Below are 57311 nucleotides of genomic sequence, written 5' to 3'. Positions count from 1 at the left end.
CGCTGCTGGCTGGCACCGCGGACAAACCGGTCGAACTGGTGATCGCACCGGGTGGCGGCGGCGCGCACCGGAGCGTGGTGGTCGTGCCGCTGCTGGACGACATGCCGCTGCGCTACCACGACTGGGTGGCGGGCAGGCGGGCGTACGTGCACGAGAAGAGCGGCGGCCGACTGGGTTACGTGCACGTGCCGGACATGGTCGCGAACGGCTGGGCCGAGCTGCACCGCGATCTGCGGCTGGAGGTGCGGCGGGAGGGCCTGATCGTCGACGTCCGTGAGAACCGCGGCGGGCACCTCTCCCAGCTGGTGGTGGAGAAACTCGGGCGGAAGATCATCGGCTGGCAGATCACCCGCGACGCCAACGCCGCCGAGAGCTATCCGCACGACGCGCCCCGCGGTCCGGTCGTCGCGGTCGCGAACGAGTTCTCGGGCTCCGACGGCGACATCGTCAACGCGGCGATCAAGGCACTGGGAATCGGGCCGGTGGTCGGGACCCGGACCTGGGGTGGGGTCATCGGGATCGACATGCGTTACCACCTGGTGGACGGCACGTTGGTGACCCAGCCTCGGTATGCCACCTGGCTGGAGGGGCCCGGGTGGGGGGTGGAGAACCACGGGGTCGATCCGGATGTCGAGGTGGTGATGGCTCCGCAGGACCACGCCGCCGGACGTGATCCGCAGCTGGACGCGGCTGTCGGGTTGGCGCTGGAGGCTTTGGAGGTGACGCCTGCGGCTGTTCGGCCCGAACTGCCACCGTTGGGCTGATGTGGCTCACGGGCACCGCCGAAAGGCGCTTTCGGGACGCTCGCTGCCCCGAAAGCGCCCTTCGAGGCAGCGGCGGATTGTTTCTGGCGGTGTTGCCACCTCTGGGTTGTTCTCGCATGATTCCTACTCGCGTCGGTGGACACGTTCCTACTGGTGTGGCTGTATGGGGCCGTGCGTGGGTTTGAGCGGCAGGTCGAGGAGATGATGTTGGCCAATCAGGCCAACTGGGATGAGCGGACCCCCATCCATCTCGCCAGTGCGTTCTACGGGGTGGACGGGTCCCGGGAACCGGACTCCTGGTTCGCCGACTACGAGTGGGGGGACCTCGGGGAGTTGCGCGGCACTGACGTGCTGCATCTCCAGTGCCACCTGGGAGTGGAGAGCATCGCGCTGGCCCGGCGTGGGGCCCGGGTCGTCGGGCTGGACATCTCCGGGGAGTCCGTTGTCCAGGCGCGTGCCGTGGCGCAGCGGCACGGCGTGGCCATCGAGTACGTCCAGGGCAACGTCTACGACGCTGCCGACGTGCTCGGCGGGCGGTCCTTCGATCTGATCTACACCGGGAAGGGGGCGCTTTGCTACCTTCCCGACCTGCCTGCCTGGGCCGACGTGCTCGCTCGGCTGTTGCGGCCGGGAGGTTCGTTCTACGTTGTCGAGTTCCACCCGCTCCTCTACTCGCTCGGGGTGGTGCCGCCGCCGGATGGCGGGCAGGAGTTGTCGTTGCGCAACGACTTCCTTTCCGGGCGGGGGGCCGAGAAGCGGGACGCCACCCACACCTACACCGACGGGCCGCCGCTCGCCGACGCGCGGGTCGCCTACGAGTGGCGGCACGAGATCGCGGAGGTCATCAACGCGCTCGTCGGGGCCGGGCTGGTCGTCGAGCGGCTTCGGGAGTCGGCCAAGCTGCCATGGCCCCGGTGGCCGGGGATGGTCCGGGACGAGGACGGGTGGTTCCGGTTGCCCGACGACGCGCCGAGGATTCCGCTGCTCTACGCCCTGTCGGCGCGCCGACCCGGCCCGGCGACCGGGTGAACGTGACGATGCGGTCAACGTTGCTCCGATTGCCGCGTTCATGCAGGTCAGGGTGCAGATGCTGGTGAGCTGGGTGGGGCGTGGACCGGGGTTTCTGGCCGGGGGCGTCACGTCCCGCCGTTTTGATACGTAGCCTTGGCCTGTGTCCAGTCCCGTCCCGACGATCGAGCGTCCCGCGCCTGACCCCCCACCCCGCCACCGGTTGGGCTGGGTGATCCTGTTGACGGCTGCCCTGGTGGCGGTCGTGACCATCGTCGTGATCGGCTACAACCGGTCCGCTCCGCTGACCACGCCCACGTCGCCGCCGCCCGGGTTCGAGGTGCCGGAGCTGAACGCGGCACCCGGTGCCACGGTGCCCACCGCGACCGCGGTCGCGCAGGAACGGACCAGCGTGCTGGCCTGGGCCGAGCGGCTGTCGGAGAAGACGCAGATCCCGGTGCGCAGTCTCGTGGCGTACGCGGAGGCCGAGATCGCGGTCCGGGTCAGCGACCCCGACTGCGGCATCAACTGGGCGACCCTGGCCGGTGTCGGCCGGGTCGAGTCGCACCACGGGCGGTACGGCGGCAGCGACATCGCCGACGACGGCAAGCTGGCGCCACCGATCATCGGCATTCCGCTCGACGGCTCGCCCGGTGTGCAGGCCATCCCCGACACCGACGGCGGCCGGCTCGACGGCGACACCAAGTGGGACCGCGCGGTCGGCCCCATGCAGTTCCTGCCGACCACGTGGGCGCGCTGGGGCGTGCGGTCGGGCCTCGACGGCGTCCCACCCGACCCGCAGGACATCGACGACGCCGCCCTGTCCGCGGCCAACTACCTGTGCGCGTCCGGCGGTGACCTGTCCAGCGCAGCGGGGTGGTGGCAGGCCGTCCTCACCTACAACAGGTCCGTCGACTACGGCCGGAACGTGTTCGACGGCGCCGACGCCTACGCGAAGGCGGCGGCGAGCCTGTAGTGCCCGCGCCGGACACTAGTGTCCACTAGCGGTCCCGCTCGACCGACAACCTGGCGCTGACCTCGCCCAACGCCTCCTGGTAGGCCGGGTCGGGATGCATGGCGACCGCGAGCCGCAGCTGGGTCTGCGCCTCGGTGAGCCTGCTCATCCGCTGCAGCGTCTTGCCGAGTGCGAACAGGGCGTAGTGGTCGGTGGGATCCAGCTCGATGACCCGGCGAAACGCCTGCTCGGCGCGGCGGAGCTGCGCCGAGATGAGGTACGCCCGGCCGGCGAGCAGGTGCACGGAGGACTTGTCCGGCTCGGCGTCGAGGACCGGCTCCAGTGCTGCGAGGGCATCCAGCGGCCGGCGTTGTGCCACCAGCGACTCGGCGCGGCGGAACGCCTCGAAGTTGCCCTGGGCGTCTCCGGTCATGGTGCGCACAACGCTACCCGCGACCGCCGTGTTCCTGAAGATCCACACGGGTGATCACGCTCCGTTCACCCCCGCGATGCGCGTGCCTCCAACGGGGGAAACCACGGGCTGGGTACTCTCGTGTCGAGTCATCCCTGAACCGGTTGAGGAGCATGCACGTGGCGGTAATCGAGCAGGTCGGCGCGCGGGAGATCCTGGACTCGCGTGGTAACCCGACCGTCGAGGTTGAGGTCGCACTCGACGACGGCACGCTGGCCCGCGCGGCGGTGCCGTCCGGCGCGTCCACTGGCGAGCACGAGGCCGTCGAGCTGCGCGACGGGGATGCCAAGCGCTACTCCGGCAAGGGCGTGGAGAAGGCCGTCGCTGCGGTGCTCGACGAGATCGGGCCCGAGCTGAACGGTGTCGACGCCGTCGACCAGCGGATCGTCGACCAGAAGCTGGTCGACCTGGACGGCACGCCGGACAAGTCGCGCCTCGGCGCGAACGCCATCCTCGGTGTCTCGCTCGCCGTCGCGAAGGCGGCGGCGGACTCCAGTGGCCTCGAGCTGTTCCGCTACATCGGCGGCCCGAACGCGCACGTGCTGCCGGTGCCGATGCTGAACATCCTCAACGGTGGCGCGCACGCCGACACCGACGTGGACGTCCAGGAGTTCATGATCGCGCCGATCGGCGCCGAGTCCTTCCGCGAGGCCCTTCGCTGGGGCGCGGAGGTGTACCACTCGCTGAAGTCGGTGCTCAAGAGCCGTGGCCTCGCCACCGGCCTCGGCGACGAGGGAGGGTTCGCGCCGTCGCTGTCGAACAACCGCGAGGCCCTCGACCTGATCGTGGCCGCCATCGAGAAGGCGGGCTACAAGGTGGGCTCGCAGGTCGCGCTGGCCCTGGACGTCGCGGCGACCGAGTTCTACTCCGACGGCGCCTACGTCTTCGAGGGCACCAAGCGCAGCGCCGAGCAGATGGCCGCCTACTACGGCGAGCTGCTCGACGCCTACCCGCTCGTGTCGATCGAGGACCCGCTGGCCGAGGACGACTGGGACGGCTGGGTGCGGCTGACCGACGAGGTCGGCGAGCGGGTGCAGATCCTCGGCGACGACCTGTTCGTCACCAACCCGGAGCGGCTCGAGGAGGGCATCGCCCGCCGGGCGGCCAACGCGCTGCTGGTGAAGGTCAACCAGATCGGCACGCTGTCCGAGACGCTGGACGCGGTCAACCTGGCCACCTCCTACGGCTACCGCAGCATGATGAGCCACCGGTCCGGCGAGACCGAGGACACCACCATCGCCGACCTCGCCGTCGCCACCGGTGTCGGGCAGATCAAGTCGGGTGCTCCCGCCCGGGGTGAGCGCACCGCCAAGTACAACCAGCTGCTGCGCATCGAGGAGATCCTCGGCGACGCGGCCCGCTACGCCGGTGACCTCGCCTTCCCCAGGTACAACCCGGAGAGCTGACCGAGCGGAGCTTGCGGAGGGAGCATCGCGATGGCCGACCGTGAGCCCGGAAGGGACACCGACCGGCGGCGCACCACCGGTGGCAGGCGCGCGAAGAGCGTGCGCAGGCCACGGGATGGCAGGCCCGCTCGTCCGGTGTCCCCCGGGCGCACGGCACGCAGCAGGACCGTGCGCGCCGCGGCCACGTTCGGCATCTCGACCACGCGGCGGGCCGCCGTCTTCGCGATCGTGTTCTGCGCGCTCGCGTTGTCGGTGGCGGTGCCGCTGCGCACCTACCTCGGGCAGCGCGACGACGTGGCCCGCCAGGAGCAGCTGCAGGCCGAGCTGCGGGCGGAGGTGGACGCGCTCGAGGCGCGCAAGGCCGAGCTGGACGATCCGGCGCAGGTCGAGGCGGAGGCGCGCGAGCGACTGCGGTACGTGATGCCGGGGGAGACGCCGTACATCGTGGAGCTGCCGGAGGGCAACACCGGCGGCGATGAGGAACCGGAGCGGGGCAAGGTGAAGGACGAGTCGTGGTACCAGCTGCTGTGGAACGCGGTGTCGGAGGAGTGACCATCAGCGAGGCCGATCGCGCAGCGGTCGCCGCACAGTTGGGCAGGGCGCCGCGCGCGATCAGGGAGGTGGCTCACCGCTGCCCGAGCGGGCACCCGGCGGTGATCAAGACTTCTCCCCGGCTCGACGACGGCACGCCGTTCCCCACGCTCTACTACCTGACCTGCCCCCGGCTGACGTCGCTGACCAGCACGCTCGAGGCGAGCGGGCTGATGAAGGAGATGACCGCACGGCTCGCCGAGGACGAGGACCTGGCCGCGGCCTACCTCGCCGCGCACCGGTCGTACCTGGCGGAGCGGGACGCGATCTCCTCGCTCGGCACGGACGTGAGCGCGGGTGGCATGCCGGGCCGGGTCAAGTGCCTGCACGTCCACGTCGCGCACGCGCTGGCGGTGGGGCCGGGGGTGAACCCCTTCGGCGACGAGACCGTCGCGCTGCTCGAGGCGGACTGGCCGGCAGGCGACTGCGCCTGACCCGGACTCCGGGTAACTGGTAAACGGCAAGTTTCTTTCGCAGGTCGACCGATGTACCCGAAAGGGCAACCAGGAGGCCCTATCTCTACGTCAGAGATGCGGAAGGTTACGACTTGACCGTCGATTGACCCCTTTCTTGTGATGATGGTTCGTGAGACGGTGGCAGGCGCAACACAGGCTGCGACGGACGGCGACCTGTCCGTGAGGCACAGCGAAGGGGTTCGGTACGTGAGTGCGCGGAACGGGAAAGCGGCCGAGCGCCAGTTGCGGAGACGCCGCAGAAAGCTTGCCGCCGCGACCAGCACGGTGCTGATGGTGGCCGCTGCGGTCGCGGGTGAACCGATCAGCCTGGCCAGCAATGTCACCCAGGTCGCGGGTGGCGTCGGCGACGGCCTGAACGGCATGACCGACCCCGGCTCGGTGAGCGCCTCGGGGCGGCTGGCCGAGGACGACCGAATCGGCGCCGACCTCCTCGACGGGGTCGACGACCTCGACAACCTCCTCGACCTCGGGCAGGACGTGCCGAGCGGCAAGCTCGGCATCAACGGCACGATGCTCGGGGCATACATGCAGGCGGCGCAGGCGCTCGCGTCGACCCAGCCGAACTGCAAGCTCCACTGGTCGCTGCTCGCGAGCATCGGCCGGATCGAGTCCAACCACGCGCGGGGCGGGCGCCTCGACGCGGAGGGCAACACCTCGCCGCAGATCCTCGGGCCGGTGCTGAACGGCGGTGGGTTCGCCGCGATCCGCGACACCGACGGCGGCAAGTGGGACGGCGACTCCCGCTGGGACCGCGCGGTGGGTGCGATGCAGTTCATCCCGTCGACGTGGGAGGGCTACGCGGCCGACGGCAACGCCGACGGGGTCCGCAGCCCTCACAACGTGTACGACGCGACGGTCGCGGCGGGCAAGTACCTGTGCTCCGGCGGCATGGACCTGTCGAACCCGCAGGACCGCGCGACGGCCGTGTTCCGCTACAACCACTCGAACAGCTACGTGGCGACGGTGCTGTCGTGGGCCGACGCCTACGCGCGCGGCGTGGACCCGATGCCGTCCGACCCGGTGCTCCCGGACACCGACGCGTTCGCGTCCGGGCCGCCGTCAATCGGCAACCAGGGGCCGAAGCCGACGCCGTCCACGAACCCGCCGAACCAGCCGCCCGCACCGAACCCGCCGCCGACCTCGTCGCAGACCAGGCCGCCGACCTCCACGACCACGACACCGCTGCCGCCGTGCGTCACCGCGTCGCCGACCTCCACGACCACGACACCGCCGACGTCCACGTCCACGTCCACCACGACCACGACGACGACGCCGTCGATCCCGGGGTGTGAGGTGACCCGGCCGTCGCAGCCGCCGTTGACGACGACGCAGCGGCCGACCTCGGGCACCTCCAGCAGCAGCGGCACCGCCAGCAGTGGCACCACCAGCAGTGGCACCTCACCCGACGGTGGCCCGTCGGAGAGCAGCATGAGCTCGTCGTCTGCGGGCAGCAGCTCGTCGTCGGCTGGCGGCTCGTCGTCGAGCACCACGGGTTCGGTCAGCTCGTCCAGCTCGGCCGAGCCGACCTGACCCTCCACACGGGCACGAGAACAGGGCCGGGCCCCCACGGGGTCCGGCCCTGTTCGTGTCTCACGCGGTCTTGTACATCCCGCCGTCGATGACGTAGTCGGCGCCGGTGATCCAGGCGGCGCGCTCGGACGCCAGGAACGCCACGAGGTCCGCGACCTCCCGCGGTTCGCCGACCCGGCCCGCCGTGATCGACATCGTCTCCGGCAGCACCCGGTCCATCACGTCCTGCGCGGTCGTGCCGAGCTGTGCGGCGAAGACGTGTGCGAACCCGCGCTCGCCGGTCCACAGCGGGGTGCGGACCGGGCCGGGGGACACCGTGTTCACGCGGATCGCGGGGGCCAGCTCCTCCGACAGCATCGTGCCGAGGTTGGTCAGCGCCGCCTTCGCCGCGCTGTACGGCGCGATCATGCCCGCGGGCACCCGGGCGTTGAGCGAGCTGATGTTCACGATCGAGCCGCCCTCGCGCAGGTGCGGGACCGCCGCGCGGACCACGCGCACCGCCGAGAAGAACGTGGCGTCGAAGATCCGCTGCCACGCGTCGTCGGTGAACGAGAGCACCGAGGTGCCCGGTTCGCTGACGCCGACGTTGTTCACGATCACGTCGAGGCCGCTGAACAACTCCACGGCCGCCGCGACCAGCGCGGCGGGTCCCTCCGCCGTGGACAGGTCCACCGGGACGACCGTCACCCCGTCCACCTCGGCCGCCGTGCGGGCGCCGGCGACCACCGACATCCCCTCCGCCGCAAGCGTTTGCGCGATGGCGAGGCCGATTCCCTTGGTACCGCCCGTGACCAGGGCGGTCCTGCCTTTCAGGTTGAGCTCCATGACCGAAAGGTTCGCCGAGTCGCGGCACGGAAGCTGGCGGGAAGGAGACCCGGCGTTCCCCCTAGGCTGGGCGGCATGGCACGTGTTGCGGCGATCGACTGCGGTACCAACTCCATCCGCCTGCTGGTCGCGGATCTGACCGAGCACGAGGACGGGACCGCCCACCTCCGCGACGTGCACAGGGAGATGCGGATCGTCCGGCTCGGCGAGGGGGTCGACGCGACGAAGCGGTTGTCCGACGTCGCGATCGAGCGGACAAGGGCCGCGCTCGCCGACTACACGGCGGTGTGCCGCCGCAAGGGCGCGGAGCGGGTGCGCATGGTCGCGACGTCCGCCACCCGCGACGCCACCAACCGCGCCGAGTTCTTCGCGATGACCGAGGAGCTGCTCGGGGTCGAGGCGGAGGTCATCTCCGGGGACGAGGAGGCGCGGCTGTCGTTCACCGGCGCCGTGGGCGACCTGGAGCCGGCGGACGGGCCGTTCGTGGTCACCGACCTCGGTGGCGGGTCCACCGAGGTGGTCGTCGGCACGTGGGACGGCAGGCGTGCCGAGATCACCGGTGCGCGCTCGGTCGACATCGGCTGCGTGCGGATCACCGAGCGGTGCCTGCACGGCGACCCGCCGACGGCCGCCGAGATCGCCGCCGCCCGTGAGTTCGCAGGTCAGGCGCTTGCGCCCGCGTTCGACTCGGTGCCGGTCGCGGACGCGCGGACCTGGATCGGGGTCGCGGGCACGGTCACGACGCTCTCGGCGGTCGCACAGGAGCTGCCGCAGTACGACTCCGAACGCACGCACCTGTCCCGCCTTTCGCGCGACGGGATCAGCCGAACAGCCCAACAGCTCCTGGGCGCCACCAGAGCGGAGCGGGCCGCGAACCCGGTGATGCATCCGGGCCGGGTCGACGTGATCGGTGGCGGCGCTCTGATCACCGAGGTCCTCGCGGAGCGGCTCGGACAGGCCGCGGGCATCGCTGAGCTGCTCGTTTCCGAGCACGACATCCTCGACGGGATCGCGCTTTCCCTGCGGTGAACGACCACCGGCGGGCACCTTCCCCGGATGGCGCAACGGGTGTGTCCTGACCGGATGGTCGATAGCTGCGCGTCACCGCGCCACTCCGCAGCGTCCATTTTGGTGCCTTTGCGAGGAGATTGTGATTTCTTTGTGACGCAGGTGCGGCTGGGCGCAGCAACTCCGGACCGTTAACGTCCTCTCACATTCCGGGAGGATGGCCAGGTTTTGGAGGAGGAACCCCCAATGCGTAGACCGCGCTGGTTGGCGGCTGGTGTGATGCCACTCGCCGTGGCACTCGTCATCACGGGTTGCAGCAGTGGTGACGAAGGTGGCGAAGAACCCGGCGCGGGCGGCGGTGATCCGGCCAAGAACGAGTCGGTCGAGATCACCGTCTTCGGCACCGAGCCGGAGCGGCCGCTTGTGCCGGGTGACACGAGCGAGACCGGTGGCGGCAAGGTCGTGGACGCGCTGTTCACCGGCCTGATGGACTACGACCCGGTCTCCGGGGAGCCGCGTGAGGCCAACGCCGAGTCGTTCGAGCTGACCGCGCCCGACGAGTACACGGTCAAGCTGAAGAAGGACTGGACCTTCCACGACGGCACGCCCGTCACGGCGGACAGCTACATCAACGCCTGGAACTACACCGCGTACGGCCCGAACGCGCAGCAGCACGCGAGCTTCTTCGCGCAGATCCAGGGCTTCGACGACGTCTTCACCCCGGACCCCGACGGGGTGGACGGGCCGCAGTTGCCCGCCAAGCCGAAGACGGACAAGCTCTCGGGTCTGACCAAGGTCAACGACCACGAGTTCAAGATCAAGTTCACGGAGCCGCACGCCGTCTTCAAGGTCAAGACCGGCTACGCGGCCTACATGCCGATGCCCGACTCGTTCTTCGCCGACCCCGAGGCGTGGAAGAAGAACCCGGTCGGCAACGGCTCGTTCAAGTACGTCGCCAGGGTGCCCGACCAGGAGCTCCAGATCGAGCGCTTCGAGGAGTACAAGGGCTCCGACAAGCCGAAGGTCAAGAAGGTGAAGTTCGTCTTCACCGACTCCGACGCCGCGTACGCCGACGTCAAGGGCAACCAGCTCGACTTCCTCGACACGGTGCCGCCGCAGGCCATCGCGGGCAACGTGTGGGAGAGCGACCTGCCGGGCCGCGCCAAGGCCTACCCGGTCATGGCGGTCCAGGCGATCTCGTTCCCGCTGTACGACCCGAAGTTCCAGAGCGTCGACTTCCGGCACGCGGTCTCGATGGCGATCGACCGTGAGCAGGTCACCAAGACGATCTACGAGGGCAACCGCGAGCCGCTGACCGGCTACGCGATGGACCTCGTGCCCGGCTACGAGCCAGGCGCGTGCGGCGAGTACTGCGAGTACAACCCGGAGGAGGCCAAGCGGCTGTTCGACAAGTCGGGCTACACCGGCCCGATCCAGATCACGAGCAACGCCGACGGTGGCCACAAGGAGTGGATCGAGGCGGTCTGCGGCCAGATCGAGAAGGCGCTCGAGACCGAGTGCACCTTCGAGCCGGTGCAGGCGTTCGGCCAGATCCGCGACGCGATCAACGCCCGCCAGATGACCCAGATCTACCGGTCGGGCTGGCTCGCGGACTACCCGCTGGTCGAGAACTTCCTGAACCCGATCTACCGCACCGGTGGCTCCTCGAACGACAACGACTACTCCAACCCGGAGGTCGACGCGAAGCTCGCCGCGGCGGACTCCGCGGAGACCGAGGAGGACGCGTTCCGCCTGTACCACGAGGCGGAGGAGCTGATCGCCAAGGACATGCCGGCGATCCCGCTGTGGAACACCCCGTCCATCAGCGCGTGGTCGGAGCGGCTGACCAACGTGCGGCTGACCCCGAAGCGTGAGCTCGACCTCTCGTACGTCGAGGTCAAGTAACCGCTGAGCGGCCGTGGGCCGGCTCCCCTGGACGGGGGCCGGCCCACTCGGGGGTCTAGGGAGAGAATGCAATGGGACGATACGTCCTTCGTCGGCTGCTGCAGCTGATCCCGGTGTTCATCGGGACCACGTTCCTCATCTTTTTCCTGGTGTGGGCGGTGCCGGGCGACCCGTTCGCCGGCATGTGCGGTGAGCGGCCGTGCCCGCCGCAGTTCGTCGCGGCGATGACCGACAAGTACAACCTCGACGACAACGTCGTCGTGCAGTACGTGAAGTACATGGGCGCGTTGCTCACCGGTGACTTCGGCCAGACCTACGCCGAGCAGTCGGTCGGTGAGCTGATCGCGCTCGCGGCGCCGGTTTCGCTGCGGCTCGCGGTGGTCGCGGTGGTCATCGAGGCCGTCATCGGCATCACCGCGGGCATCGTCACCGGGCTGCGCGGCCGCGGCTTCCTCGACAACCTGGTGCTGGTGTCGACGCTGTTCCTGATCGCGATCCCCACGTTCGTCACGGGTTTCGTGATCCAGATCGTGCTCGGTTTCCAGCTGGAGATCCTCAACCCGACCGTCTCGTCGGAGGCGACGTGGAGTGAGCTGATCATCCCCGGGTTCGTGCTCGGCAGCCTTTCGATGGCCTACGTGTCCCGGCTGACCCGGGCCTCGATCGCGGAGAACAGACGCGCCGACTACATGCGCACCGCGCTCGCGAAGGGACAGCCGAAGCGCCGGATCGTGGGAGTGCACCTGCTGCGCAACTCGGCGATCCCGCTGATCACGTTCCTCGGCACCGACATCGGCAACCTGATGGGCGGCGCGATCGTCACCGAGGGCATCTTCGGCATCCACGGCGTCGGCAGGCTCGTGTTCGACGGGATCCTCGACAAGCAGGGCGCGATCGTGACCGGTGTCGTCGTGCTGCTGGTGCTGATCTTCCTGCTGGTCAACCTGTTCATCGACATGATGTACGCCGTTCTCGACCCGAGGATCCGCTATGACTGACCCGACCACGGCGGCCGCCGGCACCGCCGCAGACAAGGGCGTGTCGACCTACGTGACCGAGCCGGAGCACCAGGAATCCGGTCCCGGCAAGCCACGCAGCCTGTGGTCGGACGCGTGGCGGGACCTGCGCCGCCGCCCGCTGTTCATCATCGCGAGCGTGGTGATCGCCCTGCTCGCCGTCATCGCGATCTTCCCGAGCTGGTTCACGTCCGCGGACCCCGGCTACCAGGACCTGGACTACTCGCGGCAGCCGCCGTCCGGTGACGCGTGGTTCGGCTACGACCTGCAGGGCCGCGACGTGTACGCCCGCGTGGTGTACGGCACGCGGTGGACGCTGCTCGTGGGGCTCGCCGCGAGCCTGCTGACCGTGCTGACCGGCAGTTTCTTCGGCATCATCGCGGGCTACTTCGGGCGGTGGGTCGACGGGTTGCTCTCCCGCTTCGGCGAGATCTTCTTCGGCCTGCCGTTCGTGCTCGGCGCGATCGTGATCCTGAACCTGGTGCGCAACGCGGAGATCCGGGGTGCGCTGCCGATCGTTGGCGCGGTGGTGGCGTCGATCGCGGTGCTGTCGTGGCCGGTCGCGATGCGGATCATGCGCTCGGCGGCCATCGCGGCGAAACAGCAGGACTACGTGAAGGCGGCGCGTGCGCTGGGTGCCAGTTCGACGCGGATCATCTTCAAGCACATGCTGCCGAACTGCCTCGCGCCCGTGCTCGTGTACGGCACGATCGCGCTCGGCGCGTTCATCGGCGCGGAGGCCACGCTGTCGTTCCTCGGCATCGGCCTGCGCGACCCCGCGGTGTCGTGGGGCGTGATGATCTCCGACGCGCGCAACTACGTGCGTGTCGCACCGCACATGCTGTTGTTCCCGGCGGGTTTCCTGACCGCGACCGTCCTGGCGTTCGTGATGCTGGGCGACGCGGTCCGCGAGGCCCTCGACCCGAAGCTGAGGTGACCCGTGTCGGATCAGTATGAGCCGGGCACGGCGCCGGACGTCCCGCTGCTCGAGGTCGAGGACCTGTTCGTCGAGTTCCGCACGCACGAGGGCGTCGCGAAGGTGCTCAACGGTGTCAGCTACCACGTCGACGCGGGCGAGACGCTCGCGGTGCTCGGCGAGTCGGGCTCCGGCAAGAGCGTGACGGCGCAGGCGATCATGGGCATCCTCGACACCCCGCCCGCGGTCGTCACCGGTGGCGAGGTCCGTTTCCACGGCGAGAACCTGCTCGCCGCGAGCGAGGAACGCCGCAACGAGGTCCGCGCCGAGGGCATCGCGATCATCTTCCAGGACGCGCTGTCCGCGCTGAACCCCGTGTACACCGTGGGTTTCCAGATCGAGGAGCAGTTGCGGGTCCGGCTCGGGATGTCCCGCAAGGACGCCCGCGCCCGCGCGATCGAGCTGCTCGACCTGGTGCGCATCCCCAACGCGGCGCGGCGGGTGCGGCAGTACCCGCACGAGTTCTCCGGCGGCATGCGGCAGCGCGCGATGATCGCGATGTCGCTGGCGCTGGACCCGGAGGTGCTGATCGCGGACGAGCCGACGACCGCGCTCGACGTCACCGTGCAGGCCCAGATCATGGACCTGCTGAAGGAGATCCAGGTCGAGCGGCGGATGGGGCTGATCCTCATCACGCACGACCTCGGGGTGGTGGCGGAGGTCGCGGACCGGATCGCGGTGATGTACGCGGGCCGGATCGTGGAGCACGCGGACGCGGTGTCGCTGTACCGCAACCCCGGGCATCCGTACACGGCCGCGCTCATGGACTCGCTGCCGAGGCTGGACCAGAAGGGCGCGGCGCTCAACACGATCAAGGGCCTGCCGCCGAGCCTGCTGAGCATCCCGCCCGGCTGCCCGTTCCACCCCCGGTGCCCGCGCGCGGAGAACAAGTGCGTGGTCGACGTGCCGCCGGACCACCGGCTCGGGCTCGGCCGCACGTCGAAGTGCCATTTCGCGGAGGAGTTGGTGACGCGTGTCTGAGCGGAGCTTGCGGAGCGAACCAACCGGCGAGCCGATCCTCGAGGTCCGTGATCTCGTCAAGCACTTCCCGGTGCGGGTCGGCGTGCTGTTCAAGCACACCGTCGGGCAGGTGCGTGCGGTCGACGGTGTCTCGTTCGACCTGAAGAAGGGCGAGACGCTGGGCGTGGTCGGCGAGTCCGGCTGCGGCAAGTCGACGCTCGCGCAGGTGCTGATGCGCCTCGAGCCGCCGACCAGCGGCTCGGCGAGGTTCGACGGCCGGGACATCTTCGCGATGCGCGGGGCCGAGTTGCGCAAACTGCGGCGCAGCATCCAGATCGTGCTGCAGGACCCGTACACGTCGCTGAACCCGCGCATGACCGTCGGCGACATCGTCGGTGAACCCTTCGAGATTCACCCCGAGGTGGCGCCGAAGGGTTCGCGGGCGGCGAAGGTGCGGGACCTGCTGGACGTGGTCGGGCTCAACCCGGAGCACATCAACCGGTACCCGCACCAGTTCTCCGGCGGGCAGCGGCAGCGCATCGGCATCGCCCGCGCGCTGGCCCTGCGGCCGGACGTGATCATCTGCGACGAGCCGGTGTCCGCTCTGGACGTGTCGATCCAGGCGCAGGTGATGAACCTGCTCGGCGACCTGCAGTCCGAGTTCGGACTGTCCTATATGTTCATCGCGCACGACCTGTCCGTGGTGCGGCACCTTTCCGACCGGGTCGCGGTGATGTACCTCGGCAAGATCGTGGAGATCGGCACCGAGGAGCAGATCTACTCCCACCCCATGCACCCGTACACGCAGGCGTTGCTGTCCGCGGTGCCGGTGGCCGACCCGACCGTGCGCGGGCAGCGGCAGGTCATCCGCCTCGAGGGGGATGTGCCGAGCCCGGTGGATCCGCCATCCGGGTGTCGTTTTCGCACGAGGTGTTGGAAAGCGCAGGACATCTGCGCGGAAGAGGTGCCCGACCTGGTGCCACGCGGCGGGGGGCATCCCAGCGCGTGCCACTTCGCTGAAGAAAGATCGGTCGTGCCCTGATGTTTGTGCAACGGCGAGGAGGAAGTGCGTGAAACGTAAGTGGGTGCTGGCTTTGCCAGTGGTGCTCGGCGCGGCGGTGGTCGCTGCGCCGACCGCGGCGGCGGCGCCGCAGCTGTCCGGCAAGAGTGTCGAGTACAGCGTGCTCGCGGCCGACGGGGTCGGCGTGCGCACGGTCGAGAAGGCCGTCGAGGCGGCGGGCGGCACGGTGACGCGCAGCAACGCGGCGGCCGGGCTGCTGACCGTGACCGCGCCGGAGAACGGTTTCACCAACCGGATGGCGTCGGTGCGCAGTGTGCTCCACACGAGCCGCACCGTCGCGATCGGACAGAGCCCGGACCGGCGCAAGGTTGCCGACCAGGACGCGGTCGAGAAGGAGAACCGCGGCCAGGGCCGTACCGGAAAGCGCAAGCCGGCGCCGGTCGGCATGGACCCGCTCGACGGGCAGTTGTGGGGCCTCACGTCGGTGCGGTCGGATCTCGCGCGCACCGAGCAGCCGGGTGACCGGCGGGTGAAGGTCGGCGTTCTGGACACCGGTGTCGACGGCTCGCACCCCGACATCGCGCCGAACTTCGACGCGAAGCTGTCCCGCAACTTCACGCACGACATCCCGGTCGACGAGAACGGCAACACCGTCGACGGCCCGTGCGAGTTCCGTGGCTGCGTCGACCCGGCGAACTGGGACGACGGCGGGCACGGCACCCACGTGGCGGGCACCATCGCCGCCGCTGCCAACGGTTTCGGGATCTCCGGTGTCGCGCCGGGAGTGTCCATCGTGAACATCCGCGGCGGGCAGGACTCCGGGTACTTCTTCCTGCAGCCGGTCGTCGACGCGCTCACCTACGCCGGTGACGCCGGACTCGACGTGGTGAACATGTCGTTCTACGTCGACCCGTGGCTGTACAACTGCCAGGCCAACCCGGCGGACACGCCGGAGCAGCAGGCGCAGCAGCGGACCGTCGTGACCGCCATGTCCCGCGCACTGAACTACGCGCACCGCAAGGGCGTCACCCAGGTGGTGTCGCTCGGCAACAACCACGAGGACAGCGGCGCTCCGCAGGACGACGACGGCAGCCCGAACTTCCCGGAGGGCAACGCGCACCCCCGCGACATCGACAACGAGTCGTGCCTGATCATGCCGATCGAGGGCCCGCACACGATCGGTGTCGGCGCGTACGGCCCGTCCGGTGCCAAGGCCGACTACTCCAGCTACGGCCTCGAGCAGATCTCGGTGTCCGCGCCGGGTGGCTACTTCCGTGACTACTACGGCGCTCCGCAGTTCCGCACGAACGAGAACATGATCCTCTCGACGTACCCGAAGAACGTCGGCATCGCGGAGGGCATGATCGACCCGGCGACGGGTGAGGTCACCCCGGACGGTGTCGAGTTCGGTGTGCAGCAGGCGTGCCGTGGCAGCGTGTGCGGCTACTACCAGTTCCTGCAGGGCACGTCGATGGCGTCCCCGCACGCTTCCGGTGTCGCCGCGCTGATCGTGTCGGAGTACGGCAAGTTCCGCGGCGGCAAGGCGAGCATGAACCCCGACGCCGTGCAGCGCGTGATCGAGCAGACCGCGTTCGCCCGCCCGTGCCCGACCCCGCGCACGGTCGACTACCTGGACGAGGGCCGCGACGCCTCGTACACGGCGACGTGTGCCGGTGGCACGGAGTTCAACGGCTTCTACGGCCACGGCAACGTGGACGCCTGGGCCGCGGTCACCATGGGCCGCAAGTACCTGCGCTAGTCACCGAACGGAGACGGGCCGCCGTGCACAGCGCACGGCGGCCCGTTTCGTGTGGACGGTCAGGTTGTCCTGCGCCTGCGGGTCACCAGCAGCGCGCCGAGGCCCGTCAACAACGCCAGCACACCGACGGCAGCGGGCGCCGCGATGCTCGCGCCGGTCGACGCGAGGCCGGGAGGTGCGCTGCCCTGGGGTGCGGGCGGTACCGACGTCGTCGTCGTGTCCTGGCCACCGCCGGGAGCGCAGTCGGCGGGCTGCTCCGGCAGCTCCGGCGTGGGTGTGTCTCCTGGCTCGGCCTGGATGTAGTGGTCGGCGGGTCCGGCGCCGACCAGCTGTGTGTGGCTCGGGTTGCTGTTCTTGATCCGCCAGCCCGCGGGCGGGTACAGGTACAGGTCGTAGAGGCCGACCGGCACCTGGTGCAACGCGAAGCGGCCGTCCTCACCGGTTGTCGCCTCCGCCACGATCGGGCAGTGGCCGTCGGACACGAGCACGACCCGTACGCCGGCGAGCCCGGTCTCGTCCCGCCCGACGAATCCGACGATGTCACCGCGCATGCCCGGCACCGCGGCACGGTCGTTGTCGTACGGGTTGCCCTCGTCGACACCCGAGTAGCCGAAGTCGCAGCCGACCACCACGTGGCCGTACAGGTACGCGTGCTCCGGCATGGGCTCGGTGACCGTGAGTTCGAGGGTCGAGTGTGGCGCGATGTCCACGCCGTCCTCGGCAAGCGCGCCCCAGCCAGGGCCCGCGCCCTGCATGCCCTGGCTGCCGCCGCCCCGGTTGCAGTACGCGAGGATCCCGGTCAGCGGCAGATCACCGTTGTTCGTGAGCGTCACGCGGACTGTCGGCGTGTCGTCCCTGCGGTAGGTGTCCTCGGTGAACTCGAGGTCCACGGCGAGGTCGGTGATCTGTCGCACGGCACGGAACAGCAGATCGTCCAAACCGGACTCGTCGACGGTGACGCTGCGGTAGCCGATGAGCAGCCCGTCCGGGGCGGTGCCGCTGACGAAGTAGGGGGCGGTGGGCAAGCGGGGCAAGGAGAACGTGCCGTCCGGCCCTGTGGTCACCGTGAACCTGCTCGCGTCGTACAGGCTGTTCTGCCAGGTGAGGGTGACACCGCCCAGTTCCTCGCCCGCGTCGAGGCGGTTGTCGCCGTCCCGGTCGTCGAACGCCGTGCCCGACGCGTGCGCGAACCGCGGCGTGACCGGGATGGTGAACTCGAAGAACTCCGTGGCGCCGGTCTCGTCCCAGACGGACAGTCGCAGGCGCCCCGTGGTGACGTCCGGGTTGCCGATGCCGCCGACGAACGCCATCGTGACGGTCGCGCCGGCTGCGATCGGCACGTCGCTGCGCAGGTCACCACTGTCCCGCACGCGGACGTGGTCCGGGGCCGGGCTCCAGCCGGCGTCGGCACTGACCGTGGTCGCGGTCGTGCCGTTGTTCTTGATGGAAACCGTGATCCGCATGTCCTCGCCGGTCGCGTAGGACGTTTTGTCGAAGGTCGCGGACACCGTGAAGTCGTCGATGGACGCCGGGGCGGCGTCTTCTCGCGGTGTCTCGCCCGGCGCTCCCGGCCCGGGGGCGGACGACTCGGCCGGGGTCTCCGTGGTCTTCGCGGTGGTCGTCTCGGTCGTCTCGGTCGTCGGCGGTGCCGAAGGAGACGTCGACTCGGTGGGATCGGCGACGGCCACGGGGCTCATCACCAGTACGGCCGCCGCGACGACCACACCCAACGTGGACACCTGTCTGGACAAAGTACGCAACGCAGAACCACCCCAGTGAGGTAAGGGCGGTCTGGTACCCGGGCCTGTCGACGGTCCCCGCGCCGCACGAAACGGAGCGGGGACCGCGACCGCCGTGTGTGACGAATTCGCGAAGTTTATCCCAGGAAGGTCAGCGGTTGGCGGCCGCCCGGATGAACGCGGCGATGTCGTTCGACTGCTTGAGCCGCGACGGTTCGTGGACGTACATCATGTGGCCCGCCTCGTAGTACGCCACCTCGATGTTCGACCGGAGGCCGGCGGGCAGTTGCAGGTGGGCGAGCACGTGTTCGGTCGCGAAGTACGGTGTGGCACCGTCGTGGTAGCCGGACGCGACGTGGACCTTCAGGTGCGGGTTGGCGCGCATCGCGGCGCCGAGCTTGTCGGTCACCGTGACATGGGAGTTCTCGAACTCCTTGTAGGACCAGCCTTCCGCGGCCGCCTCGCTCAGGGTCTCGTACGGGAGGTCGTTCGGGTACTCCAGTTCCGCGCGCACGTAGTGGTTCAGCGCGGCCGTGTACGCGCCCCTCAGCGCGGTGAACGACGGGTCGTCCTCCCAGTGCTCGCGGCCGTAGTCGGGGTCCCAGCCGGTGAACCGGCCGTCGAGCCTGCCCACGACCTGCCTGCGGTTGCGCAGCAGTTCGGTGTAGAACCGGACGTGCTCGACGCGCATGTCGACGCGGTCCACGTAGTCCTCGGCGAGCCCGGTGAGCGCGGCGAACCTGGCCACCGTGGCCGCACGGTCCTGTTCGGACAGTCTGCTGCCCTGCGCGAGGGCCCACGGGTAGTCGCGGCCGGCGAACTCCTCGGCGTCGGCGAGCACGTCGGCGAGCGGGCGGTCGCCGTGCAGGCCGTGGTAGTGCGCGAGCGCGGCGTAGGTCGGCAGGAACGTCACGTACGGCAGGTCGTTGCCGGTGGTGAAGTCCAGCGAGGCGAAGTCCAGCACGGCGGAGATGAGGATGAGCCCGTTGAGGTACATGCCGTGCCGCTGCTGCAGGTGCTGCGCGAGCCCGCCCGCGCGGGTGGTGCCGTAGGACTCACCGGCGACGAACTTCGGCGACAGCCACCGGCCGTTGCGGGTCGTCCACAGGCGGATGACCTCGCCGACCGACTCGATGTCGGCTCCGAAACCGTGGTAGTCGGCGGGTTTCTCGCTTTTCGTCGCGCGTGAGTAGCCGGTGCCGACCGGGTCGATGAACACCAGGTCGCTGTGCTCGAGTAGGGACTCGGGGTTGTCGACGAGACGGTACGGCGGCGGCTCGAGCGAGCCGGCGTCACCGCACACGGCGCGGCGCGGGCCGAACAGGCCGAGGTGGAGCCAGACGCTGGCCGAGCCGGGCCCGCCGTTGAACGCGAACGTCACCGGCCGGGTCGCCGCGTCGGCGTCGTCGAGGGTGTACGCGGTGAGGAACACCTCGGCCTTGGGCAGGTGCCCGTCGAACGCGCCGTCGGTGAGCACCTCCTTGCGCACGACCAGCCGGCCGGTCGTGGCCGTGTAGTCGAGCTTCCCCGAGCCGGTGGTCAGCGTGTGGGAGGTGGTGACGAGGTCGTCGGTCGGTTCCGGCGGGGTGCGGCCCTCGTCCTGTGTGTCAGCCATGGCGGCACCCTACGCTTGGTGAGGTGCCCGATCTTGCGGATATTGATCGACAGGTGACCACCTGCCGCCGCTGCCCGCGTCTCGTCGAGTGGCGGGAGGAGGTGGCGCGGGTCAAACGCGCGTCCTTCGCCGACTGGGACTACTGGGGCCGTCCGGTCCCCGGCTTCGGCCCGCCGGACGCGCGGATCGCGATCGTCGGCCTGGCACCGGCCGCCCACGGCGCGAACCGCACCGGCCGCATGTTCACCGGCGACCGCTCCGGTGACGTGCTCTACGCCGCCCTGCACGCGGTCGGTCTCGCGTCCCAGCCGACGGCGACCCACATCGGCGACGGGCTCGAACTGTACGGCGTGCGGATCACCTCGCCGGTGAAGTGCGCGCCACCGGCGAACAAACCGACCCCGGAGGAACGGGACAACTGCCGTCCGTGGCTCGCGGAGGAACTGGCACTGCTCGCGCCGACGCTGCGGGTGATCGTGGTGCTCGGCGCGTTCGGCTGGCAGGCGCTGCTGCCGGTCCTGTCGGCGGCGGGCTGGCGGATCCCGGTGCCCCGCCCCAGGTTCGGCCACGGTGTGACCGTGCCGCTGGCGGGGCCCGCCCCGCTCACGTTGCTGGGCTGCTACCACGTGAGCCAGCAGAACACGTTCACCGGCCGGCTCACCCCGGCGATGGTGGAAGCCGTCCTGACCGACGCGAAGCGCCTCGCAGCACGGGAACCCTGAGCTGGGCCGCCACGTTGTGATGGGTGACCGCCTCGCGGCGCCGCTCGACGGCGACGGGAGGCGTTGGCCCGTTCAGGGCACCTTCGCAGGCGAGGTGTCCGGACGGAGGTCGACGATGTGGTCTCAGGTGAGTGCGTTCGCAATGGTTCTCGGTCCGTGGGTCGCGGTGGCCGGGTTGGGGCTGTTTCTCACCTGGATCGTGATCGTGGTCCGGGAGTTCACCCGAGGGCACCTCGCCCGCTCCGGGCGTCCCTTCACGGCGCGGCTTTGGGGCATCACGATCGAGGTCGGCGCGGGCGACCCCGGCCGGACGGAGGCGGACCGCACATGAACACCCTCGTGTTCCTCGACATCGACGGGGTGCTGAACCCGTGGGCGGCGCAGGTGTGCCCGCCCGGCTACACCGAACACCGGTGGCGGGCCAGGAAGGCGTGGCTGTCGTCCGCGCACGGGCCCGCGTTGCTGGCGCTCGCCGAGCGCGTGGATGTCGAGCTGGTCTGGGCGAGCAGTTGGGCGGGCGACGCGAATGTGCTGGCGGGCAAGGCGATCGGGTTGCCGCCGCTGCGGGCCGTTACCTTCGCGGGCCCGCACGCCGACACCGGGCCGGAATGGAAGTTCGCCGCCGTGGGGCGGTTCGCCTACGGGCGGCCGCTCGTCTGGTTCGATGACGACTTCGACCTGCGGCCCGGCGCACGGGAGCGGTTCCTCCGCCGCCGTGATCAACCCACATTGCTCGTGCCCGTCGACCCGGCCGTCGGGCTGACCCAGGAACACCTCGACGCCGTCGCGGGCTAGGTATCGATCCGGGCAATCGCTCGCGCTGGCTGTGCCGGGTCCGGCATGCTGTCTGTCATGGGGGGTAACCGGCCGGCCCTGCTTTTCGCCGCCGCGGCGCTGTTGCTCGTGGTGGTCGCGGCGCGTGGGGCCTCGCCGGTGCCCAGCGCGATCAACGACCTGTCGATCGACCCGGGGCTGCCGTCGGTGCCCACCGGCGGTGGCCTGCCATCGCTGGGGCAGATGACCGCACCGGCCGACCCCGTGCTGGTGGGGAAGATCGTGCTCGTCCTGCTGGTCGTCATGGTCGTGCTGGCCACGGTGCTCTCGGTGCTCAGCTACCTGCGCAAACGGGGACGGCTGGGCATCGTCGCGCACGTGGTCGAGCCCGCGGAAGGGACCGTCGACACGGTGCCGCGTCTCCGGCTCAGGGAGGCCGTCCAGGAGGCGCGGGACGTCCTCACCAGGACCGGCGGCAGCCCTGGCGACGCCGTCATCGCGGCGTGGGTGACCCTGGAGCACGCCGCCGAGCACAAACGGGAACAGCACGAGACGGCCACGGAGTTCACGGTCGCGTTGCTGGAGAAGCAGCACGCCGACGAGGCGGCACTGCGGGAGCTGCGCACGCTCTACCAGCGAGCCAGGTTCGGCGCCGGTGGCGTCGACGCCGGTGCCGTGACCAGGGCCCGCGCCGCGCTCGACAAGATCCTGGGCACCGTCCGGTGAGCCTCAAACGGGCCGCGATGTTCGCGGTGGTCGTCGCGGCCGCGGTCGTCGGGGCCGGCATGTCCGCCATGTCCGTGCCCCTGCACTGGGCGCTGCTGGTCGCGTTGCCCGCCGCCGTGCTCACGCTCGCCGGGTGCCTGCTCGCCGGCACCTTCGACGCCGACTGGACCGCGGAGCCCGACCCGCCGGCCGCGAGCGTGACGCTGCACGCCACGTTCCTGACCGAGCGCCTCGAGCGGTCCACCATCGACCAGTACCGCTTCACCTCCCGCGTGCAGCCGCGCCTGCGCCGGATCGCGCAGTCCGTGCTCGGCCAGGACCTGGACACGCCGGTCGCCAGGGAACGGCTGGGTACCGACCTGCACCGGCTGCTCACCGCACGGGACGCCCAACTGCCACCGCCGAAGACGTTCGCCGCGCTGATGCGGCGTCTGGAGGAACTGTGACGACGTTGACCACCACCGACATCCGCACCGAGGCCGACGCGGTCCTCTCCGCCGTCGGCGAGGTGGTCGTCGGCAGGGACCGGCCGCTGCGGCTGGCGCTGGCCGCCGTGCTGGCCGGCGGGCACGTGCTGTTCGAGGACGTGCCCGGCCTCGGCAAGACGTTGATGGCCCGCAGCCTCGCGCAGGCGCTCGGCCTGGCGTTCAAGCGCATCCAGTGCACCCCGGACCTGCAACCGGCGGACATCACCGGCTCGTTCGTCTACGACCCGGCCGAGCGCGACTTCAGCTTCCGGGAGGGTCCGGTGTTCGCGGGCCTGCTACTCGCCGACGAGATCAACCGCACGCCGCCCAAGACCCAGGCCGCGCTGCTGGAGGCCATGCAGGAGAAGCAGGTCACCGTCGAGGGCCGCACGTTCGTGCTGCCGCACCCGTTCCACGTCCTCGCCACCGCCAACCCGGTCGAGTACGAGGGCACCTACCCGCTGCCGGAGGCGCAGCTCGACCGCTTCCTGCTGCGCCTGGACATCGGCTACCCGCCAGCGGCGGAGGAGGCGGAGGTGCTGCGCCGCCGTCTCGCCAGGCAGCGTGAGGAGACCGTGCTGGCGCCGGTCGTCGACGCGGCCCGGCTCGCCGGCCTGCAGGCCGCGCTCGAACGGGTCACCGTCGACGACGACGTGCTGCGCTACTGCGTCGACCTCGCGGGCGCCACCAGGACGCACCGCGCGGTCGAGGTCGGCGCCTCGCCCCGTGGCTCGCAGGCGTTGCTGCTGGTCGGCAGGGCCCTCGCGGTGCTGGACGGCCGCGCGTACGTGCTGCCGGAGGACGTGAAGGAGTGCGCGGTGGCCGCGCTCGCGCACCGGCTGACGCTGCGGCCGGAGACGTGGAGCACCGGCGTGACCGCGGCGCAGGTCGTGACCGAGCTGCTGAACCAGGTGCCCGGTCCGGCGACCACGCGGCCGGCTCCGGCATGACGCCCTGGCCCGGCGCCCCGCGGCGGGTCCGCGAACCCAAGGTCGTCGCCTGGTTCATGGCCCGCCGCGCGGTCCGCTTCCAGGGCTGGCGGCGCACCGACGCGCTGGTCCGCGCGCTGGTCTGCGGCGCGGGGCTGATGCTGGTCGGTCTGGTGATGCACCGTGTGGAACTGGCCGTGATCGGGTTGCCGCTGGTGATCGGTCTGCTGCTCACGAAGGCCCCGTCCGGTACGCCAGAGGTCGTGTCCGCGCCGCTGCCGGACACCGTCGTCGCCGGTCAGCACGCCGTGGTCGGCGTGACCGTGCGGCCGGGGGAGGGCGCCGTGTTCACCGCGCTGCGCATGCCGTTGCCGACGACGGCCGGCGTCGGCCCGGTGCACCTGCTGCCCGCCACCGACGGCGAGGTGCGGACCAGCGTCGTGTGGAACGCGTGGGGCCACGGCATCTACCTGCGCCCGGACCACCTGTTCGCGAGCCACGACGGGCTGCACGTGTTCGGGCCGGTCGTCGGCATCGCCGTGCAGCACACGGTGCTGCCGCCCATCGAGCCGCTCGTGCCGGGGCCGCTGCCACCGCGCGCCGCCGGTCTGGTCGGCATGCACCGCTCCGCCCGCCCTGGCGATGGCATGGAGCTGCGGGACATCCGCACCTTCCAGCCCGGCGACCGGCTGCGCCGCGTCGACTGGCGGGTGTCGCTGCGCGCGGCCGCCGCGGCGGGCGGCACGCTCATGCCCGGCACGCTGCACGTCCGCGAACGGCACGCGGAAGCCGACGCCGACCTGGTGCTGGCGCTGGACACCCGCCTCGATGTGGGGCGCGCGGTCGGTGAGTGGAACGCCCGGCCGGTCGGCATGGACGTGCGGCGGGGCGGCAGCCTCGACCTCGGGGTGCGTGCGTCGAGCTCGATCGCGGCGGCCTACCTGCGGCACGGTGACCGCGTCGGCCTCGTCGACCTCGGTCACCCGCGGGGCGGTGTGCCCGTCGGGTCCGGCCACCGGCAGCTGCAGCGGATCCGCCACCAGCTCGTGCACGCCGCGCGCCGCGTCGAGGGCAGCGGCGACCCGGTGCTGAACCAGACCCGGGTGCCCTCCGGTGCGACGGTCGTCGTGCTGTCGCCGTTCCTCGACGACCAGCTGGTCGACCTGACCGTCCAGCTCACCCGCCGGGGCAGGCTGGTGCTGGCGGTCGACCTGCTGCCCGCCGAGCTGGCGCCGGACCGGACCACGCCGTGGGGCGCGCCCGTGCTGTCGATCGTGCGGGCCGAGCACCGGATGCGCCTGCGGGCGGCCGAGGAGCACGGTGTGGTCGTGGTCCCGTGGGACCACGACCACGCGGACGGCAGGCTGGCGGCGATCCTGCGGCTGATCAGGGGGCGGCGGCGATGAGGAAGGAAGCGCTGGTCGTCGGCGGGGGAGTGCCCGCCGTCCTGCTCCGGGTGGTGGTCCTGGCGGCCGGCATCGCGATCCTGTTCGTGCCGCTGCAGGAGGGCACCACGACCGGGACGGTGGTGCTGCTGCTGCCCGCCGTGCTGGTGTCGGCGTACGCGCCGGCGTCGCCCGCGCCCGCCGTGGTGGTCGTGGTGGCCGCGGTGCTGCTGACGCTCGGCGGTGACGACCCGTTCCGGCCCGAGGTGCTGGTCATGATCCCGCTCGTGCACCTGTTCCACGTGGCGTGCGGGCTCGCGGGGGTGGTGCCCGCGGCCGGGCGCGTCCACCTGTCCGCGCTGCGCGCGACCGTGCTGCGCTTCCTGCTGATCCAGGCGGTGACGGCGGCGGTCGTGGTGCTGGCCGCGCTGCTGCCCGCGGCCCGGACCCAGCCGGTGGTCGAGGTGCTCGCGCTCGTGGGGCTGACCGCGGTCGTGCTGCTGGCCGTGTGGCTCCAGCGTGTGAAGTAGGTGTGTGGGGCACCACAGAGTGCACTGTCACAGGCGGGGCGGTGGGCGTTGCGCAGGTCAGGGTGACACCATGGAGATATGGCTCGAGGACTTTCGCAACCGAAGCGGATCGTGATATTGGGCGGCGGCTACGTCGGCCTGTACACGGCCCTGGGACTCCAGCGGAAGCTCAAGGGCAACGAGGCGTCCGTGACCGTCATCGACCCGCAGCCGCACATGACCTACCAGCCGTTCCTGCCCGAGGCGGCGGCGGGCGCGATCGAGCCGCGCCACGTGGTCGTGCCGCTGCGCAAGACGCTGCGGCGCTGTCACGTGCTGACCGCGCGGGTCACGAACATCTCGCACGCCGACAAGTGCGTGGAGATCGAGGCACCCGACGGCCACAAGGAGCACGTCGAGTTCGACGTCCTCGTCGTCGCGCTCGGCTCGGTGGCGCGCCTGATGCCGATCCCCGGCCTCGCGGAGCAGGGCATCGCGTTCAAGACCATCGGTGAGGCCATCTTCCTGCGCAACCACGTGATGTCCAAGCTGGACGCCGCGGCGAGCACAAAGGACCAGGAGCTGCGCCGCAAGCTGCTGACGTTCACGTTCGTCGGCGGCGGGTTCGCGGGCATCGAGGCGCTGGCCGAGATCGAGGACATGGCCAGGTACGCCACCAGGTACTACGAGAACATCGAGCCGACGGACCTGCGGTGGGTGCTGGTCGAGGCCGCGGGCCGGATCCTGCCAGAGGTCCGCGAGAGCCTCGGTGTGTACACGGTGCTGCAGCTGGAGAAGCGCGGCATCGAGGTCTACCTTTCGACGCTGGCGAAGTCGTTCGAGAACGGGCGCGTGCAGCTCTCGGACGGCACCGAGTTCGACAGCGACACGATCGTCTGGACCGCCGGTGTGAAGGCCAACCCGGTGCTGGCCACTTCGGATCTGCCGCTCGACGAGCGCGGCCGTCTCAAGGCGACATCCACGCTGCAGGTCGAGGGCCTGCCGGACGTGTGGACCGCCGGTGACAACGCGGCCGTGCCGGACCTGTCGCGGACCGAGGAGGACCCGAACGCGCTGTGCGCCCCGAACGCGCAGCACGCGGTCCGCCAGGCGAACCGGATGGCCAGGAACATCGTGGCCGTACTGCGGGGCCGCGAGCCGAAGGATTACTTCCACAAGAATGCGGGCTCGGTGGCGAGTCTCGGCCTGCACAAGGGCGTCGCGGACGTCTACAACATCAAGGCCAAGGGCTTCATCGCGTGGGGCATGCACCGCGGCTATCACGTCGCCCGGGTCCCCACGTTCAACCGGAAATTCCGCGTAGTAGCCGACTGGTTACTGAGTGGACTGTTACGCCGCGAGGTCATCTCGATGGGCCAGATCAACAATCCGCGAGCCGAGTTCGATCGCGTGTCGCGCAGCTGACACGCGCGTTTTCGGCAGACACCGCCAGGTAGCCTTACCCGCCCCAGGGCGGGTAGAGCCAACTGGCGTATCCCGGATTGGGCCAGCGGAAGGATTTTGCGAAAACCCCTCCGTGGCCACCTGATCACGTCCTAGGCTGCGGCTGCCCCCGTAGCCCAACTGGCAGAGGCAGCCCCCTTAAAAGGGGTGGAGTGCCGGTTCGAATCCGGTCGGGGGCACAGCTTTTCTCTCCTTTCTCGCCCGTTCCCGGCGACTCGCAGCAATTGTGCTGACACGGACTGTGTTCTCATTCCGCGCGCATTTTGTGGGAACGTTTGCATCTTTGCAGGTGAGAGTGCGTCCGGACACGGTGGACACACGGCCGACTGCGTTCCGCGATCAGGAAAGCGCTATTCCGGCGGGGGGGTTGACAGCATCGGTACATTCAACCTGTAGGTTAATTAACCGGACGGTTGAACACGATGGATCACCTGAGCACGACGTTCGCCGCGCTGGCGGACCCCACCCGGCGGGCCATACTGGCGCGGCTCGCGGACGGCGAGGCGACGGTCACCGAACTGGCCGAGCCGTTCGCGATGAGCCTCCCCGCGGTCTCGAAGCACCTGAAGGTGCTCGAACAGGCGGGCCTGATCACCAGGACCCGCACCGCGCAGTGGCGGCCGTGCCGTCTGGACGCCGCGCCGCTCAAGGAGGCCACCGACTGGCTGGCCGAGTACCGCCGGTTCTGGGAGGACAGCTTCGACCGCCTGGACGACCACCTCCGCGAACTGCAGAACAAGAAGGACCGATGACACCCTCTGTGGCAAACCGCCGATCAGGCCGAGTGCTTCGCAACCGCACCTCGAAGTCGGAGGTGGCGGAACGGCGATGACCGACCTGACCATCACCCGGATGCTCGACGCACCCCGCGAGCTCGTCTTCGCGGCATGGACGAACCCCGACCACCTCGCGAAGTGGTGGGGCCCCAAGGACTTCACCGCGTCGTCCTGCACGCTCAAGCTCACCGAGGGCGGCCGGTGGCGCACCTGCGTCACCGACGGCGCGGTCGAGTACTGGGCCAGCGGCGTCTACCACGAGATCGTGCCGCCGGAGCGGCTGGTGTTCAGCTTCTCGTGGGAGGAGCCGAAGGGCACCCGCGAGCACGACACGCTCGTCACCGTCACCTTCTCCGACCGTGACGGCAAGACCGAGATGACCTTCCACCAGGCGATCTTCCGCACGGTCGCCGAACGCGACGGGCACGTCGGCGGCTGGCAGGAATGCTTCGCCGACCTCGCCGCACACCTCAGGGAGCCGACATGACCGACGACATGACCGACACCGTGGCGCAGGGCGACCCGCGACTGCTCGACACCGACGTCGCGCAGCGGCGACTGACCGCGCTCGGCCCGCTGCGGCTCGCGTACGTGGCGCTGGACGGCACCCCCAGGGTCGTGCCCGTGCTGTTCCACTGGAACGGCGAGGAGATCGTGATGGGCGGCTTCGCGCCGTCCGCCCGCGGCCGCGCGCTGCGCGCCAAGCCCAGGGTGGCGCTCACGCTCGACACCGACGAACAGTCGCCCGAGGTGCTGTCGCTGCGCGGCGACGCGCGCGTCACCGAGGTGCGTGGCGTGGTGCCGGAGTACGAGACGTACATGCGCGCCGGCATGCCCGCGGAAGCGGCGGACGCCTACTTCGCCGAACTGCGGGCCAGGGACATGCTCATGGAGCGCATCACCGTCCGCCCGGACTGGGTCGCGGTCATCGACTTCCGGACGCGGTTCCCGGCCGCCATGCCCGAGTGGCTCCGGTCGTGAGCGGAGCCCGCGCAGCGAATCACCGAACAGCGCATCGGACACAGGGCGACCGTGAGCGGCGCCCCGCAACCCGCGAGAGGGAGTCATGAGCACCGCACTGCCCGAGATCGTGTCGCCGCAGGAGTGGGCGGCGGCCAGGGAACGGCTGCTGGTCGAGGAGAAGATCGCACTCCGCGCGCTGGACAAGGTCAACGCGCGGCGCCGCCGCCTGCCGATGGTCCGCTGGGACACCTCGTACGTGTTCCGGTCGACGGCAGGGGAGGCGACCCTGCTCGACCTGTTCGACGGCTGCCGCCAGCTGATCACCTACCACTACATGATGTTCCCCGGCGACCCGCACCGCTGTTCTGGCTGCGCGTTCCTGGTGGACAACATGCCGCACCCGGCGGCGCTGAACGCCCGCGACACCACGCTCGTGGTGACCGCGCCCGCGCCGCTGGCGGAGAGCGAGCCGTTCCGGGAGCGGATGGGCTGGACGGTGCCCTGGTACTCGACACAGGGTTCGACGTTCACGGCCGACTGCGGCGCGGGCCAGGGGTTCGGCGTGAGCGTGTTCCTGCGCGACGGCGAGTCGGTCTACCGGACGTACTACACGACCGGTCGCGGCGGTGACCTGCTGGTCGGCGCCCTGCGCTACCTCGATCTGACCCCGTTCGGCAGGCAGGAGGCGTGGGAGGAGTCGAGTCAGGGCACGGATGCGCCGGGAAGCTGGTGGCGACTCCACGACGAGTACTAAGTTACTGTTAATCGCAGTAACACTTAGCGTGGAGGTGGCGATGGCCCGGCAACCCATCGAGGTCGCGTTCGAGCGCAGGGGCAACGGCAGCCCGCTGGTGCTGCTCCACGGCATCGGGCACCGCTGGCAGGCGTGGGCACCGGTGCTGGACGCGCTGTCGGCGAGACACGACGTCATCGCCGTCGACCTGCCCGGTTTCGGCAGGTCGCCGCTGCTGCCCGACGGCCGTGGCTACGACATGCCCAGCGCCGTGCAGGCGTGCGCCGACATCTTCGAGGACCTGGGCCTGTCCCGCCCGCACGTGGCGGGGAACTCGCTGGGGGCGGTCATCAGCCTCGAACTGGCGTCCCGGGGCCTCGTGTCGTCGGCGACGGCACTGGCTCCCGCCGGCTTCTGGACGCCGAGGGACCGGGCGTGGGCGCTGCGGGTGCTTTCGATGATCAGGCTGTCGGGACGGTCACCGTCGTGGCTGCTCACGCCCCTGATCCGCAACCGGCTGTTCCGGATGGCGGCGGGCTGCGCGCTGTACGGGCACCCGTCCAGGATGACCGCCGAGATCATGCTGGCCGACCTGGCGTCGATGGTCGGTGGAGGCGCGTTCGACCTGGTGGCGGAGGCGGGGCGGGACTACGTGTTCGCCTCACCGCCGCCGTCGGTGCCGGTGACGGTCGCCTGGGGGACGCGGGACCGGATCCTGTGGCCGCGCCAGGCACGGCGGGCGGCGGAACTGTTGCCGCGGGCACGGCACGTGTGGCTGCACCGGGCAGGCCACGTGCCGATGATCGACGAGCCCGAGCAGGTGGCATCGCTGATCCTGGCGACCTGCGCGTCGGTCACCGCACGCGCCGCTTGATCTCCTGGTTCGTGCCCTGAAAGGCGCGTTCAGGGCGCTCAACGCCCTGAACGCGCCTTTCAGGGCATCCGGCTTCGCGGGGGGCGGGCGGGAGGGTCAGCGTTTTGCTGGTTGGCGTTGCGGGGGGACGGGCCGCTTCTCGCCGGAAGTGGGCTGCTCCGCTTCCGACTCGCCTTCCACCGGTTCCATCAGGGACGTGCTCATGTCGAGCAGTTCCCTCGTCTCGCGCAGACGGCCGCTCAGTTGTTCGCGCACCGCCGCCAGTTGCCGCACCTGCGCCATCACCGCGTCCACCCGGCGGCGGGATTCCTCGTCCGCTGCTGTCAGGCGGGCCGTGACCTCGCGTTCGCTGTCGGACTTCGCCTGGGCGAGTTCGCGCTGGAGGGCGTCGCGTTTGGCGGTCATCGACTCCGAGAACTCGCGGTCGATCCTGATGCGGTCGCGTTCCGCGGCCTTGTCGATGGCTTCCTGACGGCGTTCCGCTTCGGTGGTCATCTGTTCCACGCGGGTCTTCGCCGACGCCATCATCGACTTGTGGGTCCGGTTCAGCTCCGCGTGCTGCTCGTCGAGGGAACGCAGCAGGGACCGGTAGTGGTCGCGGAGTTCCGCCGACGCCTGCTCCGCCGCCGCCCAGGTCTGTTCGGCCGCCACCTTCGCGCGGGCGGTCACCTCCGCTGCCTGTGACTTCGCCACCGACAGCATCCTGGCCGCGCTCTGCTCGTCTCCCTGTGCCTCAAGGCGTTCGGTCAGCGCGGCGACCTCGCGGCGCGCGATCTCCAGCTCACCGCGCAGTTCCGCCGCCTGTGCCGCCGCCTCGTCGCGTTCCACCGCGGCACGTTCCAGTGCCGCGGCCAGCTCGTCCATGCGCTGTCTGACCTGCCCACGGTCGAAACCGTGGCGCACCACGGTGAAACCTGCCGGGTCGCGGTCATCGACGGCTGCCATGCTAGAACCGTACTCGGCTCACCGCGTACCGCAACAGATCCGGCCCCGACAGTCCACTGTAGACGCGGTCACCAGTGGAAGCCGCGGGTCAGGCGGGCCAGCGCCATCGCCGCGGCACCGAGGTGACGGTCACCCTTACCGATCTTCATCCGGCCGCCACCGCCCGCGGCCGCCGAGTCCGGGAAGATCCGGTAGCCCTGGTAGGCGATCGCGTCGACCAGGCCGGGAGCCACCGTGTAGGCCGCCGAGATCATGCGGCCGGTGGGGGTGTCGACGTGCTTCGGGCGCTTGCGCAACGCCTCCATCACCATCTCCGCCGCCTGCTCCGGCGACTTCGTCGGGAACGCGTCGTAGATCTTCGTCGGGCGGATCATCGGGGTCCTGACCAGTGGCATGTGCACCGTGGTGAAGGTGATGCCAGCGCCGTGGGTCTCCGTCGCGACGATCTTGGAGAAGTAGTCGAGCGCGGCCTTGGACGCCACGTACGCCGAGAACCTCGGCGCGATGCCCTGCACGCCGATCGACGACACGTTCACGACGTGCCCGAACCGGCGTTCGATCATGTGCGGCAGCAGCCCCAGGATCAGCCGGACCGCACCGAAGTAGTTGATGGCCATCGCACGCTCGTAGTCGTGCATCCGGTCGTAGGACAGCTGCACGGACCGCCGGATCGACCGGCCGGCGTTGTTCACCAGCATGTCGATGCCCGGCTGCTCCACCAGCATCAGCGCGACGGTCTTCGCCACCGACTCGTCGTCGGTCAGGTCGCACGGGTACACGAACGCCTGCCCGCCCGCCGCGGCGATCTCGGCGCGGACCTCCTCCAGCTCGGCCTGCCTGCGTGCGACCAGGAGCGGCACCCCGCCCGCCTCGGCGACCTTCAGCGCGGTCGCCCGCCCGATGCCCGAGGACGCGCCCGTGATCACCACGCGCCTGCCGTCCAGCTCACCGCGCTGGCCGTGCCTGCGGGCGCGGAACGGGTCGAGGTGCTCGCGCCAGTACCGCCACAACACGGCCGCGTACTCCTCGAGCGGCGGCACGTCCACGTCGGTGCCCGCGAGCGCGACGCGGGTCTGCGTCGAGTCGAAGACCGGTTCGAACGTGAGCGTCGTCAGCAACACCGGCGGGATGCCGAGCCGGTCGAGGAAGGCGTCCCGCGCGATCGTCACGCCAGGCACGTGCTCGGCCAGCTTCACCAGGTTGACCAGCGGTTTCGCGAACCCGGCGCCGAGCTCCACGGTCGAGACCGGCGCGCCTGCCGCGCTCGCGAACGCGTCGTAGACGCCGCGTGCCGACTGCGGCGACGGGTTGACCAGGTGGAACGCGTGCCCGTCCAGTCCCGGTGCGGTCACCAGGTGCGCCATGGCCTTAGCCACGTAGTCGACCGGCACGATGTTGGTGTCGCCGATGTCCGGGAACACCAGCGGCACGGAGGGCATCGCCGAGAGCCGCTGCAGGGCGGGGAAGAAGTAGTAGGGCCCGTCGATCTTGTCCATCTCGCCGGTGACCGAGTTGCCGACCACGATCGCCGGCCGGTAGACCCGCCACGGCACCTCGGTCTGCGTGCGCACCAGGCGCTCGGACTCGAACTTGGTCCGGTGGTACGGGGTGACGAGCCGCTGGCCCGCGTCGAACATCTCCTCGGTGAACCGGCCGCGGTAGTCACCGGCGACCGCCACCGACGACACGTGGTGCAGGCAGCCGACGTCGAGCGCGGCCGCCAGGTCCAGCACGTGCCTGGTGCCGTCGACGTTCGCGGCGATGCTCGCGTCGTCGTCGGCCGCGATGTCGTACAGCGCGGCGAGGTGCACGAGGTGGTCGACGGTCCCGGTCAGCTCGGCGATCCGCTCGCCGGTGATGCCGAGCCGCTCGGACCGCACGTCACCGACCAGGTTGCGCACCTTCTCCGTGGCAGGCCAGTCCCGCGCCACCTCGGCGAGCCGGTCCTGGGAGCGCTCGCGCACCAGCACCCACACCCGTTCGGTGTCGGGCCTGGCCAGGACCTCCGCGACGTAGTGCCGCCCGATCAGACCGGTCGCGCCGGTCACCAGGTAGGTCGCCATGCCAAGCTCCTTCCGCTACGACACCTGAGCGTGCGGCTTCGACCGGTAGGTGTCCAGGACCCCGGGGTCCTGCAGTCTCATCCACGAGATCACTTCGGTGTAGGTGGCGCACACCGTCTGGGGGCGCACGCACACCTCGTTCATGAACTGTTCCGTCGCCCGGCTGAACGCGCCACCCGACCAGTCGTTGAAGTGGTTCCCGACGGTGAGCGGCGCGCGGTTGGTGTTGTAGGCCGCCTGGTAGGCCGCCCGGTACGTGTCGAGGGTCACCGAGGTGAACTCGGCGTCGCGGCCGGGCTCGTCCTTCGCGCCGTTGAGCGAGTACCAGAGGTTGTAGTCCATCATGATCACCTTCTTGCCTGCCAGCGCGGGGACCCGCACCACGGGCACCGGGAACTCCCACACGCCGGCCCGCCGCCGCGGCCAGGCGATGCCCTCGGTGGTGATGCTGGTGTCGTAGGTCATGCCGTGCTCGGCCGCGGCGGGCAGGTACGCGTCCGGCTCGCCCTCCAGGCACGGCACGCGGCCGCCCTTGACCGCGTTCTCCGGCACCTTGAGTCCCCTGGCCGCCGCGCCGCGCACGAACGTGAAGAACTGGTCCAGCTCCGCGGTCCAGTCGTCCCTGGTCCAGCGGGCGCCGCTGGGCTCGTTGCCCGCACAGAAGTGCCCGTTGTAGTGGGTGCCGATCTCGTGGCCCTGCCGGTAGGCGGTGTTCAGGTCTTCGATGAGGGTGGCGACCTCGGCCTCGGTGCCGCCGAAGCTGATCGACGCCCGGCCACGGCCGTGGCCGGGGCCCGCGTACTCGCCGCGCATGTGGTCCGGCAGCAGGTAGAGGCCGGACAGGAAGCCGGTGACGTGCGCGTCCACCTTCTCCGCGAGCGGCAGGATGCGCTGCCAGTGCGCGTGCGACCCGGCGCCGTCGAAGGAGAAGAGCACGAACTGCGGTGGCTTCTCGCCGTCGCGCAGCTTGCGCATCCACTCCGGCGGCGCGGCCTTGCCCTGCGCGGCCGGTGCCTGTCCGGCCCGCGACGGCCGCTCCGGCCCGACCGTGCCGAGGACCAGGAGGATCAGGAACGTCAGCGCGAGCGCGACCCCGGTGACGATCGGCCCCCAGCGCCGGCTCATGGCGTCCTCCCGTGATCCTCGGTAAGGCTAACGGAGAGTAGTCCTTCAACTGGGGGACGCCGGGCCGGGTGAGTCCGTTGCGATTAGTGTTCGCTTAGGGTTCGGCATAACGATCACGCGCAAACGGGTAAAGTCACCTTTACCGTCCGGGAACCGACCGGCATGGTTTCGCGTTGAACCCGGTGCAGGAGCCAGACAGGCCCAGGAGGAACAGGTGCGTTCTACCAGTAATCCCGCGTTCCGGAACTTGCCTCAGGGCGGGTACGGCGGCGGCTACGCGGGCTTCCAGACCCAGCCGCAGGCGAACATGCCGGGATACGGCGGCTACCAGGCGCCGCCGACCACGGGTGAGCGCCCGATGACCGTCGACGACGTGGTCACCAAGACCGCGTTGACGCTCGGCCTCGCGCTGATCACCGGTGTCATCACGGCCGTGGCCGTGCGAGCGGGCGCGATCAGCCCGTACCCGCCGATGATCATCGGCATGCTCGTGGGCCTCGTGCTGGCTCTCGTCATCATCTTCAAGCAGATGCCGAAGCCGGGCCTCGTGCTCGGGTACTCGGCGGCGGAGGGTGTCTTCCTCGGCGCCATCACCGGCGTGTTCGAGGCACTCGTGCCGGGCATCGCGCTGCAGGCCATCCTCGGCACGGCGCTGGTGTTCGTCGTGATGCTCGTCGTCTACAAGACGGGCGCGGTCCGGGTCACGCCGAAGCTGACCAAGTGGATCATCGGTGCCACGGTCGCGGCCGCCGGCCTGATGCTGATCAACCTGGTCATGTCGCTGTTCGGCGTCAACATGGGACTGCGGGACGGCGGCACCATGGCGATCATCTTCTCGATCGTCGTGATCGGCATCGCGGCCTTCAACTTCCTGCTCGACTTCGACATGGCCGACCGGATGATCCGCACGGGCATGCCGTCCAAGTTCGCGTGGCTGGCCGCGTTCGGCCTCATGACCACGCTGGTCTGGCTGTACCTGGAGATCCTGCGGCTGCTGTACTACTTGAACTCCGACTAGACCTATCTCTAGGGAAGGGGCGTTCCGTCGTGCGGGCGGGGCGCCCCTTCTGCTTGTCCGGGGGCTCGCTCCCCAGACCTTCGCTCCGGTGATCGACGACCGGCCCGCTGCGCGGACCCGCAGCGCAGGGGGCAAGACCAGCAGGCAGCCTCCGGCCCCCCGGAATCCAGCGTAACGAGGGCCACCGACAGAACCGGGCACGCGAGCCCGACCTGTCCACAACCCGCACCGCACGAGACCCCGCCAAACCGGATCCCCTGTTCCAGGGGGATTCCGCGAGTTCTACACTTGGCGGCGGTCTTGTGAAGCACTTCACGACAAGCACGCGGGAGCTTGTGAAGATTTTCACAAGCTAGGGGTTAGGCATGCCTAACCAGCGGCGGCGTCGGAGAGACCCATAGGGTGCCCGACGAGCGGCGCAGATGGTGAGCTCCGCAAGCGGGGAAAGGACGGCGAAGGTGTCACTCGCAGCTGTCAGCACATCTGTAGCACAGAACGAGAACGTCTCGGCAGGGCTGGGGAGCTACTTCCCGTTGGTCCTGCTCTTCGCACTGGCGGCGGCCTTCGCGGTGCTTTCCGCCCTGCTCGGTCCGCTGGTCGGCCCGAAGCGCTACAACCGCGCGAAGCTCGAGGCCTACGAGTGCGGCATCGAACCGTCGCCGCAGCCGGTGGTCGGCGGAGGGCGGGTGCCGGTGGCGTACTACCTGACGGCCATGCTCTTCATCCTGTTCGACATCGAGATGGTGTTCCTCTACCCGTTCGCCGTCTCCGCGGACGCGCTGGGGCTCTTCGGGCTGGTGGAGATCTTCTTGTTCATCGCGACGCTCGGCTTCGCCTACGCATACGTGTGGCGGCGCGGCGGGCTCGACTGGAACTGACGGGAGGCGGACATGGGACTCGAAGAGCGGCTCCCGAACGGCATCCTTCTGGCCAGCCTGGAAAAGCTGGTCAACTGGGGCCGTAAGAACTCGCTGTGGCCGGCCACCTTCGGTCTGGCCTGCTGCGCGATCGAGATGATGACGACCGGCGCTCCGCGCTACGACCTCGCGCGGTTCGGCATGGAGCGGTTCTCCGCGACGCCGAGGCAGGCCGACCTGATGATCGTCGCGGGCCGGGTGACCAACAAGATGGCGCCGGTCCTGCGCCAGATCTACGACCAGATGGCCGAGCCGAAGTGGGTGCTCGCCATGGGCGTGTGCGCCTCCTCCGGCGGCATGTTCAACAACTACGCGGTCGTCCAGGGCGTGGACCACGTCGTCCCGGTCGACATGTACCTGCCCGGCTGCCCGCCCCGGCCCGAGATGCTCCTCGACGCGATCCTCAAGCTGCACGCCAAGATCGCCGACGAGCCGATCAACGCCCGCCGCGCGGCGCTGCGCGAGGCCGAGGGCAAGCGCACCGAACTGATCGCCTCCTCCGTCAAGTACGCGAAGAAGTGAGCACCGAAATGAACACAGCGACGCGAAGCGTTTCCATGAGCGGGTGGGGGCGGGGCTGAGGATGGCGGCTGACGAACCCACCACACCAGCGCCGGGCGAGCCGGGCTCCAGCGCCGAGCGGCCCGCCGGGAACGAGCAGCGGCCCGCACCCGGCGACGCGCTGCCCAAGTCGAGTGACGCGCTGCCCGAGCCCGGTGAGCCGCTGGTCGCGGGCAAGGCCCGCAAGGGCATGTTCAGCGTCTCCGGCTCCGGTGACACCTCCGGCTTCGGCGGTCTGCGCCTGCCCGCGCACGTCGCGGCACCGGCCGAGCGGCCCTACGGCGGCTGGTTCGACGAGTTCACCGACCAGCTGCTCGCGTCCATGCGGGAGCGGAGCATCCCGGTCGAGGCCATCCAGCAGGTGACCGTCGACCGCGGCGAGATCACCTACTACGTGGACCCCGCGCACCTGGTGGCCCTGTGCCAGATGCTGCGCGACGACCCCGCGCTGTGCTTCGAGCTGTGCAGCTCGGTGTCCGGTGTGGACTACGGCGTGGACGTGCCGCAGCGCCTCCACTCCGTCTACCACCTGACGTCGATGACCTACCGCCGCCGCATCCGGCTCGAGGTGGCCATCGACTGGGACGGCGAACAGGACGGCCAGCCGCACTGCCCGTCGATCGTGGGTGTCTACCCGACCGCGGACTGGCAGGAACGCGAGACCTGGGACATGTTCGGGATCGTCTACGACGGACACCCGGCACTCACCCGGATCCTCATGCCGGACGACTGGGACGGCTTCCCACAGCGGAAGGACTACCCGCTCGGCGGCATCCCCGTGGAGTACAAGGGCGCGGAGATTCCCCCGCCCGACCAGCGGAGGTCGTACTCATGACCCGCTTCTCGAAGTGGCCAGCCCCGGGACGCGCAGATTTCAGCGCCGTCTCGATCAGCGGGAGGTCGTACCCATGACCGAGAACCTCAGCGACGTCACCACCGGCACCAAGCCCGACTCCGGTCGGCCGGACGGCTCCGACGAGCCGTACGCCGCCGAGCGGGAGACGACAGAGGGCCGGATCTACAACGTCACCGGCGGCGACTGGGACACCGCGCTCGACGACGCCATCCACGACGAGCGGATCATCATCAACCTCGGTCCGCAGCACCCGTCGACGCACGGCGTGCTGCGGCTGGTGCTCGAACTCGAGGGCGAGACGGTCACGCAGGCCAGGTCGGTCATCGGCTACCTGCACACCGGCATCGAGAAGAACGCCGAGTACCGGACCTGGACCCAGGGCGTCACGTTCGTGACGCGCATGGACTACCTCGCGCCGCTGTCCAACGAGGCCGCCTACTGCCTCGCGGTCGAGAAGCTGCTCGGCGTCGAGGCGCCGGTCCGCGCGCAGGTCATCCGGGTCATGCTCCTGGAGATCAACCGCATCTCCTCGCACCTGGTCGCGCTCGCGACCGGCGGCATGGAGCTGGGCGCGGTGACCGCCATGACCGCGGGCTTCCGCGAGCGTGAGGAAGCACTGCACCTGCTGGAGTTCCTGACCGGCCTGCGCATGAACCACGCGTTCATCCGGCCGGGCGGTGTCGCTCAGGACCTGCCGGAGGGCTACGAGGTCAAGGTCCGCGAGTTCCTCAAGACGATGAACGAGCGGCTGCCCCAGTACGACAAGCTGCTCACCGGTCAGCCGATCTGGAAGAACCGCCTCAAGGGCGTGGGCTACCTGCCGGTCGACGCGTGTCTCGCGCTCGGCGCCACCGGCCCGGTCCTGCGGTCGGCGGGCCTGCCGTGGGACCTGCGCAAGACCGAGCCGTACCTGGGTTACGAGGACTACACGTTCGAGGTGCCGACCTCGACCGCGGCCGACTCCTACGCGCGGTACCTGCTGCGCGTCGAGGAGATGCACCAGTCGCTGCGGATCATCAACCAGTGCCTGAAGAAGCTCGAGCCGGGCCCGGTGATGGTCGCCGACGAGAAGATCGCGTGGCCCGCGAAGCTCTCGATCGGATCGGACGGCCTTGGCAACTCGCTCGAGCACGTCCGGAAGATCATGGGCCAGTCGATGGAGGCCCTGATCCACCACTTCAAGCTGGTGACCGAGGGCTTCCGCGTCCCGCCGGGCCAGGTGTACGTGCCGGTCGAGTCGCCGCGCGGCGAGCTGGGCTACCACCTGGTGTCCGACGGCGGCACCAGGCCGATGCGGGTCCACGTGCGCGAACCCAGCTTCGTGAACCTGCAGGCGATGCCCGCGATGTCGGAGGGCGGACTGGTCGCGGACGTCATCGCGGCCATCGCGTCGCTCGACCCGGTGATGGGAGGGGTGGACCGGTGAGTGAGTCACTGAGCACTGGCTCGACGTACGGCGGTTCGAGTGTCGGCGCGGGGGAGACCCACGTCGCCGCGGGCCCGGACGTCGACGTGGACGCCGCGTCCCCGTTGAGCCGCGCGGAGAACGACGCGCTGACCGTCGAGTCCACGCCGGACCTCTCGGTGTTCGGCCCGGACATCGTCGCCAGGGCGGAAGAGCAGAAGGCGCGCTACCCGGAGACCCGGTCCGCGCTGCTGCCGATGCTGCACCTGGTGCAGTCGGTCGAGGGTTACGTCAGCCAGGCGGGCATCGAGTTCTGCGCGAGGCGGCTGAACCTGGCCAACGCCGAGGTCGCCGCGGTCGCGACGTTCTACACGATGTACAAGCGCAAGCCGTGCGGCGAGCACCTCGTGAGCGTCTGCACCAACACGCTGTGCGCGGTGCTGGGCGGCGACGCGATCTACAAGAAGCTGACCGAGCACCTCTCGCAGGACGGCACGCCGCTCAAGCACGAGGACACCTCGGGCGAGCCGGGCACGCCGGGCTCGATCACCATCGAGCACGCCGAGTGCCTCGCGGCCTGCGACCTCGGCCCGGTGCTGCAGGTGAACTACGAGTTCTACGACAACCAGACGGTCGACTCGGCGGTCGAGCTGGTCGACGCGCTGCGGCGGGGCGAGAAGCCCGCGCCAACGCGTGGTGCCCCGCTCACCGACCTGCGCACGGTCGAACTGGAGCTCGCCGGGTTCTACCCGGAGGAAGAGGCGGAGTTCCGCGCCCGCATCGACGGCCCGTCGGCCGCTCCCGAGACACTGCGTGGCGCGCAGCTGGCCGCCGACCGCGGCTGGACCGCACCGGCGATGCCCGAGAAGGCACCGGCGCTTCCGGAGGTCGAGAAGAAATGACGACTGAAGAGAACACCACGTCGGCCACCCGGCCCGACCCGGTGACCCCGGTGCTCACGAAGCGCTGGCTGTCGCCGAACTCGTGGCAGCTCGCGACCTACGAGCGGCTGGAGGGGTACACCGCGCTCCGCACGGCGCTGCGCGGCACCCCGGAGCAGCTGGTCCAGCTGGTCAAGGACGCTGGGCTGCGCGGCCGTGGCGGCGCGGGCTTCCCCGCCGGTGTGAAGTGGTCCTTCATGCCGCCCAACGAGGACAAGCCGCACTACCTCGTCATCAACGCCGACGAGGGCGAGCCGGGCACCTGCAAGGACATCCCGCTGATGATGGCGGACCCGCACTCGCTGATCGAGGGCATCGTCATCGCCGCGTACGCGATGCGGTCCCACCACGCGTTCATCTACGTGCGCGGCGAGGTGCCGCACTGCATCCGCCGCCTCAACGCCGCGGTCCGCGAGGCGAAGGCGGCCGGGTACGTCGGCAACGACATCCTCGGCTCCGGTTTCGACCTGGAGATCACCGTCCACGCCGGTGCGGGCGCCTACATCTGCGGTGAGGAGACCGCGCTCCTCGACTCGCTCGAGGGCCGCCGCGGCCAGCCCCGCCTCAAGCCGCCGTTCCCGGCGGCCGCGGGCCTCTACGCCGCGCCGACCACGGTGAACAACGTCGAGACGATCGCGTCGGTGCCGTTCATCGTCAACGGTGGCGCGGACTGGTTCCGCACCATGGGGTCCGAGCGGTCGCCCGGCCCGAAGATCTACTCGATCTCCGGCCACGTCGAGAAGCCCGGCCAGTACGAGGCGCCCCTTGGCACCACGCTGCGCCAGCTGCTGGACATGGCGGGCGGCATGAAGGACGGCATCCCGCTGAAGTTCTGGACGCCGGGTGGCTCGTCCACGCCGATGTTCACCGCCGAGCACATGGACGTGCCGCTGGACTTCGAGGGCGCGGTCGAGGCCGGCTCGATCCTCGGCACCACCGCGGTGATGGTGTTCAACGAGACGGTGTCCGTGCCGTGGGCCGTGATGAAGTGGACGCAGTTCTACGAGCACGAGTCCTGCGGCAAGTGCACGCCGTGCCGTGAGGGCACCTACTGGCTCACCGGGATCCTCGAGCGGATGGTCGAGGGCAAGGGCACCGAGTCCGACATCGACACGCTGCTCGACATCTGCGACAACATCTTCGGCCGCTCGTTCTGCGCGCTCGGCGACGGCGCGGTGAGCCCGATCCAGAGCGGCATCAAGTACTTCCGGGACGAGTTCCTCGCCCTGTGCGACCAGAACAAGACCCCTGCGCTCGCTGGAGCCAACTCATGACTGCCATTGAAGAGAAGCCTGCCGGGCCCGCCGGCCCCGGAGGCAGTGGTGGGGCCCCCGTACCCGAGGGGCACGTCCGGCTGACCATCGACGGGGTCGAGGTGATCGCGCCGAAGGGTGAGCTGCTCATCCGCACGGCGGAGCGCCTGGGCACCGTCATCCCGCGGTTCTGCGACCACCCGCTCCTCGACCCGGCCGGCGCCTGCCGCCAGTGCCTGGTCGAGGTGGAGATGGGCGGGCGGCCGATGCCGAAGCCGCAGGCCTCCTGCACCCTCACGGTCGCCGACGGCATGGTCGTGAAGACGCAGCTGACCTCGCCGGTCGCGGACAAGGCCCAGCAGGGTGTGATGGAGCTGCTGCTCATCAACCACCCGCTGGACTGCCCGGTCTGCGACAAGGGCGGCGAGTGCCCGCTGCAGAACCAGGCGCTGGCGCACGGCCGCTCGGACTCCCGGTTCGTGGAGACCAAGCGGACGTTCCCGAAGCCGATCCCGGTGTCCACGCAGGTGCTGCTGGACCGCGAGCGGTGCGTGCTCTGCCAGCGCTGCACCCGGTTCTCCGAGCAGATCGCCGGTGACCCGTTCATCGATCTGCTGGAGCGCGGCGCGCACCAGCAGATCGGCATCGCGCAGAACAAGCCGTTCCAGTCCTACTTCTCGGGCAACACCATCCAGATCTGCCCGGTCGGCGCGCTGACGTCGGCCGCGTACCGGTTCCGGTCGCGGCCGTTCGACCTGGTGTCCGCGCCGAGCGTCTGCGAGCACTGCTCGTCCGGCTGCGCGGAGCGCACGGACTTCCGGCGCGGCAAGGTGATGCGCAAGCTCGCGGGCGACGACCCGGAGGTCAACGAGGAGTGGATCTGCGACAAGGGCCGCTTCGCGTTCCGGTACGTCACCGCGGGCGACCGGATCACCCGGCCGCTGGTGCGCGACGCCAGGACCGGTGAGCTGGCCCCGGCGTCGTGGACCGACGCGCTGCGGGTCGCGGCCGAGGGGCTCACGAAGGCCCGTGCCGGCAAGGGCGCCGCGGTACTGACCGGTGGCCGCCTGACCGTCGAGGACGCCTACGCGTACGCCAAGTTCGCCAGGGTCGCCCTGCACACCAACGACATCGACTTCCGCGCCCGTGCGCACTCCGCCGAGGAGCTGGACTTCCTGGCCTCCCGCGTCGTGGGCACCACCCCGGAGGACGGGGTCACGTTCCGCGCCATCGAGGCCGCGCCCGCTGTGCTGTGCGTGGCGTTCGAGCCGGAGGAAGAGGCGCCGATCGTGTTCCTGCGGCTGCGCAAGGCGGCCCGCAGGAACCGCGCCAGGATCTTCCACATCGGACAGTGGACCTCGCCGGGCGTCGAGAAGACGATCCGGCCGGTCAGTGTGGACAAGGGTTCCATCGGCACGCTGCTCGCGTGCCAGCCCGGCGCCGAGACCGCCGCGGTCGAGGGCCTCGTCTCACACGCGCCGGACGTCGCGGAGAGCCTGAGCAGGCCCGGCGCGGTCATCCTGGTCGGCGAGCGTGCCGCGCGGATCCCCGGCCTGCTGACCGAGCTGGTCAAGCTGGGCGAGGTCACCGGCGCCCGGATCGCCTGGATCCCGCGCCGCGCCGGTGAGCGCGCGGCGCTGGAGGCCGGTGCGGTCCCGACGCTGCTGCCCGGTGGCCGCATGGTCACCGACGCCGACGCGCGGGCCGAGGTCGAGCAGGCGTGGGGCCTCGCGGCCGGTGCGCTGCCCGCCACGCCGGGCCGCGACACCACCGCGATCCTCGAGGCGGCCGCGGCCGGTGCGATCGACGGGCTCGTGGTCGGCGGCGTCGAGGTCGACGACCTGCCCGACCCGGCGCTCGCGGAACAGGCACTGGCCAAGGCCGGCTTCGTCGTCAGCCTCGAACTGCGGGCCTCCTCGGTCACCGAGCACGCCGACGTGGTCCTGCCGGTCGCGCCGGCCGTCGAGAAGTTCGGCACCTTCGTCAACTGGGAGGGCCGCCGCCGCGAGTTCGGCACGACCATCGAGAGCACCGGCGCGCTGCCGGACTGCCGGGTGCTCGACACGCTTGGCGTCGAGATGGACGTCGACCTGTTCACCCAGACCCCGAAGGCCGCCGCGGGCGACCTGGCCAAGCTGCCGTCGGTGCTGCGCAAGGCGCCGCTGCCGGTCGAGCCGGCCGCCGCCGTGCGGTCGGCGGGCGAAGGCCAGGCGGTCCTCGCGACCTGGCGGCAGCTGCTGGACAACGGCTCGCTGCAGTCCGACGAGCCGCACCTGGCAGGTACCCAGCGCCCGGCCGTGGTCCGGCTGAACGCGGCGACCGCTGCCCGGCTCGGCGTCGACGGCACCGCGACCGTGAAGACCGAGCACGGTTCGATCACCCTGCCGGTCGAGCACGCGGACCTGCCGGACGACGTCGTGTGGCTGCCCGCCAACTCGGGTCCGTCGAAGGTCGGCCGCGTACTGCGGGCCGGGCACGGCGACGTCGTCTCGGTGACTGCCGAAGATCTGCTCGCAGGATCGAGCGTCGAAGCCGGAACCCTCACCGGTAGTACAGGAGGCGAGTGAGCCATGGACAGGGCTGCACTACTTGCCGACGATCCGCTCTGGCTGATCCTGATCAAGGTCGTGGTCGTGCTCTTCATAGGGCCGATCATCACCGTCGCCATGATCGTGGCCGAGCGGAAGGTCATGGGGCGCATGCAGCAGCGGCCCGGCCCCAACCGGGTCGGCCCGTTCGGCCTGCTCCAGTCCCTGGCGGACGCGATCAAGCTCCCGTTCAAGGAGCAGATCATCCCGGCGAGCGCGGACCGCAAGGTGTACTTCCTCGCCCCGGTCATCGCGACGATCCCGGCACTGATCGCGTTCTCCGTGATGCCGGTCGGGCCGAAGGTGTCGATCTTCGGTGAGGAGACGGTGCTGCAGCTCGTCGACCTGCCGGTCGGCGCGCTGCTGGTGCTGGCCTGCTCCTCGGTCGGCGTCTACGGCATCGTGCTCGCTGGCTGGTCGTCCGGGTCGCCGTACCCGCTGCTCGGCGGGCTGCGGTCGGCCGCGCAGGTGATCTCCTACGAGATCGCGCTCGGCCTCTCGATCGTCGGCGTGGTGCTGTACACGGGGTCGCTGTCCACCGGCGACATCGTCGACGCGCAGCAGAACGGCTGGTACGTCTACCTGCTGATCCCGAGCTTCCTGATCTTCCTGGTGTCGATGGTCGGCGAGACCAACCGCGCGCCGTTCGACCTCCCAGAGGCCGAGTCGGAGCTGGTCGGCGGTTTCCACACCGAGTACAGCTCGATGAAGTTCGCGCTGTTCTTCCTCGCCGAGTACGTCAACATGCTGATCGTCTCGGCGTTCGCCACCACGTTGTTCCTCGGCGGGTACATGGCGCCGTGGCCGATCTCGCTGATCGGCGACAACTACTTCAACTCGGGCTGGTGGCCGGCACTCTGGTTCTTCGGCAAGGTGTTCGCGCTGCTGTTCTGCTTCATCTGGCTGCGTGCCACGCTGCCGAGGTTCCGCTACGACCAGTTCATGAAGCTCGGCTGGAAGGTCCTGGTTCCGGCCAACCTGGTCTGGATCGTCGCGGTGGTCGCGGTCCGCGCGTTCCGCAACGAGCAGAACATCTCCACGGGCCAGTGGGTGTTCTGGATCGGCGCGGGTGTGCTCGTGCTGATCCTGCTGGCGCTGCTGCTGCCCGACCGCAAGGTCGAGGACGACGAGGAGCGCGTGCCGATCACCGGCAGCGGTTATCCGGTGCCGCCGCTGGACCTGGAGATCCCCAAGGCGCCCAAGCGCAAGGCGGTCCGCAAGGCGGGCAGCCGCCGCCAGCGCGCCACCGTCGCGGCCACCGCGCAGGAGAAGGAGTCCACCGATGGGGATGTTTGATCCGTTCAAGGGTTTCGGGGTCACCTTCTCGACGATGTTCAAGAAGGTCGTCACCGAGCAGTACCCGGAGGACTTCCGCCCGACCGCGCCGCGCTACCACGGCCGCCACCAGCTCAACCGGCACCCGGACGGGCTGGAGAAGTGCGTCGGCTGCGAGCTGTGCGCGTGGGCCTGCCCGGCCGACGCGATCTTCGTCGAGGGTGGCGACAACACCGAGGAGGAGCGCTACTCGCCCGGTGAGCGGTACGGCAAGGACTACCAGATCAACTACCTGCGGTGCATCGGCTGCGGCCTGTGCGTCGAGGCCTGCCCGACCAGGTCGCTGACGATGATCAACGAGTACGAGCTGGCCAACGACAACCGCCAGGACCTGATCTGGACCAAGGAACAGCTGATGGCGCCCCTCATGAAGGGCATGGAGCAGCCACCGCACCCGATGCGGCTCGGTGACACCGAGCAGGAGTACTACGTCGACGCGCCGCGCCTCGCCAGGAAGTGGGGCTACCCCGATCCGACCAAGGAGGACGCGAAGTGAGCGCCTCGCAAGCCGCTCTGGTCCTCGCGCAGGGCGTCCAGAACCAGATGTCGACCGGTGAGTCGATCTCGTTCTGGGTGCTCGGCCCGTTGGCGTTGTTCGGTGCGCTCGGCATGATCTTCGCGCGCAACGCGGTGCACTCCGCGCTGTTCCTCGTGCTGACGATGCTGAGCCTCGGTGTGCTGTACATGGTCCAGCAGGCGCCGTTCCTCGGCTTCGTGCAGATCATCGTCTACACCGGCGCGATCATGATGCTGTTCCTGTTCGTGCTGATGCTGGTCGGCAGGGACTCGTCGGACTCGGTCGTCGAGGTGCTGCGGGGGCAGCGCCTGTTCGCCACGCTGCTGGGCCTCGGTCTCGCCGTGCTGGTCGTCACCGCGGTCGCCAGGTCGCTGACCGAGGTCACGCCGGTCGGACTGCAGGGCCCGGAGGCCAACGGCGGTGTCGGCAACGTCGAGAACATCGGCCGGTCGATCTTCACCGACTGGCTGTTCCCGTTCGAGCTCACGTCCGCGCTGCTGATCACCGCCGCCGTCGGCGCGATGGTGCTCGGCTTCGTCGACCGGCACACCAGGGGCCGCAAGACGCAGAAGGAACTGGTCGAGGCCCGCTTCAGCGGCGGGCACGACCGTCCGTCGCCGCTGCCCGGCCCCGGTGTCTTCGCCACGTCCAGCTCGGTCGCCACGCCCGCGCTCCTGCCGGACGGCTCGGTCGCGCCGGAGTCGCTGTCGCGGCTCATCGACAACGCGGCCGCCGAGCAGTTCGAGGACAAGCGCAAGGCGGTCTCGGGCAGCGCGCACGCAGCTGACGCCCGTGCCCTGAACCCGACCCGAGAAGGGGAACCCCAGTGACCCCAACGGTCTACCTGCTGCTCTCCGCGCTGTTGTTCACCATCGGCGCGGTCGGTGTGCTGGTCCGGCGCAACGCGATCGTCGTGTTCATGTGCATCGAGCTGATGCTGAACGCGGTGAACCTGTCGCTGGTCACCTTCGCGCGGATCAACGGCTCGCTCGACGGGCAGATCATGGCCTTCTTCGTGATGGTGGTGGCCGCGGCCGAGGTCGTGGTCGGGCTCGCGATCATCATGTCGATCTTCCGTACCCGCCGGTCGGCCTCTGTGGACGACGCCAACCTGCTGAAGTACTGAGGGGTATTCCGTGTCGTCTACATACCTGGTGGCGCAGGCCCAGGAGGTACACGAGGCCACCGGCCTCGCGGGTTCCGCCTGGCTGCTGATCGCCTTCCCGCTGGTCGGCGCCGCCGTGCTGTTGCTCGGCGGCAAGGCCACCAACGCGTGGGGCCACCTGCTCGGCTGCCTGACGGTCATCGCGTCGTTCGTCTACGGCGCCATGCTGTTCTTCTCCTCCACCGGGATGGAGAAGAGCGAGCGCGTCCAGAACGTGTCGATGTTCGACTGGATCCCGGTCGATCAGCTGCAGGTCGAGTTCGGGCTGCGCATCGACCCGCTGTCGATCAGCTTCGTCCTGCTGATCACCGGTGTCGGTGCGCTGATCCACATCTACTCGATCGGCTACATGGCTGACGACCCCGACCGGCGGCGGTTCTTCGGGTACTTCAACCTGTTCGTCGCCGCGATGCTGATCCTGGTGCTCGGCAACGGGTTCGTGACCCTGTACCTCGGCTGGGAGGGCGTCGGTCTCGCCTCGTACCTGCTGATCGGGTGGTACACCAACCGCCCGGCCGCGGCGACCGCGGCCAAGAAGGCGTTCCTGATGAACCGGGTCGGCGACGTCGGCCTGGCGCTCGCGATCTTCATCATGTTCGCCGAGCTGGGGACCACGCAGTACACGGAGGTGTTCGCGAACCTCGACCAGCTCTCGCCCGCGTCGATCACCGCGATCACGATCCTGCTGCTGCTGGGTGCCTGCGGCAAGTCCGGCCAGGTCCCGCTGCAGGCGTGGTTGCCGGACGCGATGGAGGGCCCGACCCCGGTCTCCGCCCTCATCCACGCGGCGACGATGGTGACCGCGGGTGTGTACCTGATCGCCCGCGCCAACCCGATCTACATGCAGTCCGAGGACGGCAGGCTGGTCGTGACCCTGGTCGGCGTGGTGACGCTGCTGGTCGGCTGCATCATCGGCTGCGCCTACGACGACATCAAGAAGGTCCTGGCGTACTCCACGGTCAGCCAGATCGGCTACATGATGCTGGCGGTCGGTCTCGGCCCGATCGGGTTCGCGCTCGGCATCATGCACCTGCTGACGCACGGCTTCTTCAAGGCCGGGCTGTTCCTGGGCGCCGGGTCGGTCATGCACGCCATGAACGACGAGGTCGACATGCGCCGCTACGGCGGGCTGTGGCGGATCATGCCGATAACGTTCGCCACGTTCGGTCTCGGCTACCTCGCGCTGATCGGCATCCCGCCGTTCTCCGGCTTCTTCTCCAAGGACGCGATCATCGAGGCCGCGTTCGGCGCCGAGGGCTGGCGCGGCTGGGTGTTCGGCGGCGCCGCGCTGCTGGGTGCCGGCCTCACCGCCTTCTACATGACGCGCCTGATGTTCATGACCTTCTTCGGCAAGAAGCGCTGGGAGGAGCTGAAGTCCGCCGACGGCCGCGACTTCCACCCGCACGAGTCGAAGCCGGTCATGTGGGTGCCGATGGCGGTACTGGCGATCGGTTCGGTCGGCGCGGGCTGGTTCTTCGCCTCCGGTGACCGGCTCGCCGACTGGCTCTCCCCGTCGCTCGGTGCGCTGCAGGAGGCCGAGCACACGGTCATCCCGCACTCGCTGGTGCCGATCCTGACCGTCGCGCTGTCGGTGCTGGGTGCCCTGCTCGCGTGGCTGATCGTCGGCCGCCGCGACGTGCCGGTGGTCAAGCCGGAGCCGGTCAGCTTCCCGGTCCGGGCGGCACGCAGGGACCTGTACGGCAACGCCCTCAACGAGACGCTGGTCGCCCGCCCGGGCACCTGGCTCACGCGGGCGCTGGTGTACGTGGACAACAAGGGCGTCGACGGTCTCGTGAACGGCATCGCCGCCGGGTTCGGCGGTAGCTCCGGCCGGCTGCGCAGACTCCAGACCGGGTTCGTCCGCTCGTACGCGGCGACGATGCTCGCCGGTTCGATTCTGGTACTGATCGCCTTCCTGGCGGTGAGGTACGCGTGACGATCCCGCCTCCCCGCAATTTTGACTGTTGGTTCCGTCGGGATCTGACGTTCCCGTCGATCACGTACTTGTGGCCGGCAAGCGTCCCGTTCCCCTTGGGTGCGGTCGGGAAGCATGCGGCTCTGACACAGGGGGCGTCATCATGACCTCCACATCCGGTGCGGCCGTGCTGGTCGCACTCCTGCTGATCCCGCTCGTCGGCGCGATCATCGTCGCGTTCCTGCGGGACAACGACCGCCTCGCCAAACTGGTGGCGCTCGGCTTCTCGCTCGCCGAGTTCGTGGTCATGGTGATCTCCTGGATCTCCTACGACCCGTCTGGCGCACGGCTCCAGCAGGCCTTCTCGGTCGACTGGATCCCCGCACTCGGCGTGCACCTGTCGTTCGGCATCGACGGCATCGCCCTGGTGATGATCGCGGCGCTGGCACTGCTGGTGCCGGTCGTCATCGGTGCGGGGTGGACGGACAAGCTGCCCGCCGACCGCAGCGCGGGCGGGTTCCTGTCGCTGATCCTGCTGCAGCAGGCGATCACGATGGGCGCGTTCGCCGCGACCGACGTGTTCGTGTTCTACGTGCTGTTCGAGGTCATGCTGATCCCGATGTACTTCCTCATCGGGCAGTACGGCGGCGCGCGGCGCCAGTACGCGGCGGTCAAGTTCTTCCTGTACTCGTTCCTCGGCGGCATGATCATGCTGGCGTCGATCATCGGCGCCTACGTCCTCGCGGAGGACAAGCTGGGGGCGGGCACGTTCGACTGGGCCACGCTCGTCCAGGTGGTCTCCGACGCGCCGCTGTCGAACCAGATCTGGATCTTCCTCGGCTTCTTCCTCGCGTTCGCGGTGAAGGCGCCGCTGGTGCCGCTGCACACCTGGCTGCCGGACGCGGCCGCGGAGGCGCCGATCGGCGTGTCCGTGATCCTGATCGGCATCCTGGACAAGGTCGGCACGTTCGGCTTCCTGCGCTACCTGCTGCCGATGACGCCGGACGCGAGCAGGACGCTGGCGCCGCTGGTGCTGGTCATGGGTGTCGCGGGGGTCATCTACGGCGCGCTGCTGGCGACCGGCCAGCGGGACATGAAGCGCTTCATCGCGTACGTGTCGATCGCGCACTTCGGGTTCATCGCGCTGGGCATCTTCTCGTTCTCGGCGCAGTCCGAGACCGGTGCGGTGTCCTACATGCTCAACCACTCGATCTCGACCGGCATGCTGATCCTGGTGATCGGCATGGTCGTGGCGCGCGGTGGCTCGTCGCTGATCGCCGACTACGGCGGGCTCGCCAAGATCACCCCGGCACTCGCGGGCGTGTTCCTGCTCGCCGGTCTCGCCTCGCTTTCGCTGCCCGGCACGAACTCGTTCATCTCCGAGTTCCTGGTGCTGATCGGGTCGTACGGCAACGAGCCGGTCTACACGATCATCGCGACGGTCGGCATGATCTTCGCCGCGCTGTACATCCTCTGGCTGTACCAGCGGATCTTCCACGGTCCGGTACGCGGCAACGCCCTCGTCGACGTGACGGGCGGCCCCGGCACGGCGATCGCGCCGGAGGTCGGCGCCCGCAAGGCCATCCTCGACCTGAGTGGCAGGGAGAAGCTCGTCCTCGCCCCGCTCGTGGTCCTGGTGCTCGGCATCGGCTTCTACCCGAAGCCCGTGCTCGACGTGATCACGCCGACGGTTGACGCCACGTTGTCGTCGGTCGATATCTCGGGCAGTAACACGGACGGAGGCAACTGAGTTGTCCGCACTGCTTTTCCTTGCGCAGGACACTCCGGCCAAGGAGACACTGCCCCAGATCAACTACCCGGCGGTCATGCCGATGTTGATCATCCTGGGCGCGGCGTGCGTCGGGGTGCTGGTCGAGGCGTTCCTGCCGAAGCACCAGCGGTGGTCGGCGCAGGTGTTCCTGACGCTGTTCGCACTGGTCGCCTCCGGCGTGGCGCTGGCGTTCTACCTCGCCGACGCGCCCTCGGGCGGTGAGACGACGTTCTCCGGCACGATCTCCGTCGACCAGCCCGCACTGTTCCTGTGGGGCACGCTGCTCGCGTTGTCCCTGGGTGCGGTGCTGATGATCGCGGACCGCTCGGTCGAGCCCGGTGGCGCGTTCGTCGCCACGGCGGCGATCCGGCCGGGCACCGTCCAGGACCGCGAGCAGCGGCTGGGTGCCCACCCGGCCCGACGCGACGCGACGCGCTTCGGCATGCAGACCGAGGTGTTCCCGCTGACGCTGTTCGCGCTCGGCGGCATGATGGTCTTCTGCTCGGCGAACGACCTGCTGACCATGTTCATCGCGCTCGAGGTGCTGAGCCTGCCGCTGTACCTCATGTGTGGCCTGGCCCGCCGCCGCAGGCTCCTCTCGCAGGAGGCGGCGGTGAAGTACTTCCTGCTCGGCGCGTTCGCGTCGGCGTTCTTCCTGTACGGCCTGGCTTTGCTGTACGGCTACGCGGGTTCCGTTCGCCTCGAGGCCATCGCGAACGCGGCGGCGGGCTCGGACCGTTCCGACACGCTGCTGTTCGGCGGCATGGCGCTGCTGATCGTCGGCCTGCTGTTCAAGGGTTCGGTCGGCCCGTTCCACGCGTGGACCCCGGACGTCTACCAGGGCGCCCCCACGCCGATGACCGCGTTCATGGCGGCGTGCACCAAGGTCGCCGCGTTCGGTGGGATCCTGCGCGTCCTTTCGGTCGGCCTGGAGTCGACCCAGTGGGAGTGGCGCGGCATCATGTGGGGCGTCGCGATCGTGTCGATGCTCATCGGTGCGGTGCTCGGCCTGACACAGACCGACATCAAGCGGATGATCGCGTACTCGTCCATCGCGCACGCGGGCTTCCTGCTGATCGGCGCGATCGTCCTGTCGCCGGACGGTGTGTCCTCGACGCTGTTCTACCTGCTGGCCTACGGTTTCACGACGATCGCCGCGTTCGGGGTGATCTCGCTGGTCCGCGACGCGGACGGGGAGGCGACGCACCTGTCGCAGTGGGCGGGGCTTGCGAAGCGGTCCCCGCTGGTGGCCGCGGTGTTCACGTTCCTGTTGCTCGCGCTGGCGGGCATTCCGCTGACGTCGGGCTTCATCGGCAAGTTCGTGGTGTTCTCGGCGGCGTTGTCGTCCGGGATGGCGCCGCTGGTGGTGATCGCACTGGTCGCGTCGGCGATCGCGGCGTTCTTCTACCTGCGGGTGATCGTGCTGATGTACTTCAGCGAGCCAGCACCGAACGGCCCGTCGGTGACCGTGCCGGGCGCGTTCACCACGGCAGCCATCACGCTGGGCGTGGCGATCACGTTGCTGCTGGGCATCGTGCCCGCGTTCGCGCTCGACTGGGCGGGGGCGGGCACGTTCGCCGTGCGGTAATAGTCGTTTGTGCCGGACGGCGCCCACCTGTTGAGGTGGGCGCCGTTCTGTTTTCCGAGGAGGAGCTGCCATGCGGATCCAGCACATCACGATCGACTGCGCCTCGCCGTATGAGCTGGCGCGGTTCTGGAGCACGGTCACCGGATGGCCGATCAGCGCCGTGGACGAGCCGGGCGACGAGGAGGTGCTGCTGGAACCACCCGACCCGGCGATGACCGAGTTGCTGTTCATCCGGGTGCCGGAGGGCAAGGCCGGGAAGAACCGGGTGCACCTGGATCTCGTGCCCACCGAACGGACCCGGGATGAGGAGGTGGCCAGGTTGACCGCCGCCGGCGCCACCGTGGCCGCCGACCACCGCACGCCGGAAGGGCGCGGCTGGGTGGTGCTGGCCGACCCGGAGGGCAACGAGTTCTGCGTCGAGCAGGAACGCTGACGTCGTCCACAGGGACCTGACGCGGTCCGCCGTTCCTGCGATGCCCGGAAAGGCGTTCGGGACACTCGACGTCCTGAAGGCGTCGTTCGGGACGTGCCTGCCCGGGAGGGTGCGGGGTGCGATCGCGTCAGGTGTGTCACACGTACTTCGTGGCGTGGGGGAAAAGGCTGGACATTAGGCTGTAGCCAGGGATTTCTAGGTTGGGGAGCGATGCCGACGTGACTGCAGACCAGACCGTGCCGCGGCTACCGGCGTCGCTTGGGCTCGATCAGGCCGATCCGGTTCTCGTCGAGCGCATCACCGAGGGCCTCGCGCGGGTCGAGGAGGTGCTCCGGACCGTTGTCCACAGTGACGTCGACTTCGTAGAGCAGGCGGCGTTGCACCTGGTCAGGGCTGGTGGGAAGCGCTTTCGTCCGCTGTTCACGTTGCTGTCGGCGCAGTTCGCCGACGGGAACACCGACGAGGTGATCACGGCGGCCGCCGCGGTGGAGCTGGTGCACCTCGCGACGCTGTACCACGACGACGTGATGGACGAGGCCACCATGCGGCGCGGCGCCAAGAGCGTCAACGCGCGCTGGGACAACACCATCGCGATCCTCACCGGTGACTTCCTCTTCGCGCACGCGTCCGGGCTGGTCGCGAACCTGGGCAGCGACGCGGCGCGGATCATCGCCCAGACCATGGGGCAGCTCGTCACCGGGCAGATGCGGGAAACCGTCGGGCCCGGCGACGGGGACGACGCCGTCGGGCACTACCTCGGTGTGATCGGGCAGAAGACCGGGTCGCTGATCGCCACGTCCGGGCGCTACGGCGCGATGTTCTCCAACGCGGCGCCGGAGCACACCGAGGCGCTGCACCGGTTCGGGGACCTGATCGGCACCGCCTTCCAGATCTCCGACGACATCATCGACATCGCCTCACCCGCGGCCGAGTCCGGCAAGACCCCGGGCACCGACCTGCGTGAGGGCGTCAGGACCCTGCCGGTGCTGTACGCGCTCGCGCAGGACCCCGAGCCGCGGCTCGCGGAGCTGCTCGCCGGTCCGATCACCGACGACGACCACGTGGACGAGGCGCTGACCCTGCTGCGGAAGTCCTCCGGGCTCGAGCAGGCGGTGCACACACTGAGTGACTACGCGGATCGGGCGCGTGCCGAGCTGGCCACGCTTCCGCCCTGCTCAGCGCGCGATGCGCTGGACATGCTGGCACGCTACGTCGTGGCTCGTACACGATAGGCGACCATTGGGGCCAACTGAGCGTGTCGGACTTGCCAAATCCACCGGGTGGTTCTTGCGGCTGGTCCAGCCGCAGTAGCCTGATTACCGCCCTGCTATGCGTTCGCGCGGTGCGCGGAGGGAGTTCGATCGATGCCGATCTTTGGGCAGGTCTGGTTGTGGAGTTCACTGGCCTTCCTGCTCGGCGCAGTGCTCTGCTGGTTGCTGGTGGCCCGGCCGGCCCGCAGTCGTGTCGGTGAGCTGGAGGCCCAGCTCGCCACGCGAGCGCGCCGTCAGTCGGCCCCCGAGCGTCAGGAGCAGCCCCGCCGCCGGGACGAGGAAGCCGAGTTCTCCCGGTCCGTGGTGCCAGGGCTCGGGGACCGTCCCGTCGGTGAGGACTCCGAGTACCTCACGCGTTCCTACGCGCTGCGGGAGACCCCGCCGCTGCCGCCAGAGCGGGACCGGCTCGCCGCCTACGCCGAGCCGGAGCCGTTCGAGCCGGGCGGTCCCGGCCGGGACTTCGCGCCGCCGCCGTCGGAGCAGGAGACCACGTTCTCGTCGCTCGGGGGTGGGCTGATCGCGCCGCCGGAGCCGACCCCGGAGCCGGTCCAGGGCGGCCCGAGCGCCGCGGCGACCCAGTACATCGACGTGTCCTCCGGCTCGCTGACCGCGCCGCCCGAGGTGCCCGCGATGTCACAGCCACCGTCGGACCGCGGTTGGTTCGACGACGAGCTCGACGGTGACGCCGCCAACCAGGGGCCGGAGGAGCAGCCCGCGCTGCCCCGCAACCGCCACCAGCTCGACGAGTCGCTCGAGCTGGCCGACGCGCGGCTCGTCGACGACGACGTGGACGTGGACGACGACAGCCATGACATCCACGACATCCACGACATCCATGACATCGACGACATGGCCGACATGGACGACGACGATGTCGACCACGAGGAGGGCATCGGCACCGCGCTCGACGCGGAGGAGCGCGTGGAGGAGCCGAGGTCCGCGATCGAGGACGACTCCGGCGGCACCGTCTTCACCCAGCGCACGCACCCGATCCCCGCTGAGCTGATCCGGCAGATCGACGAGGCGGGCAGGGCCGAGCGCGAGGAGGCGGCGCATGCCGAGCTCGCCGACGACTTTGCCGACGACTTCGTCGACGACATGGCCGACGAACCGGGTGCCGGAGTCGTCAAGCACGAGCGCACCGTCGAGTCCGAGCCCGTCGAGCCGGTCGTCGCGCGGAGGCCGGAACAGACCGCCGCGCACGCGCTCGTCGAGCCGGAACCCGAGCCCGCGCCCGAGCCGGAACGCCCGCAGGAGCGGACGGAGGTCGTCGCCGCCGTCACCGACGTCGCCGAGAAGCCCGCGAACGAGCTGCCCCGCCGGGTGCCCAAGCAGAACCGGATGACGCAGGGCGTGGCGGTGCGCGTGGAGCCGACGCCGAACGCGCTGCCCAAGCGCGTGCCGGGCAAGCCGAGGCACCAGATCCCGTTCGGGGTGCAGCCGTCGCAGACCCCCGAGCCGGCGCCCGTCGCTGCCGCTCCCGCCGCCGCGCCCGCCGCCGTCGACGAGGTGCCGGACACGCCGAGGTCGCTGTTCGAGCCGATCATCCCGGCCGCGGACGAAGGCACGTCGACGCCGCCGCCCCCGCACCGCCTGCGGCAGGGGAGTGGCGGCGGCCGCGGCCCGTTCGGTCCGGGCTCGGCGATGCCGCTTCCTGGTGGGGCGTCCCCGTCGCCGGAGTTCACGATCAAGGCGAGCGTCGCCGCGCTGCGGTACTGCACGCCGGAGTCTCCGCAGTTCGGCCGCACTGTCGCCGAGGTCTGGTTCCGCACGGCCGCCGACGCCGAACGGGTGGGATTCCGGCCAGTAGGCTGAGTTTTGACAGCGACTTGACAGCCGGTCACCAACCGGGCCGGTGGTTGCCCTATTGTTCTCGCCTATCGGTGATCGTTACCGCGTCATCCGCGAGGAGGCAGACGCCGTGAAGTGGTTGCAACAGCTCATCGGGAAGCTGAAGTCGATCGGCGGCCGCAAGAAGGCCAAGGACACCACGGCGACGACGGCAACAGCCGAGTCCGCCAAGCAGGCGGACGCGTCCGCCGCCGCGACGACCGCGGACAGCGACGCCGACTCCGCCGCCGACTCCGCGAAGCCCGCGGACAGCGCTGCCGGCAACGCGGACGTGGCGAGCGATGCCGAAGCAGCGAAAGCTGCGAAGGACGACGCCGGTTCCGCCGCCGGGGAGTCCGTGAAGGCGGACGCCAAGACTGCGGAGAGCAGTGCCGAGTCGGCTGCTGCCGCTGACGAAACCGCCGCGAAGTCGGTTGCCGAGTCCGCTGGTACTGCTGGCAAGGCCGCGAAGGACGACACCGGTTCCACGTCGGTTGGCAAGGTCGCCGGGGAGTCCACGAAGGCCGCGAAGAGTGGCGCTGGTTCCGCTGCTGTCGCTGGCAAAGCCGCCGCGAAGTCGGCGAAGGCGGACGCCGGATCCGCTGGTACTGCGGGCAAAGCCACGAAGGGCGACGCCAAGTCCACGAAGTCCGCGAAGAGCGGCGCCGGTTCCGCTGGTGGCAAAGCCGCCGCGAAGTCCGTGAAGGCGGACACCGAACCCGCGGCCGCGGGCGAACCAACCTCGGCGAGCAAACCCGCCGCCAAGCCCGCGAACCCGGCCATCAGCACCCTCGACGAAGGCGCTCTCGCCGCCGAGCTGCAAGCGGCAGGCCCCTACGGCGCCGGCTCCGCGAAGCCTGCCGCCGACGGGTCCGCCCCCTCAGCGGACTTCGCCGTCAAGGCCAAGGAGTCCTCGAAGCTGTTCCACAGCGAGAAGTCCCCGTACTTCGGGCGAACCAAGGCCGATGTCTGGTTCAAGACCGAGGCCGACGCCGAGAACGCGGGCTTCCAGGCGTGGGACCACAAGAAGCGCGCGGCAGCCAAGAAGTAGGAAACAGCCAAGAAGCAAGAGAAGGCCCGGGAAAGAGTGGGCCGCCGTGAAAGAACCTGTGCCGTGAATGGGCCGTTGAGGGCGCTCAGCGCCCTGAACGCGCCTTTCAGGGCATCAACACGCCGTCGACGCGCCTTTCACAGCACCGCGGCCAACTCACTCCTCAGCGCCCCGGAGACCTACCCGTCCGGCGAGGACGAACGCCAGCCCGACTCCGCCGGACCCTGGGAAACCCCCGGGCCTTCTGCTATCCGACCGTCCAGGTGTCGTTGCCGTTCAGCAGCGCCTGCAGGTTCGGCGGTTTCGTCTCCGCCGCCGCCGTCACCTGCTGCCGGGCCTGGTCGTCGTACGTGGGCCGTTCGACGTTGCGGTAGATCCCGGTGACGGTGTGTGTGAGGTCCTGTGTGGACAGGCG

54 protein-coding genes, 1 tRNA gene and 1 pseudogene (1 of these 56 running past the window's edge) are annotated in these 57311 nt (G+C 69.9%); 48 read left to right on the top strand and 8 right to left on the bottom strand.

Features of this window, described 5'->3' with window-relative positions:
• The 3 genes from ACFPCV_RS11050 to ACFPCV_RS11040 all read left to right on the top strand — a co-directional run.
• Positions 1 to 764 carry the end of a S41 family peptidase gene (locus tag ACFPCV_RS11050; protein WP_378055999.1) on the top strand. 2434 nt of this gene lie to the left of the window's left edge, so 764 of the gene's 3198 nt are visible here — the last part of the coding sequence; its start codon lies beyond the left edge, outside the window; it ends in the stop codon at positions 762 to 764.
• A 135-nt stretch (positions 765 to 899) separates the two neighbouring features.
• Positions 900 to 1793, top strand: coding sequence for a class I SAM-dependent methyltransferase (locus ACFPCV_RS11045; protein ID WP_378055998.1), 894 nt, complete (start codon positions 900 to 902; stop codon positions 1791 to 1793).
• Positions 1794 to 2004: 211 nt separating this feature from the next.
• A complete protein-coding gene (locus tag ACFPCV_RS11040) occupies positions 2005 to 2748 on the top strand; it encodes a lytic transglycosylase domain-containing protein (RefSeq protein WP_378055997.1) in 744 nt (247 codons plus the stop codon).
• 25 nt (positions 2749 to 2773) lie between these two features.
• Here the strand turns inward: ACFPCV_RS11040 and ACFPCV_RS11035 are convergent, their stop codons facing one another.
• Positions 2774 to 3160, bottom strand: coding sequence for a tetratricopeptide repeat protein (locus ACFPCV_RS11035; protein ID WP_184815249.1), 387 nt, complete (start codon positions 3158 to 3160; stop codon positions 2774 to 2776).
• Between the two features lie 158 nt (positions 3161 to 3318).
• Here ACFPCV_RS11035 and eno point away from each other — a divergent pair, with 158 nt between their 5' ends.
• The 4 genes from eno to ACFPCV_RS11015 all read left to right on the top strand — a co-directional run bounded on the left by eno (position 3319) and on the right by ACFPCV_RS11015 (position 7202).
• On the top strand, positions 3319 to 4605 hold the full coding sequence (gene eno, locus ACFPCV_RS11030; protein ID WP_378055996.1) for a phosphopyruvate hydratase: 1287 nt from the start codon (positions 3319 to 3321) through the stop codon (positions 4603 to 4605).
• A gap of 30 nt (positions 4606 to 4635) precedes the next feature.
• Positions 4636 to 5157: an FtsB family cell division protein gene (locus ACFPCV_RS11025; RefSeq protein ID WP_378055995.1), complete on the top strand. Its 522-nt coding sequence runs from the start codon at positions 4636 to 4638 to the stop codon at positions 5155 to 5157.
• 2 nt (positions 5158 to 5159) lie between these two features.
• Positions 5160 to 5630, top strand: coding sequence for a DUF501 domain-containing protein (locus tag ACFPCV_RS11020; protein WP_378056911.1), 471 nt, complete (start codon positions 5160 to 5162; stop codon positions 5628 to 5630).
• A gap of 228 nt (positions 5631 to 5858) precedes the next feature.
• The gene (locus tag ACFPCV_RS11015; protein WP_378055994.1) at positions 5859 to 7202 is read left to right on the top strand and encodes a lytic transglycosylase domain-containing protein; all 1344 of its coding nucleotides are present in this window, start codon (positions 5859 to 5861) and stop codon (positions 7200 to 7202) included.
• 60 nt (positions 7203 to 7262) lie between these two features.
• On the opposite strand, the gene ACFPCV_RS11010 is transcribed toward ACFPCV_RS11015, so the two are convergent.
• The gene (locus ACFPCV_RS11010) at positions 7263 to 8027 is read right to left on the bottom strand and encodes an SDR family oxidoreductase (protein ID WP_378055993.1); all 765 of its coding nucleotides are present in this window, start codon (positions 8025 to 8027) and stop codon (positions 7263 to 7265) included.
• A 75-nt stretch (positions 8028 to 8102) separates the two neighbouring features.
• On the opposite strand from ACFPCV_RS11010, the gene ACFPCV_RS11005 reads away from it, so the two are divergent.
• The 7 genes from ACFPCV_RS11005 to ACFPCV_RS10975 all read left to right on the top strand — a co-directional run bounded on the left by ACFPCV_RS11005 (position 8103) and on the right by ACFPCV_RS10975 (position 16672).
• Entirely contained in the window at positions 8103 to 9056 is a 954-nt protein-coding gene (locus ACFPCV_RS11005) for a Ppx/GppA phosphatase family protein (protein ID WP_378055992.1), read from the top strand.
• 225 nt (positions 9057 to 9281) lie between these two features.
• On the top strand, positions 9282 to 10940 hold the full coding sequence (locus ACFPCV_RS11000; RefSeq protein ID WP_378055991.1) for a peptide ABC transporter substrate-binding protein: 1659 nt from the start codon (positions 9282 to 9284) through the stop codon (positions 10938 to 10940).
• A gap of 71 nt (positions 10941 to 11011) precedes the next feature.
• Positions 11012 to 11938 (top strand): ABC transporter permease, encoded by a 927-nt coding sequence (locus ACFPCV_RS10995; RefSeq protein ID WP_378055990.1) that lies wholly within the window; start codon positions 11012 to 11014, stop codon positions 11936 to 11938.
• Positions 11931 to 12893: an ABC transporter permease gene (locus tag ACFPCV_RS10990; protein ID WP_378055989.1), complete on the top strand. Its 963-nt coding sequence runs from the start codon at positions 11931 to 11933 to the stop codon at positions 12891 to 12893. The genes ACFPCV_RS10995 and ACFPCV_RS10990 overlap by 8 nt, the downstream gene beginning before the upstream one ends.
• A 3-nt stretch (positions 12894 to 12896) precedes the next feature.
• On the top strand, positions 12897 to 13913 hold the full coding sequence (locus ACFPCV_RS10985) for an ABC transporter ATP-binding protein (protein WP_378055988.1): 1017 nt from the start codon (positions 12897 to 12899) through the stop codon (positions 13911 to 13913).
• Complete coding sequence (locus ACFPCV_RS10980) at positions 13906 to 14934, top strand: ABC transporter ATP-binding protein (protein WP_378055987.1); 1029 nt, start codon at positions 13906 to 13908, stop codon at positions 14932 to 14934. The genes ACFPCV_RS10985 and ACFPCV_RS10980 overlap by 8 nt, the downstream gene beginning before the upstream one ends.
• Before the next feature lie 28 nt (positions 14935 to 14962).
• On the top strand, positions 14963 to 16672 hold the full coding sequence (locus ACFPCV_RS10975; protein ID WP_378055986.1) for a S8 family peptidase: 1710 nt from the start codon (positions 14963 to 14965) through the stop codon (positions 16670 to 16672).
• A 59-nt stretch (positions 16673 to 16731) separates the two neighbouring features.
• On the opposite strand, the gene ACFPCV_RS10970 is transcribed toward ACFPCV_RS10975, so the two are convergent.
• Entirely contained in the window at positions 16732 to 18411 is a 1680-nt protein-coding gene (locus tag ACFPCV_RS10970) for a carboxypeptidase-like regulatory domain-containing protein (RefSeq protein WP_378055985.1), read from the bottom strand.
• Positions 18412 to 18562: 151 nt separating this feature from the next.
• A complete protein-coding gene (locus ACFPCV_RS10965; RefSeq protein ID WP_378055984.1) occupies positions 18563 to 20026 on the bottom strand; it encodes a S10 family peptidase in 1464 nt (487 codons plus the stop codon).
• 53 nt (positions 20027 to 20079) lie between these two features.
• Here ACFPCV_RS10965 and ACFPCV_RS10960 point away from each other — a divergent pair, with 53 nt between their 5' ends.
• The 15 genes from ACFPCV_RS10960 to ACFPCV_RS10890 all read left to right on the top strand — a co-directional run bounded on the left by ACFPCV_RS10960 (position 20080) and on the right by ACFPCV_RS10890 (position 30348).
• Positions 20080 to 20748 (top strand): uracil-DNA glycosylase, encoded by a 669-nt coding sequence (locus ACFPCV_RS10960; RefSeq protein WP_378055983.1) that lies wholly within the window; start codon positions 20080 to 20082, stop codon positions 20746 to 20748.
• A gap of 127 nt (positions 20749 to 20875) precedes the next feature.
• Positions 20876 to 21079: a hypothetical protein gene (locus tag ACFPCV_RS10955; protein WP_378055982.1), complete on the top strand. Its 204-nt coding sequence runs from the start codon at positions 20876 to 20878 to the stop codon at positions 21077 to 21079.
• A complete protein-coding gene (locus ACFPCV_RS10950) occupies positions 21076 to 21543 on the top strand; it encodes an HAD domain-containing protein (RefSeq protein WP_378055981.1) in 468 nt (155 codons plus the stop codon). Before ACFPCV_RS10955 ends, ACFPCV_RS10950 begins: the two co-directional genes overlap by 4 nt.
• Positions 21544 to 21600: 57 nt before the next feature.
• Positions 21601 to 22248, top strand: a complete 648-nt coding sequence (locus tag ACFPCV_RS10945; RefSeq protein ID WP_378055980.1) for a DUF4129 domain-containing protein — start codon at positions 21601 to 21603, stop codon at positions 22246 to 22248.
• On the top strand, positions 22245 to 22694 hold the full coding sequence (locus ACFPCV_RS10940; RefSeq protein WP_378055979.1) for a hypothetical protein: 450 nt from the start codon (positions 22245 to 22247) through the stop codon (positions 22692 to 22694). Before ACFPCV_RS10945 ends, ACFPCV_RS10940 begins: the two co-directional genes overlap by 4 nt.
• Complete coding sequence (locus ACFPCV_RS10935; protein WP_378055978.1) at positions 22691 to 23665, top strand: AAA family ATPase; 975 nt, start codon at positions 22691 to 22693, stop codon at positions 23663 to 23665. The genes ACFPCV_RS10940 and ACFPCV_RS10935 overlap by 4 nt, the downstream gene beginning before the upstream one ends.
• Positions 23662 to 25050 (top strand): DUF58 domain-containing protein, encoded by a 1389-nt coding sequence (locus tag ACFPCV_RS10930; RefSeq protein ID WP_378055977.1) that lies wholly within the window; start codon positions 23662 to 23664, stop codon positions 25048 to 25050. The genes ACFPCV_RS10935 and ACFPCV_RS10930 overlap by 4 nt, the downstream gene beginning before the upstream one ends.
• Complete coding sequence (locus tag ACFPCV_RS10925) at positions 25047 to 25559, top strand: hypothetical protein (RefSeq protein WP_378055976.1); 513 nt, start codon at positions 25047 to 25049, stop codon at positions 25557 to 25559. The genes ACFPCV_RS10930 and ACFPCV_RS10925 overlap by 4 nt, the downstream gene beginning before the upstream one ends.
• Before the next feature lie 78 nt (positions 25560 to 25637).
• Positions 25638 to 26963 (top strand): NAD(P)/FAD-dependent oxidoreductase, encoded by a 1326-nt coding sequence (locus ACFPCV_RS10920; protein ID WP_378055975.1) that lies wholly within the window; start codon positions 25638 to 25640, stop codon positions 26961 to 26963.
• Positions 26964 to 27107: 144 nt separating this feature from the next.
• Positions 27108 to 27181, top strand: a tRNA-Leu gene (locus ACFPCV_RS10915).
• Positions 27182 to 27424: 243 nt separating this feature from the next.
• Entirely contained in the window at positions 27425 to 27754 is a 330-nt protein-coding gene (locus tag ACFPCV_RS10910; RefSeq protein WP_378055974.1) for an ArsR/SmtB family transcription factor, read from the top strand.
• Positions 27755 to 27830: 76 nt separating this feature from the next.
• Positions 27831 to 28265, top strand: coding sequence for an SRPBCC domain-containing protein (locus tag ACFPCV_RS10905; protein WP_378055973.1), 435 nt, complete (start codon positions 27831 to 27833; stop codon positions 28263 to 28265).
• Positions 28262 to 28759, top strand: a complete 498-nt coding sequence (locus ACFPCV_RS10900) for a pyridoxamine 5'-phosphate oxidase family protein (RefSeq protein WP_378055972.1) — start codon at positions 28262 to 28264, stop codon at positions 28757 to 28759. The genes ACFPCV_RS10905 and ACFPCV_RS10900 overlap by 4 nt, the downstream gene beginning before the upstream one ends.
• An 85-nt stretch (positions 28760 to 28844) precedes the next feature.
• Positions 28845 to 29495: a DUF899 domain-containing protein gene (locus ACFPCV_RS10895; RefSeq protein WP_378055971.1), complete on the top strand. Its 651-nt coding sequence runs from the start codon at positions 28845 to 28847 to the stop codon at positions 29493 to 29495.
• Between the two features lie 40 nt (positions 29496 to 29535).
• On the top strand, positions 29536 to 30348 hold the full coding sequence (locus ACFPCV_RS10890) for an alpha/beta fold hydrolase (protein ID WP_378055970.1): 813 nt from the start codon (positions 29536 to 29538) through the stop codon (positions 30346 to 30348).
• Between the two features lie 96 nt (positions 30349 to 30444).
• Here ACFPCV_RS10890 and ACFPCV_RS10885 read toward each other — a convergent pair whose 3' ends face one another.
• The 3 genes from ACFPCV_RS10885 to ACFPCV_RS10875 all read right to left on the bottom strand — a co-directional run bounded on the left by ACFPCV_RS10885 (position 30445) and on the right by ACFPCV_RS10875 (position 34481).
• A complete protein-coding gene (locus ACFPCV_RS10885; protein ID WP_378055969.1) occupies positions 30445 to 31293 on the bottom strand; it encodes a coiled-coil domain-containing protein in 849 nt (282 codons plus the stop codon).
• 68 nt (positions 31294 to 31361) lie between these two features.
• Positions 31362 to 33356, bottom strand: coding sequence for an SDR family oxidoreductase (locus ACFPCV_RS10880; protein WP_378055968.1), 1995 nt, complete (start codon positions 33354 to 33356; stop codon positions 31362 to 31364).
• A gap of 15 nt (positions 33357 to 33371) precedes the next feature.
• Positions 33372 to 34481: a polysaccharide deacetylase family protein gene (locus tag ACFPCV_RS10875; protein ID WP_378055967.1), complete on the bottom strand. Its 1110-nt coding sequence runs from the start codon at positions 34479 to 34481 to the stop codon at positions 33372 to 33374.
• Between the two features lie 214 nt (positions 34482 to 34695).
• Between ACFPCV_RS10875 and ACFPCV_RS10870 the strand changes: the two genes are divergently transcribed.
• The 19 genes from ACFPCV_RS10870 (at position 34696) to ACFPCV_RS10780 (ending at position 56896) form a co-directional block, all read left to right on the top strand.
• Positions 34696 to 35499, top strand: coding sequence for a Bax inhibitor-1/YccA family protein (locus tag ACFPCV_RS10870; protein ID WP_378055966.1), 804 nt, complete (start codon positions 34696 to 34698; stop codon positions 35497 to 35499).
• A gap of 515 nt (positions 35500 to 36014) precedes the next feature.
• Positions 36015 to 36377 carry an NADH-quinone oxidoreductase subunit A gene (locus tag ACFPCV_RS10865; protein WP_378056910.1) on the top strand — a complete coding sequence of 121 codons (363 nt, stop codon included), beginning with the start codon at positions 36015 to 36017 and terminating at the stop codon, positions 36375 to 36377.
• Positions 36378 to 36389: 12 nt separating this feature from the next.
• Positions 36390 to 36938 (top strand): NuoB/complex I 20 kDa subunit family protein, encoded by a 549-nt coding sequence (locus ACFPCV_RS10860; RefSeq protein ID WP_378055965.1) that lies wholly within the window; start codon positions 36390 to 36392, stop codon positions 36936 to 36938.
• Between the two features lie 61 nt (positions 36939 to 36999).
• Complete coding sequence (locus ACFPCV_RS10855) at positions 37000 to 37812, top strand: NADH-quinone oxidoreductase subunit C (RefSeq protein WP_378055964.1); 813 nt, start codon at positions 37000 to 37002, stop codon at positions 37810 to 37812.
• Positions 37813 to 37885: 73 nt separating this feature from the next.
• Entirely contained in the window at positions 37886 to 39259 is a 1374-nt protein-coding gene (locus ACFPCV_RS10850) for an NADH-quinone oxidoreductase subunit D (RefSeq protein WP_378055963.1), read from the top strand.
• Positions 39256 to 40140, top strand: a complete 885-nt coding sequence (locus tag ACFPCV_RS10845) for an NADH-quinone oxidoreductase subunit NuoE family protein (RefSeq protein WP_378055962.1) — start codon at positions 39256 to 39258, stop codon at positions 40138 to 40140. Before ACFPCV_RS10850 ends, ACFPCV_RS10845 begins: the two co-directional genes overlap by 4 nt.
• Entirely contained in the window at positions 40137 to 41453 is a 1317-nt protein-coding gene (gene nuoF / locus ACFPCV_RS10840; protein ID WP_378055961.1) for an NADH-quinone oxidoreductase subunit NuoF, read from the top strand. Before ACFPCV_RS10845 ends, nuoF begins: the two co-directional genes overlap by 4 nt.
• Complete coding sequence (locus ACFPCV_RS10835; protein ID WP_378055960.1) at positions 41450 to 43999, top strand: NADH-quinone oxidoreductase subunit G; 2550 nt, start codon at positions 41450 to 41452, stop codon at positions 43997 to 43999. The genes nuoF and ACFPCV_RS10835 overlap by 4 nt, the downstream gene beginning before the upstream one ends.
• 3 nt (positions 44000 to 44002) lie before the next feature.
• On the top strand, positions 44003 to 45316 hold the full coding sequence (nuoH, locus tag ACFPCV_RS10830; protein WP_378055959.1) for an NADH-quinone oxidoreductase subunit NuoH: 1314 nt from the start codon (positions 44003 to 44005) through the stop codon (positions 45314 to 45316).
• Positions 45303 to 45851 carry an NADH-quinone oxidoreductase subunit NuoI gene (gene nuoI / locus ACFPCV_RS10825; protein WP_378055958.1) on the top strand — a complete coding sequence of 183 codons (549 nt, stop codon included), beginning with the start codon at positions 45303 to 45305 and terminating at the stop codon, positions 45849 to 45851. Before nuoH ends, nuoI begins: the two co-directional genes overlap by 14 nt.
• A complete protein-coding gene (locus ACFPCV_RS10820; protein ID WP_378055957.1) occupies positions 45848 to 46702 on the top strand; it encodes an NADH-quinone oxidoreductase subunit J in 855 nt (284 codons plus the stop codon). Before nuoI ends, ACFPCV_RS10820 begins: the two co-directional genes overlap by 4 nt.
• Positions 46699 to 46998: an NADH-quinone oxidoreductase subunit NuoK gene (gene nuoK / locus ACFPCV_RS10815; RefSeq protein WP_075127779.1), complete on the top strand. Its 300-nt coding sequence runs from the start codon at positions 46699 to 46701 to the stop codon at positions 46996 to 46998. Before ACFPCV_RS10820 ends, nuoK begins: the two co-directional genes overlap by 4 nt.
• Positions 46999 to 47008: 10 nt before the next feature.
• Positions 47009 to 48973, top strand: a complete 1965-nt coding sequence (gene nuoL, locus ACFPCV_RS10810) for an NADH-quinone oxidoreductase subunit L (RefSeq protein ID WP_378055956.1) — start codon at positions 47009 to 47011, stop codon at positions 48971 to 48973.
• A 142-nt stretch (positions 48974 to 49115) separates the two neighbouring features.
• The gene (locus tag ACFPCV_RS10805; RefSeq protein WP_378055955.1) at positions 49116 to 50702 is read left to right on the top strand and encodes an NADH-quinone oxidoreductase subunit M; all 1587 of its coding nucleotides are present in this window, start codon (positions 49116 to 49118) and stop codon (positions 50700 to 50702) included.
• 10 nt (positions 50703 to 50712) lie between these two features.
• Complete coding sequence (nuoN, locus tag ACFPCV_RS10800) at positions 50713 to 52311, top strand: NADH-quinone oxidoreductase subunit NuoN (RefSeq protein ID WP_378056909.1); 1599 nt, start codon at positions 50713 to 50715, stop codon at positions 52309 to 52311.
• A gap of 70 nt (positions 52312 to 52381) precedes the next feature.
• Positions 52382 to 52744 (top strand): VOC family protein, encoded by a 363-nt coding sequence (locus ACFPCV_RS10795; RefSeq protein ID WP_378055954.1) that lies wholly within the window; start codon positions 52382 to 52384, stop codon positions 52742 to 52744.
• A 218-nt stretch (positions 52745 to 52962) separates the two neighbouring features.
• Positions 52963 to 53976: a polyprenyl synthetase family protein gene (locus tag ACFPCV_RS10790; RefSeq protein WP_378055953.1), complete on the top strand. Its 1014-nt coding sequence runs from the start codon at positions 52963 to 52965 to the stop codon at positions 53974 to 53976.
• Between the two features lie 132 nt (positions 53977 to 54108).
• Positions 54109 to 55830: a sunset domain-containing protein gene (locus ACFPCV_RS10785; RefSeq protein WP_378055952.1), complete on the top strand. Its 1722-nt coding sequence runs from the start codon at positions 54109 to 54111 to the stop codon at positions 55828 to 55830.
• A 106-nt stretch (positions 55831 to 55936) separates the two neighbouring features.
• Entirely contained in the window at positions 55937 to 56896 is a 960-nt protein-coding gene (locus tag ACFPCV_RS10780; RefSeq protein ID WP_378055951.1) for a sunset domain-containing protein, read from the top strand.
• Positions 56897 to 57143: 247 nt separating this feature from the next.
• Here the strand turns inward: ACFPCV_RS10780 and ACFPCV_RS10775 are convergent.
• Positions 57144 to 57311: pseudogene (locus tag ACFPCV_RS10775) on the bottom strand (2-oxoacid:ferredoxin oxidoreductase subunit beta); the annotation flags it as partial.

The sequence above is a fragment of the Actinophytocola glycyrrhizae genome (assembly GCF_042653545.1).
In the GTDB taxonomy this organism is placed as follows: domain Bacteria; phylum Actinomycetota; class Actinomycetes; order Mycobacteriales; family Pseudonocardiaceae; genus Actinophytocola; species Actinophytocola glycyrrhizae.
Note: the sequence above shows the minus strand (reverse complement) of the source record. Positions and strands in the feature narration are given on the sequence as shown.

Bases quoted from the DNA above. Each gene is read 5' to 3' on its own strand.
- ACFPCV_RS11035 (WP_184815249.1), bottom strand. From the start codon at position 3,160: ATGACCGGAGACGCCCAGGGCAACTTCGAGGCGTTCCGCCGCGCCGAG.
- ACFPCV_RS11025 (WP_378055995.1), top strand. From the start codon at position 4,636: ATGGCCGACCGTGAGCCCGGAAGGGACACCGACCGGCGGCGCACCACC.
- ACFPCV_RS11010 (WP_378055993.1), bottom strand. From the start codon at position 8,027: ATGGAGCTCAACCTGAAAGGCAGGACCGCCCTGGTCACGGGCGGTACC.
- ACFPCV_RS11005 (WP_378055992.1), top strand. From the start codon at position 8,103: ATGGCACGTGTTGCGGCGATCGACTGCGGTACCAACTCCATCCGCCTG.
- ACFPCV_RS11000 (WP_378055991.1), top strand. From the start codon at position 9,282: ATGCGTAGACCGCGCTGGTTGGCGGCTGGTGTGATGCCACTCGCCGTG.
- ACFPCV_RS10995 (WP_378055990.1), top strand. From the start codon at position 11,012: ATGGGACGATACGTCCTTCGTCGGCTGCTGCAGCTGATCCCGGTGTTC.
- ACFPCV_RS10990 (WP_378055989.1), top strand. From the start codon at position 11,931: ATGACTGACCCGACCACGGCGGCCGCCGGCACCGCCGCAGACAAGGGC.
- ACFPCV_RS10965 (WP_378055984.1), bottom strand. From the start codon at position 20,026: ATGGCTGACACACAGGACGAGGGCCGCACCCCGCCGGAACCGACCGAC.
- ACFPCV_RS10950 (WP_378055981.1), top strand. From the start codon at position 21,076: ATGAACACCCTCGTGTTCCTCGACATCGACGGGGTGCTGAACCCGTGG.
- ACFPCV_RS10945 (WP_378055980.1), top strand. From the start codon at position 21,601: ATGGGGGGTAACCGGCCGGCCCTGCTTTTCGCCGCCGCGGCGCTGTTG.
- ACFPCV_RS10930 (WP_378055977.1), top strand. From the start codon at position 23,662: ATGACGCCCTGGCCCGGCGCCCCGCGGCGGGTCCGCGAACCCAAGGTC.
- ACFPCV_RS10925 (WP_378055976.1), top strand. From the start codon at position 25,047: ATGAGGAAGGAAGCGCTGGTCGTCGGCGGGGGAGTGCCCGCCGTCCTG.
- ACFPCV_RS10920 (WP_378055975.1), top strand. From the start codon at position 25,638: ATGGCTCGAGGACTTTCGCAACCGAAGCGGATCGTGATATTGGGCGGC.
- ACFPCV_RS10910 (WP_378055974.1), top strand. From the start codon at position 27,425: ATGGATCACCTGAGCACGACGTTCGCCGCGCTGGCGGACCCCACCCGG.
- ACFPCV_RS10905 (WP_378055973.1), top strand. From the start codon at position 27,831: ATGACCGACCTGACCATCACCCGGATGCTCGACGCACCCCGCGAGCTC.
- ACFPCV_RS10900 (WP_378055972.1), top strand. From the start codon at position 28,262: ATGACCGACGACATGACCGACACCGTGGCGCAGGGCGACCCGCGACTG.
- ACFPCV_RS10895 (WP_378055971.1), top strand. From the start codon at position 28,845: ATGAGCACCGCACTGCCCGAGATCGTGTCGCCGCAGGAGTGGGCGGCG.
- ACFPCV_RS10890 (WP_378055970.1), top strand. From the start codon at position 29,536: ATGGCCCGGCAACCCATCGAGGTCGCGTTCGAGCGCAGGGGCAACGGC.
- ACFPCV_RS10885 (WP_378055969.1), bottom strand. From the start codon at position 31,293: ATGGCAGCCGTCGATGACCGCGACCCGGCAGGTTTCACCGTGGTGCGC.
- ACFPCV_RS10880 (WP_378055968.1), bottom strand. From the start codon at position 33,356: ATGGCGACCTACCTGGTGACCGGCGCGACCGGTCTGATCGGGCGGCAC.
- ACFPCV_RS10875 (WP_378055967.1), bottom strand. From the start codon at position 34,481: ATGAGCCGGCGCTGGGGGCCGATCGTCACCGGGGTCGCGCTCGCGCTG.
- ACFPCV_RS10860 (WP_378055965.1), top strand. From the start codon at position 36,390: ATGGGACTCGAAGAGCGGCTCCCGAACGGCATCCTTCTGGCCAGCCTG.
- ACFPCV_RS10855 (WP_378055964.1), top strand. From the start codon at position 37,000: ATGGCGGCTGACGAACCCACCACACCAGCGCCGGGCGAGCCGGGCTCC.
- ACFPCV_RS10850 (WP_378055963.1), top strand. From the start codon at position 37,886: ATGACCGAGAACCTCAGCGACGTCACCACCGGCACCAAGCCCGACTCC.
- nuoF (WP_378055961.1), top strand. From the start codon at position 40,137: ATGACGACTGAAGAGAACACCACGTCGGCCACCCGGCCCGACCCGGTG.
- ACFPCV_RS10835 (WP_378055960.1), top strand. From the start codon at position 41,450: ATGACTGCCATTGAAGAGAAGCCTGCCGGGCCCGCCGGCCCCGGAGGC.
- nuoH (WP_378055959.1), top strand. From the start codon at position 44,003: ATGGACAGGGCTGCACTACTTGCCGACGATCCGCTCTGGCTGATCCTG.
- nuoI (WP_378055958.1), top strand. From the start codon at position 45,303: ATGGGGATGTTTGATCCGTTCAAGGGTTTCGGGGTCACCTTCTCGACG.
- ACFPCV_RS10805 (WP_378055955.1), top strand. From the start codon at position 49,116: ATGACCTCCACATCCGGTGCGGCCGTGCTGGTCGCACTCCTGCTGATC.
- ACFPCV_RS10795 (WP_378055954.1), top strand. From the start codon at position 52,382: ATGCGGATCCAGCACATCACGATCGACTGCGCCTCGCCGTATGAGCTG.
- ACFPCV_RS10785 (WP_378055952.1), top strand. From the start codon at position 54,109: ATGCCGATCTTTGGGCAGGTCTGGTTGTGGAGTTCACTGGCCTTCCTG.